The organism is Nocardia cerradoensis NBRC 101014 (genome assembly GCF_000308535.1).
Taxonomy (GTDB): domain Bacteria; phylum Actinomycetota; class Actinomycetes; order Mycobacteriales; family Mycobacteriaceae; genus Nocardia; species Nocardia cerradoensis.
Map to the genome: position 1 here is coordinate 56,634 of NZ_BAFW01000217.1, position 45,317 is coordinate 101,950.

The following is a 45,317-nucleotide window of genomic DNA, read 5'->3' on the forward strand; positions in this document are numbered from 1 at the left end:
TGGACGGCACCACGATGTCGAGGCCGGTGAACCTGGTGGTCGGCGCCGCCGCGAAGGTCGGCGGAGCTGCCGGGCGCGTACTGGGGTTCGGATTCGATGTCGGCCGGCACGTGCCGGGCGTCGAGCCGGTGCTCGCGGAGCTCGGACAGCGCGGCGCCGAGACGCTGGAAGCTGTCGACGATCTCACCGAGCGGGTGCTGCAGGCGGTGATCGGCCGGATCGTGCGGACCGCGGTCGGCGCCGTCGATCTCACGGCGATCGTCGTCGACAACGTGGATCTCGACGCGGTGGCCGAGCGGATCGACGTCGACAAGATCATCGGACGGGTCGACCTGGTCGGGTTGGCCGACACCGTGATCGACGGTGTCGATCTCCCCCGGATCATCCGGGAATCCACCGACTCGATGTCCGCGGAGGCGGTTCTCGGCATCCGAAGCCAGGGGATGCATGCGGACGACGCGGTCGCGGGGTTCGTCGGGAAATTGCTTCGGCGCACACCGTCCGAATCGGGCGCGGAGTGAGCGCCCCTGCCCATCGCCCCGCCGGAATCGTGACCCGGTCGATCGCATCGGGGGTCGATATCGCCGTCGTCCTGGCGATCATGGCCGGGCTCTACCTGTGTCTGGCGTTCGCTCGACTGCTGTTCTCGCCGCAGAACTTCGCGTGGCCGGACACCGGCGCGGTCATGTCGACGGGCATATTCATCGTGGTGTCGGTGCTGTACCTCACCGGATGCTGGGCCGTGAGCGGACGCACCGTCGGCGCCGTGATGATGGGACTGCGGGTGGTGAGCCGCGACGGCGAACTCGTGGGATGGCCGCGGGCCTTGCTGCGGGCGGTGTTCTGCGTGATGTTCGCGATCGGATTGTTCTGGGTGGCGGTCGATTCGCGCCGGCACTCGCTTCAAGACATCGTCCTGCGCACCACCGTCGTCTACGACTGGCAGCCGGAGTCCCGTCCGGCGACGTAGGCGCGCCGTGAACGATCGGCCGACAACCGCGGATGCTCGCGTGCACCGCCTCGCTCGACCATGTAACCGCTTATCCCTCTGCGACTTTCGGCGACGTGGCCGGCGGATGAGCAAGCGACGGAGCCGTCGGACGCGCCGACTTCGGACGTGGCGGGGGCGCGGTCGTCTTCGGCGCCGCCGTCGTCGTAGATCGCGTCGCCGGGGTTGTCGGTGACCCGGAGGTCGTGACCGCCTCCGGTGACGGCGCGGCACTCGCCGCACCGGTGTTCGTCGTGGTGCGTGGGGACACCCTCGTGGTCCTGGCCGAAGCGCCGGCAGGTGCCGTCGCGGTGTCGGTAGGTGCCGGCAGCGTGATGGTCGGCCGTGTCGTGGTCGGTGCTGCGGTGGCGGGCACCGTCGTAGTCGGTGCTGTCGTAGTCGGTGCCGGCGGCGTGGTCGTCGGCCGTGTCGTAGTCGGTGCTGCGGTGGCGGACACCGTCGTAGTCAGTGCCGTCGTAGTCGGTGCCGTCGTAGTCGGTGTCGTCGGCGTAGTAGACGGCAGTGTCGTGGTCGCCGTAGTCGGGTCGGCCGTCACCGTGACGGTCGACGTCTGCGCGGGGGTCGTCGGCACCGTGGATATCGGAGGCGGGACGACGAGGCCCGAGTCCGGCACGCCGGGCACGAGCTGGATCGAAAGGCTCGCCGTGGCAGAGAAACTCGCGCCGAGCGAACCGCCCGTCGAGCTCGGAGGCGAGGGATCCGTCGTCGTGGGCGGCGCGGATTCCGTCGCAGTGGCCGGGCCGGAGCCCGGGTCGGTGGGATCGGCGGCCGGTGGGGCGGTTCCGGGATCGGCAGCCGCGTCGGTATCGCCCGCGACGTCGACCGGTACGGGGAGTTCGCTCGAGGCATCGAAGGCCGTACTCGTATTCGCCGCGGCGATGTCGCCTCGCGAGGCGCCGCCGTCGAATGTCTGCACGGTGCGTTCACCCGAGTACGCCCGAGAATCGTTCACACGCACCGGCGGGCCCGAATCCGCTCGTACCACGAGCGTTATCCCGATCGCCGTCGACATCAACGCGGCGACCACACCCGCGCGCGAGAACCGCCGCCGGAACCGCTCGGCCGGAGGCTCCGCGGGCGGCCGCCCGCACCACCGCGGAACTCGAGCCCGCGGCTCACCCACTCGATTGTCGTTGTCGACGGTTCGCATCCCACTATCGCTTTCTTCCTCCGGATGCGCCGGCCGCCGGGAAACGGTGAGCACACCGTCTGCACCACCGAAAACATGCCCGAGAATCGAATTGCGGCAGTTCCGCGAATACCCGAACACGAGCATTGCGGTGCCGCCTCGCCGAACAGCGGGGCATCCAAATCAATGTGCCGAGAAGAGCAGCGCCCGGATATCGCGTGACCGGACTTCACTGCAAGGTCTGGGCGCCGAATCTCGCAGCGCCTCGAGTTTCTGTCGATGTGGACGAGGCCGCGTGGTCGAAATTTCAGGCCCTGGAGAAGGGATCCACGTCACGCAGCCGTTGCCGGTGGATTCGTTGCAATTCACCGGCACGGGTGAGAAAGTCGGCGATTATCTCGAGTTCGGCGGAGTCGTACCAGCTCAGCAACATCTTGTAACTCTCGACGATCATGGGTACGACGAGTTGCTGTATGCGATGGGCCGCGAGGTCGGTCGCCATCACGATCACGCGACGACGATCGGTCGGATGCAGCGAACGGGCGATATAGCCCTGCTTCTCCAGCCGGTTCAGCATGATCGTGACGCCGGCCGCGGTGATGCCGAGCCGTTCGGCCAGCATCCCCGGCGTCGTGGACTTCTCGTCGTCGGCCAGGACGATCTCCAGTGCCCGCCGGTCGGTCTCGTTCACGCCCAGTACCCGGAGCAATTCGCGGGTCAGATCCTCGACTGTTCCGTGGTAGAACCCCAGAGCCCTTTTGAGGTCGGCCGAGATCCGGGCGGGTTCGATTGGTCTCGGGCACACGAGCTTTCCCCTCGATCACTGTGAAACATGAAACCGCTCAAGAGAAGTCGCCGATCAGGGTGTGTGCACCACCATCTCCCCTGCGTACGGTAGGGATCGCCGCCGGTCGTGTGAAGCGGGCATAGGGGCTCCTGTCAATCGATTCGGCCGACAACCCGAACCGCGGCTGCCGAACATCACGAAAGCTGGCACAGCTCAGGCCGCCGAAGCGACCGTGGCTGTGTCGGACATGCACTGTACGACACACCGACCCATGCGATACGGTGCATCACAGAATTCGGTGCGAGTGACTGCCCGTGCACCAAACGTCAAGCGGGGCAATCACTATGAGGAACCGCGGTCACCCGTCCGACCCGATGAGACCTGGACCGGGCTGCCGACACAACCCGGCCCAGGCATGTTCACCACCGGCCGCCGGTGCGGACACCGGCCGTCACGCCGTGACGCCTGCCCGCGAGATCAGCTGACGGCAGTGGTGGTGAGAGTCGGCGACGGGTTCGGGTAACACGAGGTCGCGACATTGCCGACCAATGCGACGTTGGTCGTCATGGTCATACCGGGACTCGTATAACTGGTCCCCGCGTACTTGCTGGTGATCGGCGTACCGGGGGTTCCGGCGGTGACATTGATGGTCACCGCCGGCGGCGTGAAGCTGGTGCCGCCGGCGATCGGACCCGGCACGGTCAGAACGACATTCCCGCCCGACGTGGCGACGGTGCCGGCCACGGTACCCCCGGAGGCGGTAGCGGAGACCAATGTCGAATTCGCGGGAGTCGGAAACGTCATCTTCAGGTTGCTGATGTTGTTGACGGTGAAGCCGGACGCCGAACTGGGCACCGACGATGCACCCGGGGTGAGGGTGATGGCCACCGCCGAACCCGACGCCGCCGAACTCGGCGCGGTGCCGGTGACCGATGTGGTCATGCTCGAGGTCTGGCCGACACCGAAAATGGTGCCCTTACAGCTCCAGTTCACACTGACCGGGGCGGCATTCGCCGGTGCCGCCATACAAAAGACGGTGGCGACCGCCACCGGAGCGAGAACGCCGGCACGAACCAGGGAAGAGATGGATCTCATGACTGACTCCAGAAAATGTAGAGCAACGTTACGACCGAAAATCCGGACCGCAACACCGAGTTTCTAAAATATAGCCTCTTCTCATCTTTCCATGGCCGAAATCGCACAATCGAATCGAGAAGAAAATATCATTATCCGCAATTAATTATTCAGTCTGGAAAGTTAATTCCCGCAAGATTCTTTCGATAAGTCGCACATTTCATTCACCCTGTCGGCCGGGCCATCGACGCGACCGATCCCGCAATTCCCCCGAATACAAGGCTCGACCTGAGAATATATCCGGGCGCGCCGATCGTCAGCGTTCGGGTGGTTACCGTTCGCGGCATTCACCCCCGGCCGGGCCCGCATGCCAGTGGGACGTCAGGGCGGTGCAAGAGCGCCGAGGCAGGGTTGCCGGTATGACATGGCACAGCGGCTGTCGAGCCGAGGGCAAGACGATCCTGGTCACCGGCGCCAGCGCGGGCATCGGATACTTCGTCGCGGAGCGACTCGCGGCCGCGGGCGCGACCGTTGCGCTGGGGTGCCGGGACACGGCCAAGGCCGACCTCGCGATGCGGGCGATCCGGGCACGAGTTCCGGCCGCGCGAACGATGTCGGTGCGCGTGGACCTCGCTGATCCGTCCTCGCTGCCGGCGACGGTGGACGCCCTCGGCGTCGAGCGCCTGGACGGGGTCGTGCTCAACGCCGGAATACTTCTCCCGGCCCCCGAGCGACAGGTGACCGCGCGGGGACACGAATCGATGTTCGCGACGAACCACCTCGGTCATTTCGCGTTGGTCGCGCATCTGGCGCCGATGCTGACGGCGGCCCCGCACGGCCGGGTGATCACGGTGGGCAGTTTCGCCGCGCGGTCGGAACGGCTGGATCTCACCGATCTGCAGTCCGAGCGCGATTACCGGTCCAAGCGCACCTACGGACGATCGAAACTTGCGCAGATGCTGTTCGGCTTCGAACTGGATCGCCGACTGCGGGCATCCGGCGCCGACACCGCGAGCATCGTCGCCCATCCCGGCGGCGCCCTGGACTCCCTCACCCCGTCGCGGCCACCGTTGTTCGTCCACACACCGGCCCAGCGCCTGCGCGGGCTGCCCGCGGGCGTTGTGCTGCACGGCAAACACGCGGGGGCCGACACCATCGTCCGAGCCACCCTCGACACCGAGATCACCGGCGGTGAGCTGTGGGGGCCGAGGGTTCTCGGCCTCCGCGGCCGACCACACCGCGAAACACCCCACGCGCATATGACCGATCCGGACGTCGCGGCCGAACTGTGGGCGGTCAGCGCCGAACTCACGGGCGTTGATCCCCTGAAGTGTCCGGCTACGCCGATCCGGTGACCGCGGACGGTGTTCGCCGACCTCAGCCACCGGAAACGCGGTCGGCAATGCGATCGCAAACCCCGGATTGCTCCCCGCCCTGTAGTAGCTTGACTGATTACCGTTGCTCGTCTGAGAAGAGCGGAGGGGCCGATGCCGAACCTGCCCGCGGGACGTTCGCGATGGTTCGCCGCGGCATCGAGCGCACGCGGCGTGCCGGCGCGGATTACTTTCCGGCCCACCAGGACTCACGCATGGGTATATCGCCAAGACGCCCTGCACGATTCGTGGCCGGGGTTCGCGGCCGCGATCGGCGCCTGATGATCGATGAGGGCGCTATGAACAATTCGGTTCAAAGGCGACAGATCGGACAGCGAAACCGTTGCTTTTCCGGACACCCCGTTTCACTTCGGCGAGAACTCTCCGACAGCACCGAATTGTCACCTGAAATTCCGCCGAATGTATTGCAGGAAACCGTCTTCTACCTTATCCTCGCCGACTCTGCCGATTTGTTTGCTGAAATTCGGCCGGGGTACTCGCGCACACAGAACGCACCTATTGTCAGCGCCGATCGATTCCGAGTGGTGATGACCTGCGCAACTTAGGCAACTCGAGGAGAGGATTGATTGCGATGACGGTTGGTCTCGATGTTCGGTCCGAGCGTGAGCGGGTCGCCCGCGCGTGCCGTCCGGGGCAGCCGCTGCCCGAATTCGTTTACAGCAGTGATGAAGACATCCTGTGGTCCCGCGTGTTCGCGACACTTCGCGCCATGCACGAACAACTCGCGTGCGCGCACTATCGTCGCGCGGCACGCCTCGTTCAACTGCCCGCCGAGCGGGTACCGCAGATGAGCGAGGTGTCGCGCATGCTTCGTTCGCTGACCGGTTTCGAGCTGGCGCCGGCCATCGGAAGCCAGCCGGGCCGCCTGTTCTACGGGCCGATGGCCGACGGCATCCTGCACGCCACCCCGGACGTGCGGCCGGTGACCGAGCAATCGTTCTCGCCGGATCCGGACGTCATCCACGAACTGGTCGGACATGCGGTGATACTGGCCGATCCGGAATTCGCCGAGCTGTACCGCTGTTTCGGCCGCGCCGCCAACCGCGCCACCTCCGACCAGGAGCGGGCCGCGATCGCGCGGTTGTTCTGGTTCACCCTGGAGGTCGGCGTGGTCGCCGAAAAGGGTCACCCGCGGGCGTACGGGGCCGCGATCCTGTCCTCGGTGACGGAGATGGAGTCCTTCGTGAACGCGGATCTGCGAGAGTTCCGGGTGGAGGACATACTCGCCGCCGATATCGACGACAGCATTTGTCAACCTCTCCTCTTCGTGGCCGATTCGGTCAGCCGGATGATGGCGGAGGTCACGAGCTTCCTCCGGACGAGGGTTGGTTCGTGACAACGCCGTATCGCACCATCTTCCGGACGACATCCTCGCCGGCGACGATTAAGGAATTGCGGTGGTAGACCTTTCGAGTACCACGCGTCGTCACGACGCGACTCCGGACGCGGACTTCTTCGAATTGTCGGTGGCGCAGTACGAACTGTGGCTGGCTCAGCAATTACATCCCACGGTTCCGTTCTCCATCTCGCAATACACCGATGTGCACGGCGATCTGGACCTGGAACTGCTCCAGCGGTGTGCCCGTCGCGCCGCACGCGAATTACAGTCGCCCCATGTGCGATTCGCCATCGTCGATGGCCGGCCGCGCCAATACCTCGACCACGACGCGGACACCGGATTCGACTGCATAGATCTCAGTGATCACCCCGATCCCGAACGCGCCGCACAGGAGTGGATGAGCCAGGATCATCACGCGGGCATCGATCTGACCGGAGACGACGTCACGAGGACGGTGCTGTTCACCCTCGGCCCCGGCCGATATCGCTGCTACGCGCGCAGCCACCACATCGCCGTCGACGGCTTCGGCGCCGCTCAGGTGTTGCAGCGAACGGCCGAATTGCATTCCGCCGCAACCGAAGGACGGCCCGCGGCGCCGTGCCGGGCGGTATCGCTGGCCGAGATCGTGGCGGCCGAGCAGCGGTATCGGTCCTCGTCTCGGTTCGCGGCCGATCGCGAGTACTGGGGCCGGCAGCTCGCCGGCCTCGACCACACGACCCGCCTCAGTGCGCGGTACGCCGCGCCCTCGGCCCGGCCGCATATCGCGCACGCGACCGTCGACGCGGAGGTCATGGCGCGGCTCGGCGACGCAGCCGACCGGTACGGCACCGGAACGGCCGAGGTGCTGGTCGCGGCGGTGACCGCGTTTCTGGCGCAGATGACGGGCGATACCGATGTCACGGTGTCGCTACCGGTCGCCGGGCGCACCACCGGAGCGCTGCGGCAGTCGGCGGGAATGGTCTCGAACGTGGTGCCCTTGCGGGTGCGCGGCGTGGCCGAGAGCACGGTCGGTGAGCTGGTTCGCGAGGTACGCCTGAGCATGATCGGCGCGTTGCGCCATCAGTTGTACCGGCACGAAGACCTGCTCCGCGACCACGGCGTGGGGCAGGCCGGGCGGCACGGCTACGGTCCGCTGATCAACGTCCTCAGCCTGCCCGACAGCATCGACTTCGGCGCCGTTCGCGGTCGGACGCAACTGCTTTCGGCCGGGCCGGTGGAGGATTTGGCGATCAGTTGCTACCGGTTCGGCACCGAGCCGTTCGTCATCGACTTCCACGCCAACCCGGAGCTGTACCGAGCGGACGAGGTGGAAGGTTATCGGCAGCAGTTCGTCGACTGCCTGACCCGATTCCTGCGGGCCGACGGCACCGACACGGTGTTCGCGGCCGTCGCCGGTACGCACACGATCGCCGCCCCGCAGCGAGGGAATCACCAGCGGTTGCTGCCGGATCTGCTCGCGGGCGGAATCGATGCCGGTGACCGGATCGCGCTGAGCGGGCCTGACCGTTCGGTGACCTATCGCGAACTGGACGAGACGACCGCGCGGTGGGCGCGTGAGTTGATCGCGCACGGCGCCGGGCCGGAAGTCGTTGTCGCGGTGGCATTGTCGCGGTCGGTGGAGTCGGTCATGGCGTTGTGGGCGGTCGCCCGGGCGGGCGCGGTGTTCTTCCCGGTCAATCCCACCGACCCACCGGCCCGCGTCTCGAAGCTGATCGCCGATTCCGGTGCGGCGCTGGGCGTCACCCTCACCCGGTGGCGCACATCCCTGGACACCACGGCGGTCGACTGGTTGATGCTCGACAGCGACGTGTTCACCCGTGCCGCCGCCTCCCGCTCCGCCGAGGCCGTGACCGACAAGGATCGGATACGACCGTTGCGGGCCGCGCACCCGGCCTATCTGATCTACACCTCGGGATCCACCGGCGAGCCCAAGGGCGTGCTGAGTACCCACGAGGGACTGGCGACCCTGGCCGACGACTTGCGCACCCGCAACAACCTCGGCCGCGATGCCGTGGTGCTGCAAGCACATTCACCATTCTGCGATGCGTCGATGCTCGAATATCTCTCCGCGTTCCCCCCCGGCGCGCAGCTGGTTGCCATGGCGCCGGACATCGTTGCGGGACAACGCCTTTCGCGAGTGATGGAGGACGAGGCCGTCACGCAGCTGATCGTCACGCCGGCCATCCTGGCCACGCTCGATCCGGATCGACTGCCCGCGCTGCGGACCGTCACCGTCGGCGGTGACAAATGTCCGCCTGCACTGGCGCAACGCTGGGCCGGCCGGTTACCGATGTTCAACTCCTACGGGCCCACCGAAGCCACCGTCGTGGTGACCCAGACCGAACCGCTCGCACCCGGCTCCCCGATCACGATCGGGCGCGGACTGCCCGGCGTGCAGACTCTGGTCCTGGACGCCCGGCTGCGGCCGGCTCCCCGTGGCGCCCGCGGCGAACTGTATCTCGCCGGTGACGCGTTGGCGCGGGGATATCTGGGGCGGCCCGGGATCACCGCGCAGAGTTTCGTGGCGAATCCCTACGGACCGCCGGGAACCCGGATGTATCGCACCGGTGACATGGTCCGCGAGCAACCCGACGGCGCGCTGGAGTACCTCGGCCGAGGCGATGTGCAGATCTCGCTGCGCGGACAGCGCATCGAGCCGTCCGAGGTGGAGCGCGCCCTGGCCGCCGACGCGACGGTCGATCAGGCCGTGGTGCGGGTGTGGACGTCCGAGACACTCGGCGATCGGCTGATCGGCTATGTCGTGCCCGCGGGGGCCGGGGAAGAGTTCGACCGGGCCGCCGTGCTGGCGCGATTGCGGACCGTGCTGCCGCCCGGCATGGTTCCGGCGATGCTGGTTCCGCTGCCCGAGATACCGATCAATCCGAGCAGCGGCAAGACCGATCGATCCGCGTTGCCGGATCCGCAGACGCTGCCGCGCCCGGCGTTCCGCGCGCCGGCTTCGGAGATCGAGCGCACGGTGGCGGAAACGATCGCCGAGGTGACCGGGCAGCCCCGAATCGGCTTGGACGACAACTTCTTCGAACTCGGCGGCAACTCGTTGCTGGGTGTCGAACTGTGCCGGCAACTGTCGGAGCGGACCGGGACCACGGTGACGATCTCGTCGCTGTTCACCCCGACGGTGCAGACCTTGGCCGCCGCCATCGAGGCCACCGCGGCCGGCGGGACCAGCGAGGCGGCAGTCGGCGGTTCGGCATTGCAGCCGGTTCTTCCGTTGCGAGGCAGCGGTTCCGGGACGCCGCTGATCTGCCTGCATTCCGCGGTTCCGCTGGCGTGGTGCTATTCGGGCCTGCTGCGCTACGTCACCGACCGGCCCATCTACGGGCTGCAGTCGCCGGCCGTCTCCGGGCAATCGCGGCGATACCACAGCGTCGACGCCCTCGCCGAGGTGTATCTGCGGGAACTCACGCGGGTGCAACCGGAAGGGCCGTACCACCTGCTGGGCTGGTCGCTGGGCGGCCAACTCGCGCACGCGCTCGCCGCCCGGCTGCGCGCCCGGGGGCACGACGTGGGTCTGCTCGTCATGCTCGACAGCGTGGCCTTCGGTGAGGGGGCGCCGCAGCCGGAACCGCCCACCGTCCGCGATCTGGTCACCCACCTGCAGGGCAACGAGTCGGCCACTCCCGACACGCGGCCGCTCACGCTGGACGAAGCGGTGGACGTGCTCGCCGACAGCCCCGGCCCCGGGCGCGGACTGACCCGCGAGCAGCTCGAGCGCCTGCACCAGGGCTATGTCGACAGCGTCGCCATGTCCACGAGCTACCGGCCGGCCTCCTATGACGGCGATCTGCTGTATTTCTCGGCGACCGAGGGCATCACCGGCGAACTGACCGGTGAGATGTGGCGGCCCTGGGTTTCCGGCCGGATCGCGGAGCACCGGGTCGACGTCACCCACGCGCAGATGACCAACCCCGAGGCGCTCGCGGTCATCGGGCCGATCCTGGAGGCCGAACTGAATCGGCACGGCGAAGGGAAGAGCATGTGAGCAAGCATTCCGCTGCGATCGTGGCATCCGCGGTGTCGGCCGCGTCCTCGATCATGCTGGCCGCACGACGGCCGGCGGTGTTCGGTCTCCGTCTCCCGCGCGCGGCGCTGGCCGCCGTCGCCGCGATCGCCCTGGCGATCGCGGCCAACGAGAGCGTGGGCAAACCGGTGATGTTCCTGCGCTGGTCGTATGTGCGATTTCTGTTCGGCCTCCGGCATATGGGCGCCACCTGGCAGGTCGGCGACGGCCGCGAACAGGCGCTGGCCGACTATGTGTGCGCGCATGCGCGGCGCAACGACATCGACGACGTCATCCGGGCGATCGACGAGTTCTGCTACACCAAGAGCTACCTGATCAACATCGGTGACGAGAAGGGCCGGATCCTCGACCGCGCCGTCGCCGCCGCGCAGCCGCGCCGCCTGCTGGAACTCGGAACCTATTGCGGCTACAGCGCATTGCGCATGGCGCGCGTCATGCCGGCCGATGCGGTGCTGTACTCGATCGAGTTCAACGCGGCCAATGCCGCTGTGGCCCGGCGGATCTGGGATCACGCGGGCGTCGGCGACCGCATCGTGGTCATCGTCGGCACATTGGGCGACGACGGAAAGACGCTCGGCGCATTGGTCGGCGAACACGAGTTCTCGCCCGGCACACTGGATTTCGCCTTTCTCGACCACGAGAAGGACGAATATCTTCCCGATCTGCACCGGATCCTGGACCAGGCCTGGCTGCGCCCCGGTGCGGTCGTCGTGGCGGACAACGTGAAATATCCGGGCGCCCCGGAGTATCGAGCGTTCATGCGTCGCCACGAGGGCACCCGGTGGACGACCCGCGAGCATCGGACGCACGCCGAATACCAGAAGGTTCTCAAGGACCTCGTCCTCGAATCGACCTATCTCGGCTGAGCGGATCGAGCCCGTCCGGCCGAGCCGCGAGTGCCCCGATCCCCGATTGCGCTGTCGCCGAACATGTTAATCATCGGTAATGGCGGGTAGTCGCCAGATATGGTGCAGCGTTGCGCCCCGACCTGATGCTGTCTATACGCCGAAGGACGAGATTCGCATGAGCACTCTTGATACGTCCACCCTGCTGGCCCAGCTGCGAGCACTGCTGACGTTGACCAACACCGAGATCCAAGTGGCCGAGACCCGGATCGCGCAGGCGCGGACCGAGGCTGTCCGCAGGGAGCTGTCGGAGAACGCCGACAAGGGCCGCGCCCGCGCCGAGGCCATCGAGGCCGCCATCCGCGATCTGGGCAGTGTGCCCGAGGTGGTCGGCCCGTTCCTCGGCCGCGCGGTCGCCGCCATCAAGGCGATGGCCGAGCAGGCCCAGCCGTTCGACGAGGCCCTGCTCGGCGATCTGGCTCTGGAGCACCAGCTGCTCGACCGGTCCCGCTACATCAAGGCGCTCGCGACCGCCGCGGGGCAGCGGGAGATCGTGACGTTGGCCGACCGCTTGATCACCGCGCATTCGGCCACGGTGGAATGGCTGACCACGGTCCTGGCCGAGGACGCCCTCGGCGGGCCGGCCGCCTTGCGCCGCACTGTGCTGCAGGCGGCGACCGGCACCGCGGTGAAATTGTTCAACCTACCCGTCACCTGGTCGGCTCGCGGCCTGGATCGCGCGTTGGACACCGTCCGCACCACTCCGCCCGCGCTCGGTGAGCTGCTCGCCCGAGGCGCCCACGCGGGTGATGTCGCGGTCAAGACTCTCTCGGCCTCCCGGGACGCCGCACTCGAGACCGCCGAACAGGTCACGCGCCACGAAGGCGCCGGCGCGGCCGCCGACGCACTGCATTCGATCCGCGCGACCACCGGCGTCCTCGAACCCGGTGAGTTGCCGGTCCGCGACTACGACGAGCTGAACGTGTCCCAGGCCGTCGCCGCGGTGAAGGACCTCACCGAACCGGCCGACATCCGCGCGATCGTCGCCTACGAGGAAGCGCACAAGAAGCGCCACGGCGTCGTGTCGGCCGCCCAGACCCGGCTCGCTGCGATCGCCCAGGAAGTGACCGGCCTCAGCTGACCGGTAATAGTTCGACCGGCCGGGCCCGATACGGGTCCGGCCGGTCGCGGTCGTCTGGACCAGCCTGACGATCTCGACGGCTTCGGTCATCGCCGATGGCTTCGTTCTCGCCTCCACGAGCGTTCCACCAGCCCTGTGCGCAGCTTCGTGCTTCTCGCCACCACCCGCTTGCGGTATACCCCCATGGGGTATATGTTCGTCGATGTCGAACGAGAACAAGATCGGAAGGGCCGGAGCGATGACCGCGCACACTGACATCAATCACCATGGGGCACAACGCCATCACGGAACTCACGGCGCGCACGAGGGCCACGGCGCGCACGATGGCCACGGCGGACACGCGGACCACGCCGCGCACGGTGGTGGACTACCGGGCGGACTCCAGATCACCCAGGACGGGTACACCCTGGCGCTCGCCGAGCCGATTCTCATGCCGGGCGAGGGCGATTTCCGGTTCCGGATCCTGGGTCCGGACGGCGCACCGGTCACCGAATACACCGCCATCCACGATCGGCAGCTGCACCTGATCGTGGTGCAGCGGGAGCTGACCGGGTTCTGGCACGTGCATCCGGAACTCACCGCCGACGGAACCTGGACGGTGCGGCTGAACCTGCCGGAAGCGGGCGCGTATCGCGTGTTCACCGACATCGCCCCGCGGGCGCTCGGCAAGACCATCACCCTGGGCGCGGACCTGGCCGTCGCCGGAGCGTACGCACCGCGCCCGGCACCCGCGGCCGCCCGGACCGCCGACATCGACGGTTACGAGGTGACGCTCGACGGCGATCTGGTGCCCGGCGACGGCCGCCTGCTCACCCTGACCGTGCGGAAGAACGGCGAGCCGGTCACCGACCTCCAGCCGTACCTGGCGGCCTACGGACATCTGGTGATCCTGCGGGCGGGTGACCTGGCCTACGTGCACGTTCACCCCAACGGCGAACCCGGTGACGGCGTCACCGCCCCGGGCCCGGACATCACCTCCCACACCGCCGTCCCCGGCCCCGGAACCTACCGGCTGTTCCTGGATTTCAAGCACGGCGACGTCGTCCGCACCGCCGCGTTCACCCTCCCGACGACACGGTGAGTGCTCTCGCCGGCCGCGGCGCTATTTCGCGTCTGCGCGGCGGGCGGTTCGGTCAGGCGACGCGGCCGAGGTGTCCGGCGCGGCGGAGAAAGTCGGTCGCAGGTCCCCTCGCGCCACGACGTCGGACGGGCTGTCGGTGGCCGCGTCCCGGTGACTGAAAAGTTGGGGTCCCAAGGGTTTTTCGCTCACAGGCGGTGTCTTTCGATAGTTGGATGGATGCGGCCGGCCACTGCCGACTCACAGCCGGTCGCGCCGTTGCGCCACCGGCGAAGGGCGGCGGCACGCCCGGTGCGGCCGGGTAATTGGGCCAGGAGTTCGTCGACCGTCGATTCGTCGTTCGCGCGACACGCGAGAGCCATGACGGCGCAGGCGCGATGGGTATCGGTGCGCGGCGGGATGATCAGCAGTACTCGGCGCCGGTCGCGTGCCCCGAGCACCTCGACGGTGTGGGCTGTGCCGTGCCGGGTCCCGTCGAGACGCACCGCTTCGAAGCCCGCGACCGGGTTCCATTCGGCGGCGTTGTACACGACCCGGTGGATCGAGCCGAGGGCGGGAGATACGGCCGCGAGCAGGCCGGGAAGTTCGGTGGCGAGATCCGGGCTGCGGGGCCACCAGGCGCCGTCGACATATCCGGTTTTCGTTTCGTAGTCCTTGAACTGGACACGTGCGGCGGGCTCGATGTCGGGCCGCGCGGGGCTGTGCACATGGTGGTTCGGTCGGGTCATGCCGACGCTCCTGACTCGGCCGAAGATCGGCCGTGTAATGACAATTTCCGGGACCCGCGGAAACAGGTGCCGGGCCGACATCACCGGTGGACGACACGTCCACATCTGTGTCCACATCGGTTGCGATACATTCGTATCGGCATGCTCGAGAAGACCGGCGAAACAGCCTGTGCAGCTCACGAAATTTCGTCGTAGCGCACTCGTATCCGGTTGCCTGCGCGGCGTTCGAGGGACCGTTTCCCGAAACGAAATAACGTCTGTTCGCGCTGCCATTCCGAGGGCAGCCGTACGCGAGTGGGACCGGATATCTATTTCGACTCTACGCGACCAGGCCATCCCTGTCCACGTGGCCTCGCGCGGCGGCGGGAAAGCCGTGGGAGAAAAGCACGAAACCCGCGCCGCGGGCGCGGGTTTCGCTGGTTTGTCGGCTCCTAGATGGCGCGGACGTTCTGAGCCTGGGGACCCTTCTGGCCCTGGCCTACCTCGAACTCGACACGCTGCCCCTCATCGAGGGACTTGAAGCCGGAACCCGAAATTTCGGAATAGTGGACGAAAACGTCGGGGCCGCCCTCATCCTGGGCGATGAACCCGAAGCCCTTTTCGCCGTTGAACCATTTCACACTGCCTTGCGACATTCTTTTGTTTTACTTCCTGTTGCGAGCCGGGCGATCACTGCAACAACCCGTGCTCACCGTCCAGTCTGGCACACCGTCGCGTTTCGGCACGAACTGCCGGCCGGAAACGCCGCTATCCCCCCGTGAACGCCGCGAGGTCGGCGTTCACGTCGTCCACATCGCCGTGGGGTGAAGGCGGCGATCGCGAAGCCCGGGCCGAAGGACACCGAGGCGACGTCGGAGCCGTCGTCCGACCACGCCACGCCGGAGGCGAATCGCTCCGGCGCGCCTCCGGCGAATCGTCGCGCGCGAACCGCACAATCGCTGGTCATGGCGATGGGACGCAGATCCGCGCTCGCACTGCTGGCCGGTCTGCCCCTGCTGGTCCCGGGAACCGCACGCGCGCAGTCGGCGCTACCGGGAGTCGGCGCCGATCCCCAGCGCGCACCCACCCGCTACACGATGGCGGCCTTTCGTGCCGACAGCGACTCCACCGTGGCCGTGTACGAATCGGTGGACGGGACACGGTTCACGCCGGTCGCCGAACACGCCTTCACGCCGCGAACCGGGCTCGCTCGCGATCCCAGCGTGATGCTGCACACCGACGGCTGGTATTACCTCACCTACACCACGGCCCCCGACGCGACCTCGATCGGCCTGGCACGCAGCCGGGACCGGATCGCCTGGACGGAGATGGTCCCGGCGCCGATGTTGGTGCCGGGACGCCCGGAAGGGACATGGGCCCCGGAGTGGTACGTCGATGCGGCGGGCCGAGTCGGGATCATCGCGTCGCTGACCTGGGGGCATGGTTTCACCCCACATCTGCTGCTACCGGTCGGCGCGGGACTGTCCACCTGGGCACCGCCGATTCCGCTGGTCGGTGTGGGCCCGAGCGGTCCGGGTTCGCTCGGATTCATCGACACGCAGCTGGTGCGGTGGAACGGGCGGGTGTACGCGTTCGTGAAGAACGAGGACACCAAACTGGTCGAGCTGGCGGTCGCCGACCATCCGTTGGGTCCGTATACGTTTGTCGCCGAGGGTGATTGGGCCGGATGGGGCGGTCCGCGAGAGGGTCCGTCGGTGGTGCCGCTCCCCGACGGCGGACATCGCATCTATCTCGACGCCTACACCGAGGGCCGTTATCTCTACAGCGACAGCTACGACGGCTTCCGCACCTGGTCGGCGCCGACCGAGCTGCCCGGACTCTCCGGAGTCGTCCGGCACGGCACGGTGCTGGCCGAATTCGGTTCCGCCCCATGAGTTTCGGGGGCGGGACGGATCACTCGCCGTCGGGTGCCCAGTTGTCGGCGGTTTCGCCGGTGGTGAGGAAGATGGTGCGACGTCCCACTTCCACCGCATTGTCGGCGAAGCGCTCGTAGTACCGTCCCAGCAGCGTGAGGTCGACCGCGGCCGTGATGCCGTGCGCCCATTCGTGGTCCAGGACCGCGGCCAGCAATTGTTCGTGCAATTGGTCCAGCGCGTCGTCCTGGGCGTCGAGACCGGCCGCGTCGTAGGGGTCGCCGGTCTCGAGCACCGCCGCGGCGCTGGTGGCGATCGCGCAGGCGGTGGAGCCGAGACGCTCGACCAACGGTCGCACGGGTTCGGGAACGACGTGTTCGGGATGGCGCCGGCGGGCGCTGGTGGCGATATGCCCGGCGAGGGCGCCCATGCGGTGCAGGTGGCCGGTGAGCTGGATGGCGGTCACCACGCGCCGCAACTCGCTGGCGACCGGGGCTTGCAGTGCCAGCAGGCGCAGCGCCTCCTGTTCGGCCCGCTGCGCCATCTCCTCGACCTGGCCGACGACGTCCAGCGCGGCCTCGGCCTGTTCGATATCGGCGTTCACCACCGCGTAGGTGGCCGCCGAAATGGCGGTCCGGTCCTGTTCACACATGGCATGCAGCAACTCGGCGAGCTGCCGCAGATTCGCGTGATAGTCCGACCGCATATCCCGATTCAACCCCAGTGGGACGCACATTGCGAATCCCGTCCCGGAAGGGATCGATCGCCGCGAAATAGCCGGTGGCGGCATCCGCACGTGCGATCGGCGCGATCCGACGCTCACCCGAGCCGATAGTTGTAACTCGCGTAGCGGTGCGAATCGGCGCCCGCTTCCTCCCAGCTGTAGCTGTAGGTCCCCACGTGACCGAGCCGGAACGAGGAGTCGGCCATGATTCGGTAGCCGCTGCGCCGCGCCCGCTCACAGAACGCGTAGTCCTCGCCCAGGTACCAGGTGTGTTCACCGTCGGGCACCAGCATGGGCAGGAAGTACGGGACGGTCGGGCGGTCGAACCGCAGATTGCAGACCGGAAGTTGTTCGTGTTCGGCGACGGTCTCGTAGACGTCGCGGTGGGTGAAGAGGAATCCGGTGGCGGCGTATTTGATCTCCAGCAGTCCCCCGCCCTCGCCGAACAGGATGTTCCCGGTGCCGGGCAGCACATGGCAGGCCAGGCCGCGCACGCCCTTCTTCGCATAGATTCCGCAGACGACCGGCAGGTCGTGTTCGCGTAACCGATCCACCGAATCCACGTCGAACGCGATATCGGAATCGATCCACATCAGCCCCTCGAACCCGTCGCGCAACGCGTCGGTGGCCATCTGGCTGCGTCCTTGATCGATCGCGGCGAACCCCGTGACGGTCCGGACCTCGTACCCCCGATGCTCCAGCCGGGCCAGATTGCGGGCGAAATCCGGTGCGATCGATCCGTGGGTCGGGACCAGCACAACACAGCGCGAGGGCTCCATGCCCGCAGCCTGCCATGCCCGCGAAGGGACCGCGCGGCGTGGGACGGACCAGATCGCCTGCCCACGCCGTCGGTATCCCTATGCCGGCAGCGGGTTCTGGCCCAGGAAGCGCCGGCCGTTCGCGGCCCCGGTGCGGACCGCGGCGAATCCGTACTCGATCAGGCGTTGTTCGTAGTCGTGCAGCGCGGTGCGCAGATCACGGCCTGCCACAACGGAATCGAGGGTTTCGGACAGGTCGGCCGCGTCCCGCAACGCGGTGCAGGCGCCGGATCCCGCCGCGGGACTCATGGCGTGCACCGCATCACCCAACAGGGTTGCCGGTGTGGTCGGCCATGCCGGGATCGGCACGCTCGTGCGCAGCGGGAGTGCGAACATGGTGTCGGGATCGCAGGCGGCGACGATCTCGCGAAGTCGTGGATGCCAGGTCCGGACCGCGGCGGTGACGATGTCTTTCAGGCCGTCGCCGTCCAGGTCGCGCAGTGCCGGTTCCGTCGTGCCGAACCACTCGGCGCGAGCACCGAACGAGCAGGTCATGTAGTCCGGGACGGATGGCAGTGTCGCAGCCGGAACGAGGCGGGCCGCCGCGGTCGCCGGGTCCTGCGGAAATTCGACCGGTGCGACACCGACGAAGCTTCCGTCCGTGCCCGCGATCATGGTGAAGATGCCGAACATGCTGTCGTCGAACACGTTCCGAGTCCGCGCGTTCAGCGGGATCGCGCCGTAGAGCTGGCGCACTCCGGTGTCGACGATGCGCGCATGCGGCAGATACTGCTGACGCACAACGGAATTGATCCCGTCTGCCCCGACCAGAACGTCGGCGCCGGCACTGTCACCGTCGGCGAAGTGAACGACGATGCGATCGCCCTCGGTACGGAAACCGCTCACCGCCCTGCCGAATACGACGCGATCGTCGAGACCGGTGAGCAGGATGCGGCGCAGCGTCAGGCGGTCGACCGCGAAGGCCGGTTCCGCCGAGTCCTGGGTGAACCGTTCGTTCAATGCACTGTCCAGCACGGTGAATCGGGGTTTCGGGGTGCCCGCGGTGGCGTCGAACAGTGCGCGCAGCGGCGGGGGCAGCACCCGCTGGAGCGCCTGTCGTGCCGCGGCGTCCAGATGCAGCCGGTAGCCCTGGCGGCGGGTATCCACCGCGGAATCGGCTTCGTACACAACAACATCGATACCGCGGCGGCGCAATCCCTGCGCCAACGCCAGCCCGCCCAGCCCGGCGCCGGCGACGATGACAGTGAATCTCGACATGACCAAGTCCCTTCGCATGCAACATCATCGGAAGGGACGTACAGGTCACACCTGCGGAAGGTGCGGTGTTCAACGGTTCGCGTCACCGGGACTAACCCATACCCGGCCGGGTCTTCGCACGTCCGGATGTCAGTTTACGCGGATTCGGCCGGGCGCAGTCCGGCATCCGCCGCGGCGGAGGTGAGCGCGTCCGGCCCGAAGGCTTCGACCGGGCCGAGGGCGCCGGTGCCGAGGAGCCCGCCGGCGAGCGCGGCCTGCGCACCCCAGGCGAGCATGTCGGCGGTGAAGTCGTAGGGGTCGACACCGGTCAGCGTGGCCGAGGACAGGATGCGGCCGGTGGCATCGCGGGTTTCGGCGACCGCCCAGGTGCGGGTGCGGGCCCGGGTCGCCGCATCGGGACCCCCGGTCGAGCCCTTGATCAGGGCGCTCAGCGCGCCCTCGGCCAGCCGCTTCACGGGTGCCACACGGGCGACGGTGTCCGCGACGAGCGAGGTCGCCTGCAGCGCGCGAGCGGCATTTCCGGGCATGCCGAGATAGACATCGGCCTCGCGCAGGTTCGGGTGGGCGCGATGCAGGACGAGATGTTCCGACCCCGGAATCGAGGCGCCGGTGAGCGCGCGGCCCTCCACATCGAAGGTGTGGGTCCGCGCACCGCTGCGCTCCGGCACGATGTCGCCGTCGCGGAGGGCGAAGCCTCGTTCGAACAACATGCCGACCATGGACGCGCGGGTGCCGCCGCTGGTGCCGGGAGACGCGATGAAGTAGCCGATGTCGACGCGGGCGGCGTCCGGCGCGTCGCGCAACGCGAGGGAAGCGGCGATATTGCCTGGGACGTAATCGAATCCGAAGGCCGTCAGCAGAGCGGCGCCCGCCTGGCGCGCCTCGGCGTCGCGATCGAACACCCGGCGGATGAACGGGCCCTCGCCGGTCGAGTCGAAGTAGTGCGCGCCCGCCGCGAGCGCCGCGTCCAGCGCCGGGCCGCCGTAACGCAGGAAGGGTCCCACCGTCGTCACCAGCACATCGCCGCGCCCCAGCAGGGCGCGCACCGATGCGGGATCGGCCACATCGGCCACGGCGGTCTCGACACCGCCGAGATCGGCCGCGAATTGCCGCAGCGCGGTGGCGTTACGGGCGGCCAGTATCGGCTCGGCGCCACGAGCCAGCAGGGCCCGAGCCGTCAGGCGGCCCGTGTAGCCGGTAGCTCCGAACAGCACGATCTTTGCCATTGCCCTCACCTGCGTTTCGTTGGTCGTCGGCGGTCCGCGCCGGTTCGTGTCGACGTCGCACCGTATCCGACGATAGGGCCGTCGCGCCGCACCTCGCCACGGTGCGCACACCTAGCCGGTGGGGCCCTGGTCCTGGAACCGGGCCAGCGACTCCCACGACCAGGTGAGCGTGCCGTCGGCGAGGTCGGCGACAACGCCTTCCAGCCATCGTATTTCGGCCTCCGTGACGGCACGCTGATACTCGTCTTCGAGCATGGTGACCCGCGGCAGGCCGAATCGGACGGCCTGGGCGATACCGGTCTCGAGCTCGGAATGCCCGGCGCGCAACGCTTTCAGCCGGCGTTCCAGTTCTTCCCGGGCGCCGTCCGGACCGAGAAGCATCAGAAAGGACAGGGCCGCAGGAAATTCGGGAAATTCGTTGCGGGGCACGGCGAGCATGTCGGTGATCCAGGCCGTGCAGGCCGCGCGGCCGGTGTCGGTGATCTCGTAGACCGTGCGTTCCGGATACTGCTGGTCGCGCCCCGTCGCGCGGACCGTCACCAAACCGGCGTCCTGCAGTCGCGCGATCGTCTTGTACAGCTGGGCGCGCTGCCCCACGTTGACGACCTTGTCCTTTCCCCACTCCTTGATGCGGCGCTGAATGGCGTACGGGTGCATCGGCTCCAGGTGCAGGATGCCGAGCACCGCCATGGCGAGCGGGGATCGCTTGAACCGGTCGGGGGTGGGCATGCGGCTCATCCTACTAGGTGCCGCACAACTAGTTTTCAAATTACTAGTTGCGTTGACACTAGTTTGTGTGTCACTATCGAGGAGCAGGCGAACCCGTCCACTGCGATCCGGAAGGACCAGAGCAATGACCGTCACGACCGAGACCGTCCGCATTCACGCCGACCACGAGACGACCAAGCGCCTCGGCGATTGGACCCACGCCACCGACTTCGCGGTGAAGGCCCGCTATGCGAGCGTCGTCATCGACCTGCGCTCGCCGTGGATCGAGGGCGACGACCCGATCGTGGTTCACGCCGACCTCGACCACGCCATGGTCAAACTCCTCGTTCCCGACGACGCGGTCGTCGAGCACAGCGACCTGGAGTGGACCGGGCGTGGCCGGGTGAAGGATTTCGCGCGGCCGCAGGACGCCGCCGGCCGGATCGTCCGGCTGACCGGGACCAGCACCAAGAGCGAATTCCGCGTTCACCGCGGCGGCATCGCGATCCTCTCCGCACTGTTCAGCCGTGAGTTCTTCGACGACGCCAGGCAGGCACACCGGCAGGGACGCACCCCGACCCTCGCCGATCCGGCCAACGCGCCGCGCTGATCGCGGGTTGCGCCGGGCGGCGGCAAACGCCCGGCGCAGCCTCTCAGCGAGCGGGCAGCGGTTCGATCCGCGCCAGTGTACGGGCGCTGCCGTCGACTTCGAGCTGTACATGCAGCGCGTCCTCGTCCCGCCGGGCGCGGAGCAGCACCTCGTCGGCGCCCAGCACCGGCCCGGCATGTTCGAGAATCACCCGATAGGGCGGCGCCGGTGCGTCGGGGAATCGCGCGAGCGCCTCCTCCACGGCCCCCCAGTGCACCGCGTTGTTCACATGTCCGTAGCGGTCCACATCCGTCACCCGCAGCGGGAACGGCCGCACTTCGCCGCCGTCTCCGGACTGTTCGCGCAGGGCGGCCCGCCACCGCAAGCGGTGCTCGTCGGTGGCCGCGCGCATCGGCGCCATGAATCGTTCGGTCATCCGGGCCGGCCGCCCGGCCTCGATATCGACGTGAATGAGGAACATCTCGGTCTCGATCAGACCGCCGTTCTCGCTGCGCACCTGAATGCGCATGTTGCACCACCGATTCGACAGGGCCGACGGCCAGCGCCGCAGATGCACCTGATCCCCGAACTCGATGGGCCGCAGCACGTCGATCACGGTCCGGCGCACGATCCATCCCGGATGCAGATCCCCGTCCTCGACCACCTTCAGATGGTCGTAGCCGATGTCCTGCAGATACCGCGCCACCGCATCGAGCCGCAGCCGCTCGTCCCCATCGGTATCCCCGAGCCGCACCGGCCACTGTGCGTGAAACGCCCGGGTCTCGTCCGGACACGCCGGCAACGGAAACGCGATCTCGGCCAACCGATCGACAGCGGCACCCATGAACGCTCCTTCTCCCGGGGTCCGCGCCAGCGTAGCGACCCACACCGGACCACCGGTGTCAACACGGCGAGCGGGACGGGCAGGGCACGCCGGTTCCATGAGTCCCCACGCCGGAGTCGATGCGTGACGCAGCGGATGTCGACCGTGTTCGAACCCCGCCGGTGGGGACCGGTGTGGGGTCGCCCGCACGACGACCCCACCTGGTTGATCGACGTTACCGATCGGCTTGCCGGGGCGTCGGCGTGAGCGGAGTGCCGAGTTCCTCGGTGTGGCGTTCATGGCCATGAACCGTTCGGTCCATTCGGGATCCCACTGGTAGAGCTGATCCCAGAGCGGATTCCAGCTCCCGCCCGCCCGCATGGCGTCGACGACCGGCGTGGAAATCGGTGTGGGCGAATCGAACACGATGTCTCCTCAGAGATGGTCGAAGACCTGGCGGACGACTACTTGGCGGGTGCGGGCTGTGCGGGGTCCTTGCAGTAGGGCAGCTCCGGCGGGCACGGTGCCAGCACGGTCGAGAAGTACTGGATGGCGGAGAAGAGGGTGATGGGGCCGCCGGCCAGGATGAGACCGGCCATCGATCCCACCGCGCCGAGCGTGGCGGCGCCCAGGACACAGCCGGCGACGGTCGCTCCGACGAACGGCGCCAGCAGCACGATCACCGGACTGGAGATCGCCGCGCCGACCGCGCCGCCGACGAGGCAGCCGATGCCGCCGCCGATGACCGCGCCGAGCACCGCGCTGACTCCGGCCGCGATGGCGACACGCTGACCGAATGCGCCCAGCGCTTGCGAATCCCGTGGGGTGAACGATTCCGCGGCCTGCCGCACGGACACCACGTCCCGCCGCGCCTCGGTGGGCCGCCCGCTACCGCGGTCCGGGGTGAGTGTCGCGGTATCGCCGTCGATGCGGGCGGTGATCGGATACGCGGTGTCGTCGACGGCGAACGTCAGCGGTACGGCGGCGACCGGACGATCGTCACGAGTGGTGAGAATCAGTTGGTCCGCAACGACTTTCAGTTTGCCGTCCGGAGTCGTCACCAGGGCCGAATCCGCCCGGCGCCCGATCTCGTAGTGCACCGCGGCGCGATCGGGCTCCGCATGAGCGGTGCCGGTGGTGACGGCGGCGGCCGTGACCCCGAGAGCCGTGATCAGTGCGGGTGTCATGAATGTCATCGGATTCCTCATCATCGGTTGTGAACAGCGGCGAGTGTGCGAAGCCCGGCCGGGTACAGGCAGCGACCGGCCACCAGGGCGGCGATCGCGACCAGATAGGCGAGCGGGGCCAGTCGTAGTGCGGCGGTCAGGCCGTAGTGGTCGGCGAGCACGCCGACGACGAAGGGGCCCAGCGCCATTCCGAGCAGACTGTTGGACAGCGTCAGGGTCCCCATCGCGGAGGCGCGGACCGACGAATGGGTGAGGTTGGCCACCATCGCGGCGGTGGGGCCCGAGGAACCACCCGAGAACCAGGCACCGACGCCGATCAGAATCAGTTGTGCCGCACCGTGTTCGATGCTGAATCCGAGCGTGAGGCAGACCAGCGAGATCGAGCAGAACGCGATGGCGGCGAGCCACTTGCGCGACAGGTCGTGGCGGCCGATGCGGTCGGTGACGATGCCGCAGCACACCATTCCGGCGCCGACCAGCAGGACGACACCCGCCGCGGCGACGGCCGCGGTATCGGCCGCCAGCCCGTAGACCCGATTGAAGAAGCTCGGCGTCCACGCCAGCAGCACCGCGGCGGCGAACAGCTGTACCCCACCACCGACATAGGCGCACAGCACCGCCGGATTGGTGAACAGCGACGACACCGGTGCGCGGAATCCATTGTGCTTCACGGGCTCCGCCGGATCGGGATCGGCGTGCCGGGCCAGTTTCCGCTCGTCGACCAGCGCCGCGAAGAGCGCGGCGAGCAGCAGGCCCGCCACCGCCATGGTGACGAACGACCACCGCCACCCGAGGTGTACCGCGATCGCACCGCCGGCCGCGACGCCGAGAACCGAACCGAACGACCCGCCGGCCATGAACGCACCGCTCAGCGCCGCATGCACTCGCGGCGCGAAGACGCCGAGGACCACCGCGATCCCGACGCTGCCGTAGGCCGCCTCACCGACCCCCACCAGGAACCGTGCGCCGAGCATCTGGTGATAGTTCGACGCGAGCGCGCACAGCAGCGTGGCGATACTCCACAGCGTCGCCATCAGCACCAGGCTCTTCACCCGCCCCCACCGGTCGGCGAGCAGCGAGAGCGGGAAGGTCAGCAGCCCCACCATGAGCGCCACCACGCTGTTCAGCGATCCGAGTTGCGAATCCGTCAGACCCCAGTCGGTTTTCAGCAGGGGAAATACCGCGCTGAGGACCTGCCGGGACATGTAGTCGGCGAGCAACAGCCCGAAGGCGAGAGCGAAGACCAGCCAGGGGTATCGCCGCGCCCGGCCGGGCAGACCGGTCGATACGACCGAATCCCCCGCCGCGGGACGCGCAGGGGTGGTGTTCAACTGCATGGGTGCTCCTACGAACGCGGCGGGCGATGGACCGCCCGCCGGAGCCGGGAAGTTAGGGGCCGGAACGCTCGGGCCCGGTGGCCGCTCGGAAAATCGGGCGCCCACCTCGATGTGATGGAGACAACAGTAGGGTCGCCGGCCCTATCGTGCTTTACTCTCAGGGACACAGATGTGAACAATCTGGGACAGCGAGGCGCTGATGAAACCCTTGGCGCGGTACGCGGCACTGAACGATTACGTGGATCTGGGCCAATCCCTCGGACTCGATCCGGCCCGCCTGATTCGCGAGGCCGGGCTCGATCCCGCGGGCCTGAGCCTGCAGGACCGCTGGGTGCCCGCCGCGGCCGTCACCGAACTTCTCGAGCGCTCCGCCGCCGAATCCGGACGGCAGGATTTCGGCCTGCTACTCGCGGAACGGCGGCGATTGTCCAATCTGGGCCCGCTGAGTCTGGTGATCCGCGAGGAACCCGACGTGCGCAGCGCCCTCGAACTGATGGTGCGCCATCAGCACACCTACAACGAATCCCTGCATATCCGGCTCACCGAACGCAACGGCATCGCCCACGTCCGTCTGAGTCTGGATATCGGCGAGCACCGCAGTACCCGGCAGGCCACCGAACTGGCCATGGGAGCGATGCAGGGAATTCTGCGCGGATTCCTCGGCGCGACATGGCAACCGGCGGAAACCACTTTCGCCCATTCCGCGCCGCGGGACCGCAGCACGCACCTGCGATTGTTCGGGCCCCAGTTGAGATTCGAGCACGAATTCAGCGGAATAACGCTCTACACCAGCGATCTCGATACCCCGAATCCGATGTCGGATCCGCTGTTGCGGCCGTACACGCAACAATTGCTCGGCGCCGTGGACACCGCCCACGAAACGACGATGCGCGACCGGGTGCAGGAACTCGTCGAAATGCTGCTCCCCACCGGCCGCTGCTCCGCCGACCAGATCGCGCGCAGTCTCGGCGTGGATCGCCGCACCGTCCACCGCCGGCTGGCGGACGAGGGGCACACGTACTCGGAGATCGTGAACACCACCCGGCTGGATCTGGCGCGCCGGGTGGTGGGAAATCACGGGCGTTCACTCACCGAGATCGCGGAAATGCTCGGCTTCTCCAGCCCCGCCAGTTTCACTCGCTGGTTCCGCAGCCATCACGGATGCAGCCCGAGCCAATGGCGTCGGGCTGCGTCGAAGAACACGGTCGATGACCGCTGATGTCAGTGTCCTTCGATTTCAGTGTCCTCCGATATCGATGCGGACGGGCGCGCCGGTCGCGGCGACGACGTCGTCCTCGGTCACGCCCGGTGCGCATTCGCGCAGCACCGGACCGGATGCGGTGATGTCGAGAACGCCCAGGTCGGTGATGACGCGATGGACGACCCCCACACCGGTCAGCGGTAATGTGCAGCGGCTCACCAGCTTCGGAGCGCCGGATTTGTCGGTGTGCTCCATCAGCACGATCACGCGGCGGGCGCCGTGTACCAGGTCCATCGCCCCGCCCATGCCCTTGACCATATGGCCCGGCACCATCCAATTGGCGAGGTCACCGGTCGCCGACACCTGCATGCCGCCGAGGATCGCGGTATCGATGTGGCCACCCCGGATCATCGCGAAACTGGTGGCGGAATCGAAGAAGGACGCACCGGGCAGCACCGTGACGGTCTCCTTTCCCGCATTGATCAGATTCGCGTCGACCTCGGCCTCGGCCGGATAGGGCCCGGTGCCGAGGATGCCGTTCTCCGAGTGCAGAGTGACCCGGATATCGGCGGGCAGGTGGTCGGGAATCAGCGTCGGCAGGCCGATGCCGAGATTGACATATTCACCCGAGCGCAGTTCTCGCGCCGCCCGCGCCGCCATCGCGGAGCGATCCCATCCGGAACGGGTGATGACGCCGCTCATTTCCTCTCCTCGCCGCGCACGGTCCGCTTCTCGATGAGACCCCGCGCCGGGCCGGTCGCCACCATGCGGTCGACGAAGATTCCGGGCAGATGGACGCGGTCCGGATCGAGACCGCCTGCGGGCACGAGTGTTTCGACTTCGGCGATACAGATCCGGCCCGCGCCCGCGACCAGTGGATTGAAGTTCCGCGCCGATTTGTCGAAGACCAGATTGCCGGCGGTGTCACCGATGAGCGCGTGCACCAGGGCGAAGTCGGTGGTGATCGCCTCCTCCAGCACATAGCGTTTCGGCCCGGCGGGGCCGGCGAAGGTGGCCACCGGCTTCGGCGGCGACGCGACCGCCACGCTGCCGTTCGGCCCGAAGCGCCACGGCATTCCGCCGTCGGCGATCAGCGTGCCGACACCGGCCGGTGTGTAGAACGCGGCGATACCGGCTCCGCCGGCGCGCAACCGTTCGGCGAGGGTGCCCTGCGGTGTGAGCTCGACTTCCAGTTCGCCCGACAGATACTGCCGGGCGAACTCCGCGTTCTCACCCACATAGGAGGCGGTGACGCGACGTAGCCGCTTGTCCGCCAACAGGATTCCCGTACCGTGCGTCGCCGTGCCGCAATTGTTGGAGACGAGGGCGAGTTCGTCCGCTCCCGCGGCGGCGAGTGCCTCGATCAGCCTGTCCGGGATGCCGCACACTCCGAATCCGCCCACCGCCACCGACGATCCGGACGCGATATCGGCGACCGCGGCGGCCGCCGACGTCATCACCTCGGTCATCACCCCTCCTGCCCGACGGCGGACGGACGGCCCAGGTCGACGGTCTCCCCGCAGCAGTTCCCGGGCGCGGTCCCAGGGTCCGAATCCCGAGGCCGGATTGAGATGTCCGACATCACCCAGGTCGACCAGCCGGCTGCCCCACGCCTCCGCCATACCGGCCACCCGCCGCAAGGATGCCAGCGGATCGGTGGTACTGGCCGCGACGATACTCGGGAACGGCAGGCGGCGGCGCGGAATCGGCTGCCAGCCATGTTGTTTCAACTCGGCCGAGGTCGGATAGCCGGGAGGAAAGGGCTTTTCGACATCCGCGGGCGTCACGAGCAGCGCACTGTGGATGTCCCGGCCGGCCCGTTGCGCCCAGTGCACGGTGATCATGACGCCCGCGCTGTGCGCCACCAGGACGACCGGGCCGTCCACCTCCGACAGCACACGGTCCAGCGCCGCCACCCGGGCAGGCAGACCGAGCTTGTCGTGCTCGAGCGGCGGTACCGTGCGCACCCGGTCCAGATCCTCGGCCAACCTGGTCTGCCAGTGATCGGGTACGTGATCGCGCAGGCCGGGGACGATCACCACGGTCGGTTCGATGGCGCATTGCACTGTGCGGCAATCCCTTCTGTGCTCAGGCGTGGTGAGTGAATCCGACCCGACCGGGCTTCCGGTTCGGCGCGAACCCGATCTTCGCCAGCGTCTCGTCGGCGTCGGCGTAGGTGGTGCCGATCTTGTAGATATCGCGCGCCTCCTTGCCGGTGGCGACCTCGCGGCCCAGCTCGCCGGCGATCCGGACCAGCTGCTGGATCTGCTCGACCGAGGTCGCCTTGTGGCCCTTGCGCCCCCAGATGGTGTCCTCGTTACCGCAGCGGGTGTGCAGGCCCAGGGCGATCGCCATCGCATTGACCGGCAACACCGAGCGCATCAGCGTCTCGAGGGTCAGGCACGCCCCGTCGGGGACGCGCTGGATGAAATTCATGATGTTGTACGGATTCGGCCCGTCGAAGCCGCCACCGATGCCGACCCACGTCAGATTCAGCGGACCGGTGTACACGCCGCGACGGATCAGCCGCTCGACCGTCTCGAGCTGCGGAATGCTCGACAGCTGGAAATGCGGCTGGATCCCTGCGGCCTGCAGGCGTCGCAGATGTTCGGCGACCCATGCCGGTCCGGCCGGGACGGTCATCTCCCGGTAGGCCTCGGCCAGTTCCGGCCGCTCCATCGAGGTGCCGGCGATATCGTCGGCGGTCATCAACTCCATGATGTTCATCTGGCTGGTGTTGATCGCGATCGTGACCTGATCCGGTGCGGGATCGAGTTCGGCCAGCATGTGGCGGGTGTCGTCGGACAACCACTTCGCCTCGGCGCCTTCACCTTCGGGCGCGAACGAAATCGATCCGCCCACCTGCAGGATCATCTCCGGAACGGCGTCGCGCAGCCCGGCGAGCAGTTCGTTGAACTTCGACAGGCGCTTGGAGCCCTTGCCGTCGAGCTCACGCACGTGGATGTGCAGGACGGTGGCGCCGGCCTCGTAGCAGTCGACCGCCTGCTGGATATGTTCCTCCATGGTCAGCGGCAGATCCTCGCGGAAATCGTCGGGCTCCCATTCCGGCCCGTAGGGCGCGCAGGTGATGACCAGCTTGTCCTGGTTCTCCGGGAACAAGGCGTCGTCGTGAAAGAACATGGCTGTACTCCGATCGAATAATGTGTGGCGAAACGACTTTCAGAACGGCTTGTCGCCGATGATGCCCGCGCGTTCCATCTTGCGAACGTCGGGGAAGTAGTCCTGCACCGCGTAGTGCTGGGTGCAGCGGTTGTCCCAGATGGCGAAGCTGTTCTCGGTCCACCGCCAGCGGACCTGATATTCGGGGACACTCGCCTGCCGGACCAGATAGTTCAGCAGTTCCGAGGCGCCGGGCGCGTAGTCGATGCCGAAGCGCACATTCTCCGGCGTGTGGTAGTTGACGAAATGCGTGGTGAAGGCGTTGACGAACAACACCTTTTCACCGGTTTCCGGATGTGTGCGCACCACCGGGTGTTCCGCATCCGGGAACTGCTCGTGCAGCCGCAGGCGTTCGGCGTCCGGACGCATCGCGCCGAAGCTGGCCTCGATGGAATGGCGCGCCCGCAATCCCGCGATCCGCGAGCGCACCGACTCCGGCAGCCGGCGATACGCCTCGGCCATATTCACCCAGATGGTGTCGCCGCCGACCGCCGGAGTTTCGACGCAGCGCAGCACACACCCCATCGGCGGGGCCGCACGCCACGTCGCATCGCAATGGAAGGCGTTCTCGTAGTGTTCCGGCGCGCTGTCGAGGTCCTTGTAGATGCGAACCAGGCCGGGATGTTCGGGGTCGCTGCCCAGTACGGGGTGGTCCTCCAGCGGCCCGAATCGCTGTGCGAGAGCGACATGTTCGGCGCGACTGATGTCCTGATTCCGGAAGAACAGCACCTTGTGTTCGAGGAGCAGGTCCTTCAGTGCGGCGAAGAGCGTATCGTCGCGTGCCACCTCGGCCAGGTCCAGATCGAACAACTCCGCGCCGATGGTGCAGGTGAGCGGTCGCACGCCGAAGGGCGCGGAGCGCGCCGAAAGTCGCACGGGGGCAATGCTTGTCATGACTGTCCTTCCCGGCCCACGGTGAAGACCGACGAGCCGATGCTCGTGCCCTGTTCCAGATCGCGATGTGCGGCCACCGCGTCCGCGAGCTCGTAGCGTTGATTGATGGCGATGCGAATGCGGCCCGCGGCGACGTGGGCGAACAACTCCCCGGCCAGTTCGGCGCGCTCGGCCGGGTCGGCGATGTAATCGGCCAGGGCCGGCCGGGTGACGAACAGCGAACCCTTGACGGCCAGTTGCATGGCGTCGATCGGCGGCACCGGCCCCGACGCCGTACCGAAACACACCAGCAGCCCGCGTCGCGCCAGCGAATCCAGCGAGGATTCGAAGGTCGTCCTGCCGATACTGTCGTAGACCACGCGGACACCGGCGCCGTCGGTGAGTTCGCGCACGCGCTCCGCGACGTTCTCCCGGGTGTACACGATGACGTGCTCACAACCGTGGGCGCGCGCGATCTCGGCCTTCCGGTCGGAGGAGACGGTGCCGATCACGGTGATGCCCAGCAGCTTCGCCCATTGCGTGAAGATCAGCCCGACCCCGCCCGCGGCGGCATGCAACAGCACCGTGTCGCCGGGACGCAGCGGGTGGATCCGGCGCAGCAGATACGCCGCCGTCAGACCACGCATGGTCATCGCCGCCGCGGTGTCGAAGCCGATCCCGTCCGGAAGCGCGATCAGATGTTCGGCCGGCATCACGCGCTCCGTGCTGTAGGCGCCCAGCGGACTGCCCGTATAGGTCACCCGGTCACCCGGGGCGAAGCCGGTGACACCGGGGCCCACGGCCTCGATCACGCCCGCACCCTCGACGCCCATCCCCGCCGGCAGTGGCGCCGGGTACAACCCGGTGCGGAAGTAGGTGTCGGCGAAGTTCAGGCCCACCGCTCGGTGTCTGATCCGCACCTCGTCCGGACCCGGTTCGCCGACTTCCACGTGCTCCCAGCGCAGCACCTCGGGTGCACCGGTCTCGTAATAGCGAAAGGCTTGTGGCACAGGACATCTCCTCTTTCTGCGGGGCCGGAGCATCGGCCACGCACCGGGTGATGCACTCAACGGTAGGCACAGACGGAGGGGATTGCTTATCTCTCCGGGACTTGGAACTTGATATTTCGGGACATCGCCCTCATCGGCGCACTCACCGCACGCATGCCACCGCATCGCTGGTTTCGTTCGTGGGAGCGGGGAATCCTCCCCTCAGAGCGACCCGGATGACGAGGCGACTCTCGACATCCGGCCGATGTCGATGGATCGACCGATGGGAGCCGGACCATGAATGTTCGACGTGCCGCGGCCGGAGCCGCACTCGCCGCCGCCACCCTCTCCGCGGTGCCGGCCGCCGCCTCTGCCGACAACCCGGAAGACCCCGCCAACGGGATCATCCCGGCCGGGGCCTACCACATCACGCAACACCCCGACAATATGATCGGCTCGCCCGTGCACAACTGCGACCTGCAGGCATTCGCCGACAGCACGACCGTGACCCTGGTGTGCGGGAATTCCTCGAGGACCGGCCGGCAGAACGCGGCCGGACCCGATGAGACCTATGTGACGTTCGAGGGCGTGCCGGTCGGCTTGGATCTGCGGGAAATCGACGCGCGGCAGGGGTATTGGGAAGGCACCCTGAACGCCGCCGGAACCTCGATCGACGTTCCGTATCCGATCGCGGGAATCACCCTCCAGCGACGCTGACCGGGCATTCGCGCGGGCATGTCACACTCCGGGCCGCGGCGTCGTCACACCGGTATGAACATCGCGTATTACATCGTCGGCACGGCAGCGGCATTGTGGATCGGATTCTCCGGCTATTCACTGTTCACCAAGAGTGAATTCGTCGTGGAACCGCTGCACCGGTACGGGGTGCCGCGAAGCTGGTGGAACTGGCTCGCCCTCGCCAAATCCGCCGGGGCGCTGGGGCTCGTGGCGGGCTTCATCGTCCCGGCGATCGGGGTGGCGGCGGCCGTGGGATTGATTCTGTATTTCCTCGGCGCGATGGCGACCACCGTGCGCGCCCATTCCTACGGGACGACGATCTTCCCGGCGCTGTATCTGCTTCCGGCCGCGGCGACGCTGGCGCTGCAATTGTCCCGCTGAGCAGCGCGGTCTGCGCGGGTGCGGTACCGTACCCACTTACGAACACCGATGTTCGTAGATGTGAGGAGTCGTCGTGGCGGAATTCGTATATCGAGGGCGGCGCGTGGTCTACGACCGCGCGGGCCACGGCGATCCGATCGTCTTCATCCACAACGCGGGCGCCCAGCGGCGGATCTGGGACGAGCAGGTGGCATCGTTGCGAGACCGGTACGAGGTATTCGCACTGGATCTGCCCGGGTACGGGGAATCCGAACAGCCGCAGGGATATCGGCTCGCCGACTATGTGGCGATGCTGGAAGCCTTTCTCGACGAGCACCGGCTGAGCCGGGTGGTGCTGGTCGGAAATTGCCTCGGCAGCGCCACGTCGCTGAGTTTCGCGATCGGCGATCCGGCGCGGGTGCGCGGACTGGTGCTGATCAATCCGCTCACCTGGAATACCGTGCGGCACGGGGACCAAGCGCCGCTGATGTGGTTCGACCGGTTCGCACCGCTCGCGCCGTTGGCCCGGCGGCTCGCACTGCCGAAGGCACTCGTCACACTGATCGTCGCCAATCAACTGGGCCCGCGCGGACGCGACCGGAAATTGCAGAAAGACGCACGCCTGCAGGCATATTGGACCGATCGCGGCCGACTGCTCGCCCTCGACCGGCTGGTGCAGGACTTTCCCGCCTTCGCCGCCCTCGACGAATTCATTCCGGGCCCCGACTTCCCGCCGATATGTACCGTCTGGGGCAAGCGCAATCGGATTCTGTCGGCGGCCGCCGGCGCTCGGCTCGACCGAACGTTGTGTCCCCGTGAGCGTCTCGTACTCAGTGACTGCGGACATCTGCCGATGGTCGAGGATCCGGAGACGGTGACGTCGGCGATCACCGCCTTCCTGGCCGGACTCCCGGCCACAGAGCAACATCTGTCTCGCTGAGCGAGACGCCTTCGGACGCTTCCGAATCCGCCGCGCTACGGTCCGGCTCCCCGCACGTCGCGTGCGATATCGCACCCGCACCGGGGACCGGGCGTCACGAGCGTCCGGTGGATCGAGACGAGGGGGCGCCCCATGAAGATTCGGATCTCGACGATCGCGGCGGTCTGCGCCGCAACACTGGCCGCGGCGGGGACGGCAGCGGCCGATCCGGCCCCGGCCGTCGTCTCCTACCACGCCGAGACAACCGACAGCCGTTCGGTGACAGTCGAATTGACGCACGGCACCTTCGCCGTCGACCCCGACGGCACCGCGGTCACCATCCGGGACGAGGCGGGGCGCGCGCTCTATGCCCTACCGCTGGCGTACGCGATCGGCGACCAGCGCATGCCGATCCGCGAGCAGATCGGCGAGGATGCGACGACTCTCACGCTGACGCCGGACACCGCGGGCGTGCGCCGCGATGCCCTGACCCCGGTCGCCTCCCCGCTGGAGAACCAGCTCGCGATGAACGACCTGGTCAATGCGGTGAGTATCGGCACGTCCGTCGGCGCGCTGATCGGCACGGCGGTGGGCGCGGTCCTCGGCGTCGGGCTCGGGATCGCGCTCGCGGGGGCCTCGTGTGCGGTGCTGAGCGTCGCCTGTGTGGTCGCGGTGCTGCCGATCGTCAGCCTCGCGGGGGCCGCGGGCGGTGTCGCGGGCCTGGTGCTGGGCGGCGGTCCCACGACCGCCGTCGGGCTCTACCGGTACGTCACGACGCTGCTGGCACCGCCGGGAACCAGCGAATACGCCTCCGATCTGCGTGGCCGGCCCGGCGTGCCGGACACCGGTCGCTGAGCGCGGGAGGCGAAGATGTCCCACCGTACGATCGCCGCGCTCACGGCGGCCACCGCGGCCCTGACCGCGTCCGTCGCCATCGCCACCGCCGAACCGCCCGCACCGAGTATCGAAACCATCTCGGGTGCAGTCGTTCTCAGTGGTTTCGCCCCCGGCGCATTCCGCGCGGGTCCCGACGGCGACGTCCGCGTGACCGTGGACGGCACCCCCGTCGCGACGCTGCCCGCGAGCTTCACCGTGGACGGCGTCGCCCACCGCATCGACACCCGTATCGGCGACGGCGGGCGAACCCTCACGATGACTCCGGATATCGCCAGGCGCCCCGCGGCTTCCGCGATGGAGAACCAGTTGGCGCTCAACGATTTCGCGACCATCATGTCGCGCGGCCCGGTGATCGGGACGGTCGTCGGCACCGTGCTGGGCGCCCTCGTCGGCGCCGCGGTCGGAGCGAGTACCTGCCTGGTGGTGGGTCCCGGCTGTCTGGCGACGATTCCGGCGGCCGTCCTGGCGTTCGCCGGTGCGGGCGGTGTCGCGGGCACGGTGCTGGTCGGCGGCGGTGCGCTCGCGGCGGGATTGTGGAACTACCTCACGGTGCTGCAGGCGCCACCGGGACAGAGCTCCTACGCCGGGCAGGGCGGGCTGCTCGACCCGAACGGCACCGGCACACCGGACGCACAGCTGCAACTACCCAGCGGATCCGCGAACGGCCTCGGCACCGGATCGGCGTCCGGATCCGGCGGGTGAGCCCGGCGTACCGAATGGGTAACGTGGCCGTCGCGCACCGCGGGCGACTCCTACCATCGGTACATGTCCGAGGTAGCCGCAGCTCAGCTGCCTGGGACCATGCTCGAGCGCGCCACCCTGGTGATGGACCTGTTCCAGGCGCCGGACCGGCATTTGACGCTCGGCCAGATCGCCGTCCGCACCCGGTTGCCGCGCGCCACCGTGCATCGGATCGTGCGGCAGCTCATCGCACTGGAGTGGCTCACTCACGGCACGGACGGCTACGCGCTGGGCCGGCGCGTCCGCACGTGGAACGCCGATACCGCGCGACTGTCCCGGTTACGTGCCTGCGCGGCGCCGATCCTGCACGAATTGCTGCTGGCCACGGCCGCCGTCGTCCATCTCGGGGCGCTGGACGGCGGAGAGGTGCTCTACCTGGACAAACTCGGTGGCCGGGCGGCGACGGCGGTGCCCACCCGGGTCGGGACCCGGGTGGCGGCCCATCGCAGCACCCTCGGCCGGGTCGCCCTGGCGCAACTGCCGCCGGAGGATGTCGACGCGCGGGTGACCGATGTCGAGCCCGGATTCGATCTCGCGGCCCTGCATCGACGTCTCCATCGAATAGGCAGTCGCGCAACCGATTACGACGACGACGAATTCGGGTCCGGGCTGTCCGCGGTGGCCGTCGCCGTCGACGCGTCGGCGGCGGTGGGTGTCGTCTGTGATCGTCCGGCGGCGCTGCGGCGGATCGCGCCGCGGGTGCGGGCAGCGGCCGCCGAGATCCGCGGCGGGCTGACGCCGCGGTCGCGGCAGGTGAGCGATCACCATCGCCCGCGACCGTCACGGTGACGGAGTGGTCTCGATCCGCGCCGACACGCCTCAACGTCGCTAACATTCACCGACCGGGCGCGGATCACACGATGACGGCACCGATCGCATCAGGAGACCGCCCATGCGCTCCCACACTCGACTCCCTCATATCTCCGGCCACCGGCGGATCCGGGCCACGGACATACTCCGCGTCGACATACTCCGCGTCGTCACCGTCGCGACCGGTATCGCAGTCGCCGCTACCCTCGTCGCCTGCTCGACCGACTCACCGGCCTCGGAAGGACCGAACACCGTCGGATATCGATCGATGACGCAAGTGCCCGCCATGAACACCTCGGGCGAAACCGACGACGGCTCCGGCCGTATCGAGCGGACGCCGTCCGGACCCGCCGAAGTACCCTCCGCACCGACGTCCGACCTTCCAATCGTCTCCGGGTCCGGCACGGCCGCCGGCGACCGTCCACCCGCCGGCACCGCCTTCCCCGGCGAAGGTATCAGCGGCGAGGCGGCCGAACAGTTGCAGCAGTCGGCCGACGCCGGTCACCAGCCGTGGCGGCTGGACGAGGACGCCGTCGCACGCGCCTTCGTCTCCGGGCGCTTCGGCTGGTCGCGGCCGGCGATCACCCACGACGGCGCCTACCTCGCCGTCGCGACCGGGCCGAACGGACAGCGCGTCTCCCTGCAGTTGTCCCAGCCCGCCCGCAAGAACAACGGCGGCGTATGGGTCGTCGAATCGGGCATCTGGTTGTAGTGCCCGCGCGGCCCCCGAAAGCGTCGGGCATGCTGGGGGGATGCGTGTGCTGGTGGTCGAGGACGAGCCCCGGCTCGCCGCGACCCTGCGGCGCGGCCTGGAGCTGGAGGGTTTCGTCGTCCAGCATGCCCACACCGGGACCGACGGCCTGTGGTGGGCGACCGAGGACGACTTCGACGTCATCGTGCTCGACATCATGCTGCCCGAATTGAGCGGCTACGAGGTGCTGCGCCGGCTGCGGGAACGCGACATCTCCACCCCGGTGCTGATGCTCACCGCCAAGGACGGCGACTACGACCAGGTCGACGCGCTGGATCTGGGCGCCGACGACTATCTCACCAAGCCGTTCTCCTTCGTCGTACTCACCGCACGCCTGCGCGCCCTGCTACGCCGCCGCGCACCACAGCAGCCCGACATTCTGGCCGCCGGTGATCTGCGACTGGACCCGAGGCGGCGCTCGGCCTCCCGCGCCGGTGCCCAATTGGCTTTGACGCCCAGGGAATTCGGACTGCTCGAATTCCTGTTGCGGCACAAGGGCAGCGCCCTCACCAAAACCGAGATCCTGCGCAACGTCTGGGATGCGCACTACGACGGCCCGGAGAACGTCGTCGAGGTCTACATCGGCTATCTGCGCAAGAAGATCGATACGCCGTTCGGCAGCAACAGTATCGAGACCCTGCGCGGAGTCGGCTATCGGCTGATCGACTCGGAGGTCGCGGCCGCACCGGACTGAGTCACCGGTCCGGCGGTCCGGTCAGCGGCAGATCGACGACGAATCGCGCTCCACCCCAGGGTGATTCGGCCACGCGCACCGCGCCCCCGTGGGCCGCCACGATCTCCGCGACGATCGCCAGCCCGAGACCCGAACCTCCGGTCGTCCGTGACCGATCGGCCTCGAGTCGCACGAAACGATCGAATACCCGCGTACGGTCCGCCGCGGGAATGCCCGGCCCGTCGTCGTCCACGACGATGCGCGCGCCGGACGCTCCCGGCTCGGAATTCTCCGCGACCGCGATCAGGATCCGTGCACGCGCATGCGCGAGCGCGTTGTCGACGATATTGCGCAGCGCCCGCGCCAACCGCTCCGGATCACCGACGATGCGGGTCGGGCGGATGTCCGTCTCGACCGTTCTCTCCCCGCGCAGGCGAGCGGCAGCGGCCGCGGACTGGGCGATATCGTCGAGATCGACGTCGCACGTGCGTAATTCGAGTCCCTGCTCGTCGGCGGCGGCCAGGGTCAGCAGATCGTCGATCAGCCGCCGCATGCGCTCGGCTTCCGGCAGCAGCGTGCCGTCGATCAGTTCCGCGTCCACGATTTCGGGGCGGTGACGCGCCAATTCCAGTGCGGCCGTGACCGTCGCGAGCGGACTGCGCAATTCGTGAGAGGCGTCGCCGACGAAGCGGCGCTGGGCGCGGTGTCCGGCCTCGACGCGCGCGAGCATATCGTTCATCGTCTCGGCCAGCCGGGCGATCTCGTCGCGCGGCGCCGGTACCGGCACCCGCTCGGACAGCTCGGTGGCGCCGATCCGAGCCACGCGCTCGCGGATCGCCTCCACCGACCGCAGCGACCTGCCGACCAGTAGATAGGTTGCCGCGGCGGCCGCCAGCACCACGATCGGCGCCCCCACCGCCAGCAATGCGCCGACCCGGGCGACCGCCCGCTCGACCGATTCGGTGTCGACCGCCACCAGCACCTGGTACCGGCCCGACGGCGTCTCGGCGAGACGGCTCGCGACCCGCAGGTCCTCGTCGTATCCCGATGCGGCGGCCAGCCCGACGGCACGTTTGACTCCCGCCGGCGGCGTGGCAAGTATTCCGTGCGGATCGTCGAAGCCCCAGATCACCGTGCCGTCGGGCGCGACGACCTGGGCCGCCGCGATGCGCCCGTCCTCGGCGCGCGTGAGCTCGCGCACCCGAGCCGGGTCGTGTTCGAGCGTCTCCGCGATCTCGGCGGCACGGGCCTGCGCGGCACCGTCGAGTTCGTCGATCAGCGAGCGGTGCAACAACCAGACCATCGCGCCCGCGGCGACGAGCAGCACGACACCCACCGCCAGGGCCGAGACGAGGGCAGACCGGATCCGCACTCCCCACCGCGACGGATGTGTCCAACGCCGGAACCGATGCACCCACTCATCATCGACCACGACGGTCCATCATCGACGACGACGGCAGTGCGCCCGTCACGATCTCAGCGTCGTCTCAGCGACGAGCGGGCAGAATGCCGCCGTCCCTGTGTCGAGACGGTCGCCGGCCCGCGGCCCGGAAAGGACTACCACGTGACCAACCCGGCACCGGCCCGGACCGGATATAAACTCCCCCAGGTCACGGCATTGTTCTGGGTTCTGAAGATCGCCGCGACCACCCTGGGCGAGACCGGCGGCGATCTGCTGGCGCAGACCCTGAAGCTGGGCTACGTGGCGGCATCACTGCTGTTTCTCGCCATCTTCGTCATCAGCCTCATCGCCCAGTTGCGCGCCCGCCGATTCCATCCCGCCCTGTATTGGACGGTGATCGCCGCGACCAGCACGGCCGGCACCACCATGTCCGATCTGATCAACCGCGGCCCGGGTTCGGGCACCTCGACCGACGGCGGACTCGGCTACGGCGCGGGTGCGGCGTTGCTGATCAGCGGCCTGGCGATCGTCTTCGTGATCTGGCGGTTCAGCGGGCAGACCTACGACGTCTCGAATATCCGGACGCTGCGCGGCGAGCTGCTGTACTGGGCGGCGATCCTGCTGTCGAACACCCTCGGCACGTCGCTCGGCGACTACCTGTCCGACAGCTCCGGCCTCGGTTACGGCGGCGGTGCGGCGCTCATCGGCACGATCATGGTGGTCATCCTGCTGGCGCACTACTTCACGCCGATCTCGGGTGTCGTCCTGTTCTGGATGGCCTTCATCCTCACCCGGCCGCTCGGCGCCACCGCGGGTGATCTGCTGTCCAAACCGCACAGCAGCGGCGGACTGGGGTTCGGCACCTACGGCACCTCGGCGGTCCTGCTGGCCATCCTGGTCGTCGGCATCGCCTACAGCCATGCGAAGGCCGCGCGGACCGCACCGGAGCGGGCCGACGACGATCTGGTCCGCGTCATCGAATAAGCCCTGGGAGAACATCGCGTCCGGGCTCGTAACCTGGATTCATGCCCGATCTCGCGACCCTGCCGACGACAACCGGCCTCGATCGTGCGGTGGAGGTGCTGGCGGGCCGGCGGATCGTGGTCCTGACCGGGGCCGGCATGTCCACCGACAGCGGCATCCCCGACTATCGCGGACCGGATTCGCCGCCCCGCAATCCGATGACCTATCAGCAGTTCGTCGGCGATCCGGTGTTCCGGCAGCGCTACTGGGCGCGCAATCACGTCGGCTGGCGGCGGATGGACGCCGCGCGGCCCAATCTCGGCCATCGCGCGCTGGCCCGGCTCGAACGTGCGGGCGTGGTCGGCGGGCTGATCACGCAGAATGTGGACCTGCTGCACACCAAGGCCGGGCACCGGGCCGTCATCGATCTGCACGGCACCTATGCGCGGGTGCGCTGCCTGTCGTGCCACGCCCTGATCTCGCGCATGACGCTCGCCGACCGGCTGGAGGCGGCCAATCCCGGCTTCGCCGAACTGGCGACGGCGACGGGGATCGAGGTGGCGCCGGACGCCGATGCCGTGGTCGGTGAGACCGACGGTTTCCGCATGGTCGACTGTGCCGACTGCGGTGGCATGTTGAAGCCCGATATCGTCTACTTCGGTGAGAATGTCCCGAAAGATCGTGTGGCCGAGGCATTCTCGATGGTCGACGCCGCCGATGCGATGGTCGTCGCGGGATCCTCGCTGACGGTCATGTCGGGGCTGCGATTCGTCCGCCGCGCCGCGAAATCGGGTAAGCCGATCGTGATCGTGAACCGCGGCGCCACTCGAGGCGACGAATCGGCCACCGTCCGTATCGATTCCGGCTGCTCGCCCACTCTCGCGGCGCTCGCCGACGCGCTGATCCCGCCCGCCGGCGTCTCCGTATGAAACGGGTAGCCGGTGGACCGCGGTCCACCGGCTACCCACATACGATGTTCAGTTCCAGCCCGGTTGGGCCTGCCGTTTGGCCGACGACGAGTTCGCCAGGATCTCGAGGTCCTCGAGGAACCGTTCGATACTGTCCGACTTCGCCTCGGGAGTGGCCACCTGGTCGCGCACCTTCTCCTCGGTGATCGCCAGCATCGCGGCCGCCAGATCCGTTTCCAGATCGCGCACCATCTGGCGACGCAGCTGGGCGACCTGATCGCGGCCCTGCCGTCGCACCCGTTCGACCTCCGCCGCGGCCGCTTCTCGCATCTGCGCCACGATGTACTCGGCGTCGGCGCGCGCGTCGGCGCGAATCTGCTCGAGTTCGCTGTGCGCTTCGGTGAGGGCGTTCGCGTAGGAGCGCTTGGCCTCCTCCAACTGCTGTGCGGCGTGATCGCTTTCGGTGAGCTGCTTGGCGATCGCGTCCTGACTCTTGGCCATCAACCTCTTCACCGGCGGGACGACCCATTTCCAGATGACGAAGATGATGACGGCGAAGCCGAACAGCTGACTGAAGAAGACCGGCCAGTCGAAGGTGATCTGGTATCCGCCTGCGGCAAGCACACCGCCGCTGGTGTCAATCATTACGAATCCCTGCCCCTCCTACGACCGGCGGTGCCGGCGTGGCGACTGTCACCGATCACCTGATCGGCAAGCGATTGGGCCAGCGGCTCGACCTCGAGTCGCAGCTCGGACTTGACGCGGTCGGCCTCGGCGCGCAGATGGGCAGCGGATTCGGCGACGATGCCGTCGACCTCCTGCTGTGCCTGCGTCCGCAGGTCGTCCATGATCGCGCGGCCCTGGGCCCGTGCCTCGTTGCGGATGTCGGCCGCCTCGGTACGGGCTTGTTCCAGCGCCGTCTCATATTTCGCCTGGGCGTCGGCGAAGACCTGTTTCGCCTCTTTGGCGTTGGCGGCGGTCGCCTCCACCCGCTCCTCGCGTTCGGTCAGCACCTTGCGGATCGGCGGAACGACGAAGAACCAGATGACTCCGAGCACGATCAGAAAAATGATCAGCTCGACGAAGAAGGTGCCGTTGGGAATGAGGAAGTTCCCCTCGGCCACCACATCGGTTCGCGCGGACATCTCGCCGATTACTTACCGGGAGTTGCGAATACGAACAGCGCCATGAACGCGAGATTGATGAAGTACGCGGCCTCGACCAGACCGACGGTCAGGAAGAAGTTACCGCGCAACCGGCCCTCTGCCTCGGGCTGCCGAGTGACGCCGTTGATCAGTGCCGAACCGGCCAGACCGTCACCGATACCCGCGCCGATGGCGCCACCGGCCATGATGAGGCCACCGCCGATGAGGGCACCCTGGACGATTGCTGGATCTGCTGCCATTTTCTCTTCCTGTTCTCCAACGTTGACCGATCGGTGGGGCCGATCGGGACTGCCGTTCAGTGGTTTTCGTGCTCCAGCGTCATGGATTGGCTGAAGTAGAGGACGGTCAAAAGCGCGAAGATGAACGCCTGAATGGCGCCGACGAACAAGTCGAACAGCTTCCAAATGGCGTTGGGGCCCCACGCGATCCAGTACGGGAACAGCGCGATCACCGCGACCATGACGCCGCCGGCGAACATATTTCCGAACAATCGCAGCGACAGCGACAACGGCTTGGCGATCTCTTCGATGATGTTGATCAACACCATCGGCCCCCACCCCGTGTGGCCCTTCAGCAACTGTTTCACATGCGTCACCGGACCGCGGCGTCTGACACCCGCGGCGTGGTAGAAGACGAAGACGAACAATGCCAGGGCATAGACGAAATTGACATCGGAGGCCGGCGGGAAGATGAATTCGCCGCGGCCGTACTGCATCGGCAGCACCGATATCCAGTTCGACAACAGGATGAAGGTGAAAAGCGTTACCGCCAACGGCAATACGAAGGGCGCGATACGCATCCCGATCGCGGACTCCACCTGCCCGCGCATCTGCACGGTGATGGTCTCGAAGAACAACTGCACGCCGTTCGGTACGCCGGAGGTGATCTTCATACGGAGGAAGAGCGCCAGGGCGATGACGATCACCGCGGCGACCGCCGTCGAGATGATGGTGTCGACGTTGAACGTCAATCCCCAGAGTTCGGTGGTGGCGTGGTGACCTACTTCGATCTTCGGCTCTTCATCGGCCAGGATCATCGTCGCGATAGTGCTGCTCATGACTGCTGACGGAGCCCTCTCCACTCGGGCACGACGGTATGCAAGACGAGGATCACCTGGAACAACGCGAGTCCGAAGAAGATGCCCACACCGTTCGGGCGCGTCAGGAACGCCACGATGATCGCCAGCACGGTGACGATGATCAGCCGCGCGGCCGTCGACAAGGCCAGCGCCTGCTTATTCGGCGATTCCGAGCGGGTGATGCCGGTGACCGACCGCAATGTCAATTGCGCGTTCAGCCATCCCAGCCCCAGCCCGATACAGATGAAAACACCCAACATCAACCGATCCAGCGGACCGGTCACCACCAAAGCCAGCACACCGAATGCGGCTACCATGTAGCTCGCACGGCGCAGCCGGAGTTTGTCGATACTCACTGCGACACCACCATCGCCGCCATCCCACCTCGTAGTAGGTCGTGATCGAGGTCAGCTTACACAGACCAACCTTCTTGCGTAGCAACATTTTTGATCTTCATATACTTGATCTTGAATTTTGCGCCGGACACTCCGGGCGAATAGGCTCAGTCATCGACCGGCTATCGTCTTCTACGCCGTACGACCTGCAAATGAGGGCGTTTTTCGGAACATTCGGACGCCGCTCGCAGCGGCGCGGCAATGGTAAATCAACGGTCAATACTCTGCCGTGAAACGGTAAAATCTTCGGCGCGTCGCAATTGCAATTTGTCTGTATTGCCCGAATTGTCGAGATTTCGATTCGTCGATCCATCTATGCCTTATATATGTGCGCCCCGGACGTCCGAGCGCGGTGCCGCCGAGGCCCGCCGCCGGCCCCGGACACCCCGGCAGGGGCGGCGACACGGTCCGCCGCGATGTCCTACCGCTCGGCAATCCCACCCGTCGGCCCAGGTCGGGTCGCACAAATTTCGCGTTCTACCAGGCATTCCCGGACAATTTACTGTCGAGGGGTTACCGTGACGTCTGCTGGGTACATCACCCACCGGGTCGCTCCGGCCCGCCCGATGAGGGAAACCGAAGTCCCGAGAGACGCCTGGTGGTTTCTGGTCTCTCGCCATGCTTGGTCGCAGCTTCACACGTTGAGGAGGCAGTACCATGAGCAGTAACCCGTCAGGCTCGGATTCCTCGGGTCCGTCCGGCTCCAGTCCCGTCGAGTACGACGACTCCCTGCACTACCCGGAATCGGCGTACTCGGCCTCCTTGGAGGACGCTTCACTGGCGGACTCGGAATCCTTGATCTACCGGCTCCACGAATCCGGCGCGCCCTTGCACATCGTGATGGTCGCACCGCCGTACTTCGAAGTACCGCCTGCCGGTTACGGCGGCGTCGAAGCCGTGGTGGCTCAACTGGCGGACGCACTGGTAGCACGTGGGCACAAGGTGACCCTGCTGGGCGCCGGCCGCTCCGGGACTACCGCCCGGTTCATCCGGGTATGGGACGACATCCTCGCCGATCGTCTCGGCGATCCGTTCCCGGAGGTGCTCAACGCGCTCAAGGTTCGGCGCATCATCACCGAACTGGCGCGGACCGAACGGATCGATGTCGTCCACGACCACACCTTCGCGGGGCCGCTGAACGCTCCGATGTACACCGCCCTCGGCATTCCGACCGTGGTCACGGTGCACGGTCCGGTCGACGGGGAAGCGCAGGAGTACTACACCTCGCTGACCGATACCGCGCAGTTCGTCGCGATCAGCGATCGGCAGCGCTCACTCGCGGAGAATCTCAACTGGGTCGGCCGCGTCTACAACACGGTCCGCCCGGCCGAATGGCCGTTCCAGACCCGCAAACAGGACTTCGGCCTGTTCCTGGGGCGCTACGCCCCGTACAAGGGTCCCGATCTGGCCCTGCACGCCGCGCACGAGGCGGGGATCCCGCTGGTGCTGGCGGCGAAGATGAACGAGCCCCCGGAGAAGGCCTACTTCGAGAACGCGGTGCGGCCACTGCTGCGCGACACCGATTTCGTCTTCGGCGAGGCCGATCAGATCGCGAAACGGCTGCTGCTCGCCTCGGCGCGGTGCCTGCTGTTCCCGATCCGCTGGGAGGAGCCGTTCGGCATCGTGATGATCGAGGCGATGGCCTGCGGCACCCCGGTGGTGGCTCTGCGTGGCGGCGCGGTCGAAGAGGTCGTCGACCACGGGGTCACGGGCATCATCTGCGACGATCCCGCCGAACTGCCCGCGGCCATCGCCGCGGCCGACGAGATCGACCCGGCCGCCTGCCGGCGCCGGGTGGTGGAGAGGTTCTCCGTCGACCAGTTGGGCGCCGGATACGAATCCGCCTACTACGCGGCGATCGACAAACTCGCCGGTGTCCCGGTACCCGTCGCATCCGACGGCGTTCCCCTGATCCGTCCGCTCTCGGCCGTCGGAAACGGCTGATTCGCAGGCGAATCCACCCGCATCCGGTCCGCGTCCTCGCACGACCGGATGCGGGCGTCCTCGGGGCCGAGCCGCCGCGGAAATCAGCGGGGCAAGCCGCCGAAACGCCCTTCCCACCGCACCAGCACATCGGCCAGAATGCGGGCGAGTTCGCGCTGGTCGTCGTCCGGTAGTCCGGACAGCAATCCCGCCTCGTAGGCCAGCTGGCGCGGCATCAGCCGATCGATCAGTGCCCGGCCGTCCGCGCTCAGCGAGATATGGGAGACCCGCCGATCCCTGG

General features: G+C 67.6%; 47 protein-coding genes and 1 pseudogene (1 of these 48 only partly in view). 23 read left to right on the plus strand and 25 right to left on the minus strand.

Translation table 11 applies throughout. The features are described 5' to 3' along the window. Together ON23_RS23140 and ON23_RS23145 are read left to right on the plus strand one after the other, a co-directional pair. A protein-coding gene (locus ON23_RS23140) for a hypothetical protein (RefSeq protein ID WP_373282225.1) crosses the window boundary here: on the plus strand, positions 1 to 521 show its 3' portion. It extends 1 nt beyond the left edge of the window; 521 of the gene's 522 nt are visible here — the last part of the coding sequence; the start codon is cut by the window's left edge — 2 of its three bases fall inside, at positions 1 to 2; the stop codon is at positions 519 to 521. Beyond that, positions 518 to 970, plus strand: coding sequence for an RDD family protein (locus tag ON23_RS23145; RefSeq protein WP_039780735.1), 453 nt, complete (start codon positions 518 to 520; stop codon positions 968 to 970). The genes ON23_RS23140 and ON23_RS23145 overlap by 4 nt, the downstream gene beginning before the upstream one ends. A gap of 1,475 nt (positions 971 to 2,445) precedes the next feature. Here ON23_RS23145 and ON23_RS23150 read toward each other — a convergent pair. Further along, entirely contained in the window at positions 2,446 to 2,943 is a 498-nt protein-coding gene (locus tag ON23_RS23150) for a MarR family winged helix-turn-helix transcriptional regulator (RefSeq protein WP_039780736.1), read from the minus strand. Positions 2,944 to 3,402: 459 nt separating this feature from the next. Beyond that, positions 3,403 to 4,020: a hypothetical protein gene (locus ON23_RS39385; protein ID WP_039780737.1), complete on the minus strand. Its 618-nt coding sequence runs from the start codon at positions 4,018 to 4,020 to the stop codon at positions 3,403 to 3,405. A gap of 398 nt (positions 4,021 to 4,418) precedes the next feature. Between ON23_RS39385 and ON23_RS23160 the strand changes: the two genes are divergently transcribed. From ON23_RS23160 to ON23_RS23185, 7 genes are all read left to right on the plus strand, one after another. Continuing rightward, entirely contained in the window at positions 4,419 to 5,354 is a 936-nt protein-coding gene (locus ON23_RS23160; protein WP_039780738.1) for an SDR family NAD(P)-dependent oxidoreductase, read from the plus strand. A gap of 89 nt (positions 5,355 to 5,443) precedes the next feature. Further along, the gene (locus tag ON23_RS38550) at positions 5,444 to 5,938 is read left to right on the plus strand and encodes a hypothetical protein (RefSeq protein ID WP_167331886.1); all 495 of its coding nucleotides are present in this window, start codon (positions 5,444 to 5,446) and stop codon (positions 5,936 to 5,938) included. A 26-nt stretch (positions 5,939 to 5,964) separates the two neighbouring features. Beyond that, the gene (locus ON23_RS23165; protein ID WP_039780739.1) at positions 5,965 to 6,729 is read left to right on the plus strand and encodes an amino acid hydroxylase; all 765 of its coding nucleotides are present in this window, start codon (positions 5,965 to 5,967) and stop codon (positions 6,727 to 6,729) included. Between the two features lie 61 nt (positions 6,730 to 6,790). Further along, on the plus strand, positions 6,791 to 10,735 hold the full coding sequence (locus tag ON23_RS23170; RefSeq protein ID WP_039780740.1) for a non-ribosomal peptide synthetase: 3,945 nt from the start codon (positions 6,791 to 6,793) through the stop codon (positions 10,733 to 10,735). 170 nt (positions 10,736 to 10,905) lie between these two features. Beyond that, on the plus strand, positions 10,906 to 11,640 hold the full coding sequence (locus tag ON23_RS23175; protein WP_039780785.1) for an O-methyltransferase: 735 nt from the start codon (positions 10,906 to 10,908) through the stop codon (positions 11,638 to 11,640). A gap of 157 nt (positions 11,641 to 11,797) precedes the next feature. Beyond that, a complete protein-coding gene (locus ON23_RS23180; RefSeq protein WP_039780741.1) occupies positions 11,798 to 12,760 on the plus strand; it encodes a hypothetical protein in 963 nt (320 codons plus the stop codon). 238 nt (positions 12,761 to 12,998) lie between these two features. Further along, positions 12,999 to 13,841, plus strand: a complete 843-nt coding sequence (locus ON23_RS23185) for a DUF8832 domain-containing protein (protein WP_244970011.1) — start codon at positions 12,999 to 13,001, stop codon at positions 13,839 to 13,841. 185 nt (positions 13,842 to 14,026) lie between these two features. On the opposite strand, the gene ON23_RS23190 is transcribed toward ON23_RS23185, so the two are convergent. Both ON23_RS23190 and ON23_RS23195 read right to left on the minus strand, forming a co-directional pair. Beyond that, complete coding sequence (locus ON23_RS23190; RefSeq protein ID WP_051043147.1) at positions 14,027 to 14,566, minus strand: DUF5994 family protein; 540 nt, start codon at positions 14,564 to 14,566, stop codon at positions 14,027 to 14,029. Between the two features lie 431 nt (positions 14,567 to 14,997). After that, positions 14,998 to 15,201 carry a cold-shock protein gene (locus ON23_RS23195; RefSeq protein ID WP_039780742.1) on the minus strand — a complete coding sequence of 68 codons (204 nt, stop codon included), beginning with the start codon at positions 15,199 to 15,201 and terminating at the stop codon, positions 14,998 to 15,000. Positions 15,202 to 15,516: 315 nt separating this feature from the next. Between ON23_RS23195 and ON23_RS23200 the strand changes: the two genes are divergently transcribed. Further along, entirely contained in the window at positions 15,517 to 16,440 is a 924-nt protein-coding gene (locus ON23_RS23200) for a glycoside hydrolase family protein (RefSeq protein WP_306307143.1), read from the plus strand. Between the two features lie 19 nt (positions 16,441 to 16,459). Here ON23_RS23200 and ON23_RS23205 read toward each other — a convergent pair whose 3' ends face one another. From ON23_RS23205 to ON23_RS23225, 5 genes are all read right to left on the minus strand, one after another. Beyond that, the gene (locus ON23_RS23205) at positions 16,460 to 17,125 is read right to left on the minus strand and encodes a phosphate signaling complex PhoU family protein (protein WP_039780743.1); all 666 of its coding nucleotides are present in this window, start codon (positions 17,123 to 17,125) and stop codon (positions 16,460 to 16,462) included. 113 nt (positions 17,126 to 17,238) lie between these two features. Beyond that, positions 17,239 to 17,922, minus strand: a complete 684-nt coding sequence (locus ON23_RS23210) for a hypothetical protein (protein WP_036505315.1) — start codon at positions 17,920 to 17,922, stop codon at positions 17,239 to 17,241. A 78-nt stretch (positions 17,923 to 18,000) separates the two neighbouring features. Then, entirely contained in the window at positions 18,001 to 19,179 is a 1,179-nt protein-coding gene (locus tag ON23_RS23215) for an FAD-dependent oxidoreductase (RefSeq protein ID WP_039780744.1), read from the minus strand. Between the two features lie 134 nt (positions 19,180 to 19,313). Then, positions 19,314 to 20,405, minus strand: a complete 1,092-nt coding sequence (locus ON23_RS23220; RefSeq protein WP_039780745.1) for a saccharopine dehydrogenase family protein — start codon at positions 20,403 to 20,405, stop codon at positions 19,314 to 19,316. A 111-nt stretch (positions 20,406 to 20,516) separates the two neighbouring features. Then, positions 20,517 to 21,134 carry a PadR family transcriptional regulator gene (locus ON23_RS23225; protein ID WP_039780789.1) on the minus strand — a complete coding sequence of 206 codons (618 nt, stop codon included), beginning with the start codon at positions 21,132 to 21,134 and terminating at the stop codon, positions 20,517 to 20,519. Between the two features lie 124 nt (positions 21,135 to 21,258). On the opposite strand from ON23_RS23225, the gene ON23_RS23230 reads away from it, so the two are divergent. Then, positions 21,259 to 21,723, plus strand: coding sequence for a hypothetical protein (locus ON23_RS23230; RefSeq protein WP_039780746.1), 465 nt, complete (start codon positions 21,259 to 21,261; stop codon positions 21,721 to 21,723). A gap of 43 nt (positions 21,724 to 21,766) precedes the next feature. Here ON23_RS23230 and ON23_RS23235 read toward each other — a convergent pair whose 3' ends face one another. The 3 genes from ON23_RS23235 to ON23_RS23245 all read right to left on the minus strand — a co-directional run bounded on the left by ON23_RS23235 (position 21,767) and on the right by ON23_RS23245 (position 25,049). Next, complete coding sequence (locus tag ON23_RS23235) at positions 21,767 to 22,546, minus strand: acyl-[acyl-carrier-protein] thioesterase (RefSeq protein WP_051043178.1); 780 nt, start codon at positions 22,544 to 22,546, stop codon at positions 21,767 to 21,769. 443 nt (positions 22,547 to 22,989) lie between these two features. Beyond that, positions 22,990 to 23,721, minus strand: coding sequence for a DUF8020 domain-containing protein (locus tag ON23_RS23240; RefSeq protein WP_157170270.1), 732 nt, complete (start codon positions 23,719 to 23,721; stop codon positions 22,990 to 22,992). Between the two features lie 11 nt (positions 23,722 to 23,732). Further along, on the minus strand, positions 23,733 to 25,049 hold the full coding sequence (locus tag ON23_RS23245; protein ID WP_039780748.1) for an MFS transporter: 1,317 nt from the start codon (positions 25,047 to 25,049) through the stop codon (positions 23,733 to 23,735). Positions 25,050 to 25,248: 199 nt separating this feature from the next. Between ON23_RS23245 and ON23_RS23250 the strand changes: the two genes are divergently transcribed. After that, positions 25,249 to 26,268, plus strand: a complete 1,020-nt coding sequence (locus tag ON23_RS23250) for an AraC family transcriptional regulator (protein ID WP_039780749.1) — start codon at positions 25,249 to 25,251, stop codon at positions 26,266 to 26,268. 18 nt (positions 26,269 to 26,286) lie between these two features. Here the strand turns inward: ON23_RS23250 and ON23_RS23255 are convergent, their stop codons facing one another. The 6 genes and pseudogenes from ON23_RS23255 to ON23_RS23275 form a co-directional block, all read right to left on the minus strand. Further along, positions 26,287 to 26,952 (minus strand): 3-oxoacid CoA-transferase subunit B, encoded by a 666-nt coding sequence (locus ON23_RS23255; protein ID WP_039780750.1) that lies wholly within the window; start codon positions 26,950 to 26,952, stop codon positions 26,287 to 26,289. Continuing rightward, the gene (locus ON23_RS39390; RefSeq protein ID WP_039780791.1) at positions 26,949 to 27,719 is read right to left on the minus strand and encodes a CoA transferase subunit A; all 771 of its coding nucleotides are present in this window, start codon (positions 27,717 to 27,719) and stop codon (positions 26,949 to 26,951) included. Before ON23_RS39390 ends, ON23_RS23255 begins: the two co-directional genes overlap by 4 nt. A gap of 63 nt (positions 27,720 to 27,782) precedes the next feature. Then, positions 27,783 to 28,316 (minus strand): annotated as a pseudogene (locus ON23_RS39395) (RBBP9/YdeN family alpha/beta hydrolase); the annotation flags it as partial. Positions 28,317 to 28,338: 22 nt separating this feature from the next. Further along, entirely contained in the window at positions 28,339 to 29,391 is a 1,053-nt protein-coding gene (locus tag ON23_RS23265; RefSeq protein ID WP_039780751.1) for a beta-keto acid cleavage family enzyme, read from the minus strand. 39 nt (positions 29,392 to 29,430) lie between these two features. Further along, positions 29,431 to 30,324 (minus strand): TauD/TfdA dioxygenase family protein, encoded by an 894-nt coding sequence (locus ON23_RS23270; RefSeq protein ID WP_039780752.1) that lies wholly within the window; start codon positions 30,322 to 30,324, stop codon positions 29,431 to 29,433. Next, positions 30,321 to 31,313: a quinone oxidoreductase family protein gene (locus tag ON23_RS23275; protein WP_039780753.1), complete on the minus strand. Its 993-nt coding sequence runs from the start codon at positions 31,311 to 31,313 to the stop codon at positions 30,321 to 30,323. Before ON23_RS23275 ends, ON23_RS23270 begins: the two co-directional genes overlap by 4 nt. A 276-nt stretch (positions 31,314 to 31,589) precedes the next feature. Between ON23_RS23275 and ON23_RS23280 the strand changes: the two genes are divergently transcribed. The 8 genes from ON23_RS23280 to ON23_RS23315 all read left to right on the plus strand — a co-directional run bounded on the left by ON23_RS23280 (position 31,590) and on the right by ON23_RS23315 (position 37,202). Continuing rightward, positions 31,590 to 32,009, plus strand: a complete 420-nt coding sequence (locus ON23_RS23280) for a hypothetical protein (protein ID WP_039780754.1) — start codon at positions 31,590 to 31,592, stop codon at positions 32,007 to 32,009. Positions 32,010 to 32,063: 54 nt separating this feature from the next. Continuing rightward, positions 32,064 to 32,411: a DoxX family protein gene (locus ON23_RS23285; protein ID WP_039780755.1), complete on the plus strand. Its 348-nt coding sequence runs from the start codon at positions 32,064 to 32,066 to the stop codon at positions 32,409 to 32,411. Positions 32,412 to 32,484: 73 nt separating this feature from the next. Next, positions 32,485 to 33,330, plus strand: coding sequence for an alpha/beta fold hydrolase (locus ON23_RS23290; RefSeq protein WP_039780756.1), 846 nt, complete (start codon positions 32,485 to 32,487; stop codon positions 33,328 to 33,330). Positions 33,331 to 33,462: 132 nt separating this feature from the next. Continuing rightward, positions 33,463 to 34,164, plus strand: a complete 702-nt coding sequence (locus ON23_RS23295) for a DUF8020 domain-containing protein (protein WP_039780757.1) — start codon at positions 33,463 to 33,465, stop codon at positions 34,162 to 34,164. Positions 34,165 to 34,179: 15 nt separating this feature from the next. Beyond that, a complete protein-coding gene (locus ON23_RS36100; protein WP_051043153.1) occupies positions 34,180 to 34,908 on the plus strand; it encodes a DUF8020 domain-containing protein in 729 nt (242 codons plus the stop codon). A 63-nt stretch (positions 34,909 to 34,971) separates the two neighbouring features. Then, complete coding sequence (locus tag ON23_RS36105) at positions 34,972 to 35,736, plus strand: IclR family transcriptional regulator (protein WP_063821322.1); 765 nt, start codon at positions 34,972 to 34,974, stop codon at positions 35,734 to 35,736. Between the two features lie 289 nt (positions 35,737 to 36,025). Further along, complete coding sequence (locus ON23_RS36110) at positions 36,026 to 36,469, plus strand: acyl transferase (RefSeq protein ID WP_143860255.1); 444 nt, start codon at positions 36,026 to 36,028, stop codon at positions 36,467 to 36,469. A 40-nt stretch (positions 36,470 to 36,509) separates the two neighbouring features. Further along, positions 36,510 to 37,202 carry a response regulator transcription factor gene (locus tag ON23_RS23315; protein ID WP_039780758.1) on the plus strand — a complete coding sequence of 231 codons (693 nt, stop codon included), beginning with the start codon at positions 36,510 to 36,512 and terminating at the stop codon, positions 37,200 to 37,202. A gap of 1 nt (position 37,203) precedes the next feature. Here the strand turns inward: ON23_RS23315 and ON23_RS23320 are convergent, their stop codons facing one another. Further along, positions 37,204 to 38,613 (minus strand): sensor histidine kinase, encoded by a 1,410-nt coding sequence (locus ON23_RS23320; RefSeq protein ID WP_223273756.1) that lies wholly within the window; start codon positions 38,611 to 38,613, stop codon positions 37,204 to 37,206. 132 nt (positions 38,614 to 38,745) lie between these two features. On the opposite strand from ON23_RS23320, the gene ON23_RS23325 reads away from it, so the two are divergent. Beyond that, positions 38,746 to 39,567: a COG4705 family protein gene (locus tag ON23_RS23325; RefSeq protein WP_039780759.1), complete on the plus strand. Its 822-nt coding sequence runs from the start codon at positions 38,746 to 38,748 to the stop codon at positions 39,565 to 39,567. A 41-nt stretch (positions 39,568 to 39,608) separates the two neighbouring features. Then, positions 39,609 to 40,475, plus strand: coding sequence for an NAD-dependent protein deacetylase (locus ON23_RS23330; RefSeq protein ID WP_051043159.1), 867 nt, complete (start codon positions 39,609 to 39,611; stop codon positions 40,473 to 40,475). 48 nt (positions 40,476 to 40,523) lie between these two features. On the opposite strand, the gene ON23_RS23335 is transcribed toward ON23_RS23330, so the two are convergent. The 5 genes from ON23_RS23335 to ON23_RS23355 are packed head-to-tail and all read right to left on the minus strand — an operon-like array spanning position 40,524 to position 43,054. Continuing rightward, complete coding sequence (locus ON23_RS23335; protein ID WP_051043161.1) at positions 40,524 to 41,099, minus strand: F0F1 ATP synthase subunit B family protein; 576 nt, start codon at positions 41,097 to 41,099, stop codon at positions 40,524 to 40,526. Continuing rightward, positions 41,099 to 41,599 (minus strand): F0F1 ATP synthase subunit B, encoded by a 501-nt coding sequence (locus ON23_RS23340; RefSeq protein ID WP_036505341.1) that lies wholly within the window; start codon positions 41,597 to 41,599, stop codon positions 41,099 to 41,101. The genes ON23_RS23335 and ON23_RS23340 overlap by 1 nt, the downstream gene beginning before the upstream one ends. A gap of 8 nt (positions 41,600 to 41,607) precedes the next feature. Next, the gene (locus tag ON23_RS23345) at positions 41,608 to 41,859 is read right to left on the minus strand and encodes a F0F1 ATP synthase subunit C (protein ID WP_025352811.1); all 252 of its coding nucleotides are present in this window, start codon (positions 41,857 to 41,859) and stop codon (positions 41,608 to 41,610) included. 56 nt (positions 41,860 to 41,915) lie between these two features. Continuing rightward, entirely contained in the window at positions 41,916 to 42,677 is a 762-nt protein-coding gene (gene atpB, locus ON23_RS23350) for a F0F1 ATP synthase subunit A (RefSeq protein ID WP_174376517.1), read from the minus strand. Next, a complete protein-coding gene (locus ON23_RS23355; RefSeq protein ID WP_030515130.1) occupies positions 42,674 to 43,054 on the minus strand; it encodes an ATP synthase subunit I in 381 nt (126 codons plus the stop codon). The genes atpB and ON23_RS23355 overlap by 4 nt, the downstream gene beginning before the upstream one ends. A gap of 879 nt (positions 43,055 to 43,933) precedes the next feature. On the opposite strand from ON23_RS23355, the gene ON23_RS23360 reads away from it, so the two are divergent. Beyond that, positions 43,934 to 45,037 carry a glycosyltransferase family 4 protein gene (locus ON23_RS23360; RefSeq protein WP_167331889.1) on the plus strand — a complete coding sequence of 368 codons (1,104 nt, stop codon included), beginning with the start codon at positions 43,934 to 43,936 and terminating at the stop codon, positions 45,035 to 45,037. An 83-nt stretch (positions 45,038 to 45,120) separates the two neighbouring features. On the opposite strand, the gene ON23_RS23365 is transcribed toward ON23_RS23360, so the two are convergent. Further along, positions 45,121 to 45,317: hypothetical protein (locus ON23_RS23365; protein ID WP_039780760.1), on the minus strand; the 197-nt coding region annotated here is incomplete at its 5' end.

Coding starts and splice junctions, on each gene's coding strand:
- ON23_RS23270 (WP_039780752.1), bottom strand. CDS start 30,324: ATGACAAGCATTGCCCCCGTGCGACTTTCGGCGCGCTCCGCGCCCTTC.
- ON23_RS23175 (WP_039780785.1), top strand. CDS start 10,906: ATGTTCCTGCGCTGGTCGTATGTGCGATTTCTGTTCGGCCTCCGGCAT.
- atpB (WP_174376517.1), bottom strand. CDS start 42,677: ATGAGCAGCACTATCGCGACGATGATCCTGGCCGATGAAGAGCCGAAG.
- ON23_RS23190 (WP_051043147.1), bottom strand. CDS start 14,566: ATGACCCGACCGAACCACCATGTGCACAGCCCCGCGCGGCCCGACATC.
- ON23_RS23220 (WP_039780745.1), bottom strand. CDS start 20,405: ATGGCAAAGATCGTGCTGTTCGGAGCTACCGGCTACACGGGCCGCCTG.
- ON23_RS23340 (WP_036505341.1), bottom strand. CDS start 41,599: ATGTCCGCGCGAACCGATGTGGTGGCCGAGGGGAACTTCCTCATTCCC.
- ON23_RS23250 (WP_039780749.1), top strand. CDS start 25,249: ATGAAACCCTTGGCGCGGTACGCGGCACTGAACGATTACGTGGATCTG.
- ON23_RS36110 (WP_143860255.1), top strand. CDS start 36,026: ATGACGCAAGTGCCCGCCATGAACACCTCGGGCGAAACCGACGACGGC.
- ON23_RS23330 (WP_051043159.1), top strand. CDS start 39,609: ATGCCCGATCTCGCGACCCTGCCGACGACAACCGGCCTCGATCGTGCG.
- ON23_RS23315 (WP_039780758.1), top strand. CDS start 36,510: ATGCGTGTGCTGGTGGTCGAGGACGAGCCCCGGCTCGCCGCGACCCTG.
- ON23_RS23205 (WP_039780743.1), bottom strand. CDS start 17,125: ATGCGGTCGGACTATCACGCGAATCTGCGGCAGCTCGCCGAGTTGCTG.
- ON23_RS23240 (WP_157170270.1), bottom strand. CDS start 23,721: ATGACATTCATGACACCCGCACTGATCACGGCTCTCGGGGTCACGGCC.
- ON23_RS23225 (WP_039780789.1), bottom strand. CDS start 21,134: ATGCCCACCCCCGACCGGTTCAAGCGATCCCCGCTCGCCATGGCGGTG.
- ON23_RS23295 (WP_039780757.1), top strand. CDS start 33,463: ATGAAGATTCGGATCTCGACGATCGCGGCGGTCTGCGCCGCAACACTG.
- ON23_RS23335 (WP_051043161.1), bottom strand. CDS start 41,099: ATGATTGACACCAGCGGCGGTGTGCTTGCCGCAGGCGGATACCAGATC.
- ON23_RS23195 (WP_039780742.1), bottom strand. CDS start 15,201: ATGTCGCAAGGCAGTGTGAAATGGTTCAACGGCGAAAAGGGCTTCGGG.
- ON23_RS36105 (WP_063821322.1), top strand. CDS start 34,972: ATGTCCGAGGTAGCCGCAGCTCAGCTGCCTGGGACCATGCTCGAGCGC.
- ON23_RS23360 (WP_167331889.1), top strand. CDS start 43,934: ATGGTCGCACCGCCGTACTTCGAAGTACCGCCTGCCGGTTACGGCGGC.
- ON23_RS23285 (WP_039780755.1), top strand. CDS start 32,064: ATGAACATCGCGTATTACATCGTCGGCACGGCAGCGGCATTGTGGATC.
- ON23_RS39385 (WP_039780737.1), bottom strand. CDS start 4,020: ATGAGATCCATCTCTTCCCTGGTTCGTGCCGGCGTTCTCGCTCCGGTG.
- ON23_RS23215 (WP_039780744.1), bottom strand. CDS start 19,179: ATGTCGAGATTCACTGTCATCGTCGCCGGCGCCGGGCTGGGCGGGCTG.
- ON23_RS23280 (WP_039780754.1), top strand. CDS start 31,590: ATGAATGTTCGACGTGCCGCGGCCGGAGCCGCACTCGCCGCCGCCACC.
- ON23_RS23230 (WP_039780746.1), top strand. CDS start 21,259: ATGACCGTCACGACCGAGACCGTCCGCATTCACGCCGACCACGAGACG.
- ON23_RS36100 (WP_051043153.1), top strand. CDS start 34,180: ATGTCCCACCGTACGATCGCCGCGCTCACGGCGGCCACCGCGGCCCTG.
- ON23_RS23165 (WP_039780739.1), top strand. CDS start 5,965: ATGACGGTTGGTCTCGATGTTCGGTCCGAGCGTGAGCGGGTCGCCCGC.
- ON23_RS23265 (WP_039780751.1), bottom strand. CDS start 29,391: ATGTTCTTTCACGACGACGCCTTGTTCCCGGAGAACCAGGACAAGCTG.
- ON23_RS23180 (WP_039780741.1), top strand. CDS start 11,798: ATGAGCACTCTTGATACGTCCACCCTGCTGGCCCAGCTGCGAGCACTG.
- ON23_RS23345 (WP_025352811.1), bottom strand. CDS start 41,859: ATGGCAGCAGATCCAGCAATCGTCCAGGGTGCCCTCATCGGCGGTGGC.
- ON23_RS23160 (WP_039780738.1), top strand. CDS start 4,419: ATGACATGGCACAGCGGCTGTCGAGCCGAGGGCAAGACGATCCTGGTC.
- ON23_RS23210 (WP_036505315.1), bottom strand. CDS start 17,922: ATGGAGCCCTCGCGCTGTGTTGTGCTGGTCCCGACCCACGGATCGATC.
- ON23_RS23255 (WP_039780750.1), bottom strand. CDS start 26,952: ATGAGCGGCGTCATCACCCGTTCCGGATGGGATCGCTCCGCGATGGCG.
- ON23_RS23185 (WP_244970011.1), top strand. CDS start 12,999: ATGACCGCGCACACTGACATCAATCACCATGGGGCACAACGCCATCAC.
- ON23_RS23245 (WP_039780748.1), bottom strand. CDS start 25,049: ATGCAGTTGAACACCACCCCTGCGCGTCCCGCGGCGGGGGATTCGGTC.
- ON23_RS39390 (WP_039780791.1), bottom strand. CDS start 27,719: ATGACCGAGGTGATGACGTCGGCGGCCGCCGCGGTCGCCGATATCGCG.
- ON23_RS23235 (WP_051043178.1), bottom strand. CDS start 22,546: ATGGGTGCCGCTGTCGATCGGTTGGCCGAGATCGCGTTTCCGTTGCCG.
- ON23_RS23200 (WP_306307143.1), top strand. CDS start 15,517: ATGGGACGCAGATCCGCGCTCGCACTGCTGGCCGGTCTGCCCCTGCTG.